37 protein-coding genes and 1 pseudogene are annotated in these 45,145 nt (G+C 53.1%); 15 read left to right on the forward strand and 23 right to left on the reverse strand.

The genetic code is table 11. From position 1 onward, the window contains the following. Positions 1–46: 46 nt before the first annotated feature. The 7 genes from A8O25_RS14045 (at position 47) to A8O25_RS14075 (ending at position 10,502) form a co-directional block, all read left to right on the forward strand. A complete protein-coding gene (locus tag A8O25_RS14045; protein ID WP_066836016.1) occupies positions 47–2,083 on the forward strand; it encodes a thioredoxin domain-containing protein in 2,037 nt (678 codons plus the stop codon). A gap of 197 nt (positions 2,084–2,280) precedes the next feature. Then, on the forward strand, positions 2,281–2,760 hold the full coding sequence (locus A8O25_RS14050) for a hypothetical protein (RefSeq protein ID WP_153042755.1): 480 nt from the start codon (positions 2,281–2,283) through the stop codon (positions 2,758–2,760). A gap of 152 nt (positions 2,761–2,912) precedes the next feature. Further along, the gene (priA, locus tag A8O25_RS14055) at positions 2,913–5,447 is read left to right on the forward strand and encodes a replication restart helicase PriA (RefSeq protein ID WP_066835954.1); all 2,535 of its coding nucleotides are present in this window, start codon (positions 2,913–2,915) and stop codon (positions 5,445–5,447) included. A gap of 970 nt (positions 5,448–6,417) precedes the next feature. Continuing rightward, positions 6,418–6,801 carry a VOC family protein gene (locus A8O25_RS14060; protein ID WP_066836018.1) on the forward strand — a complete coding sequence of 128 codons (384 nt, stop codon included), beginning with the start codon at positions 6,418–6,420 and terminating at the stop codon, positions 6,799–6,801. A 75-nt stretch (positions 6,802–6,876) separates the two neighbouring features. Further along, on the forward strand, positions 6,877–7,980 hold the full coding sequence (gene lepB / locus A8O25_RS14065; protein WP_066835956.1) for a signal peptidase I: 1,104 nt from the start codon (positions 6,877–6,879) through the stop codon (positions 7,978–7,980). 787 nt (positions 7,981–8,767) lie between these two features. Beyond that, a complete protein-coding gene (locus A8O25_RS14070) occupies positions 8,768–9,148 on the forward strand; it encodes a BlaI/MecI/CopY family transcriptional regulator (protein WP_066835958.1) in 381 nt (126 codons plus the stop codon). Further along, positions 9,138–10,502, forward strand: a complete 1,365-nt coding sequence (locus A8O25_RS14075) for a M56 family metallopeptidase (protein ID WP_066835961.1) — start codon at positions 9,138–9,140, stop codon at positions 10,500–10,502. Before A8O25_RS14070 ends, A8O25_RS14075 begins: the two co-directional genes overlap by 11 nt. Before the next feature lie 160 nt (positions 10,503–10,662). Here the strand turns inward: A8O25_RS14075 and A8O25_RS14080 are convergent, their stop codons facing one another. From A8O25_RS14080 to ccoS, 9 genes and pseudogenes are all read right to left on the reverse strand, one after another. Continuing rightward, positions 10,663–11,559: a universal stress protein gene (locus A8O25_RS14080; protein ID WP_066835962.1), complete on the reverse strand. Its 897-nt coding sequence runs from the start codon at positions 11,557–11,559 to the stop codon at positions 10,663–10,665. A gap of 27 nt (positions 11,560–11,586) precedes the next feature. Further along, positions 11,587–12,294, reverse strand: coding sequence for a sulfite exporter TauE/SafE family protein (locus tag A8O25_RS14085; protein ID WP_066835964.1), 708 nt, complete (start codon positions 12,292–12,294; stop codon positions 11,587–11,589). Between the two features lie 4 nt (positions 12,295–12,298). Continuing rightward, positions 12,299–12,772 (reverse strand): FixH family protein, encoded by a 474-nt coding sequence (locus A8O25_RS14090; RefSeq protein WP_066835966.1) that lies wholly within the window; start codon positions 12,770–12,772, stop codon positions 12,299–12,301. 94 nt (positions 12,773–12,866) lie between these two features. Next, positions 12,867–14,267: a cytochrome c oxidase accessory protein CcoG gene (gene ccoG / locus A8O25_RS14095; RefSeq protein WP_066835968.1), complete on the reverse strand. Its 1,401-nt coding sequence runs from the start codon at positions 14,265–14,267 to the stop codon at positions 12,867–12,869. A 1,380-nt stretch (positions 14,268–15,647) separates the two neighbouring features. Beyond that, complete coding sequence (locus A8O25_RS14100; RefSeq protein WP_066835970.1) at positions 15,648–16,856, reverse strand: c-type cytochrome; 1,209 nt, start codon at positions 16,854–16,856, stop codon at positions 15,648–15,650. Then, entirely contained in the window at positions 16,853–17,047 is a 195-nt protein-coding gene (locus A8O25_RS14105; protein WP_066835972.1) for a hypothetical protein, read from the reverse strand. The genes A8O25_RS14100 and A8O25_RS14105 overlap by 4 nt, the downstream gene beginning before the upstream one ends. A gap of 133 nt (positions 17,048–17,180) precedes the next feature. After that, positions 17,181–18,023, reverse strand: a complete 843-nt coding sequence (ccoO, locus tag A8O25_RS24370; RefSeq protein WP_420911791.1) for a cytochrome-c oxidase, cbb3-type subunit II — start codon at positions 18,021–18,023, stop codon at positions 17,181–17,183. A 27-nt stretch (positions 18,024–18,050) separates the two neighbouring features. Further along, positions 18,051–19,366, reverse strand: a pseudogene (ccoN, locus tag A8O25_RS24375) (cytochrome-c oxidase, cbb3-type subunit I); the annotation flags it as partial. Next, entirely contained in the window at positions 19,356–19,562 is a 207-nt protein-coding gene (ccoS, locus tag A8O25_RS14115) for a cbb3-type cytochrome oxidase assembly protein CcoS (protein WP_066835974.1), read from the reverse strand. The gene ccoS and the pseudogene ccoN, both read right to left, overlap by 11 nt. 952 nt (positions 19,563–20,514) lie before the next feature. On the opposite strand from ccoS, the gene A8O25_RS14125 reads away from it, so the two are divergent. Together A8O25_RS14125 and A8O25_RS14130 are read left to right on the forward strand one after the other, a co-directional pair. Beyond that, positions 20,515–20,940 carry a DUF5655 domain-containing protein gene (locus A8O25_RS14125; RefSeq protein WP_082893649.1) on the forward strand — a complete coding sequence of 142 codons (426 nt, stop codon included), beginning with the start codon at positions 20,515–20,517 and terminating at the stop codon, positions 20,938–20,940. Between the two features lie 92 nt (positions 20,941–21,032). After that, entirely contained in the window at positions 21,033–21,584 is a 552-nt protein-coding gene (locus A8O25_RS14130; protein ID WP_066835977.1) for an REP-associated tyrosine transposase, read from the forward strand. A gap of 125 nt (positions 21,585–21,709) precedes the next feature. Here A8O25_RS14130 and A8O25_RS14135 read toward each other — a convergent pair whose 3' ends face one another. Then, positions 21,710–22,807, reverse strand: a complete 1,098-nt coding sequence (locus tag A8O25_RS14135) for a type I restriction endonuclease (RefSeq protein WP_066835979.1) — start codon at positions 22,805–22,807, stop codon at positions 21,710–21,712. Between the two features lie 137 nt (positions 22,808–22,944). Between A8O25_RS14135 and A8O25_RS14140 the strand changes: the two genes are divergently transcribed. Continuing rightward, positions 22,945–23,610 (forward strand): hypothetical protein, encoded by a 666-nt coding sequence (locus A8O25_RS14140; protein WP_066835981.1) that lies wholly within the window; start codon positions 22,945–22,947, stop codon positions 23,608–23,610. A gap of 98 nt (positions 23,611–23,708) precedes the next feature. On the opposite strand, the gene A8O25_RS14145 is transcribed toward A8O25_RS14140, so the two are convergent. Both A8O25_RS14145 and A8O25_RS14150 read right to left on the reverse strand, forming a co-directional pair. Next, positions 23,709–25,217 (reverse strand): T9SS type A sorting domain-containing protein, encoded by a 1,509-nt coding sequence (locus A8O25_RS14145; RefSeq protein WP_066835984.1) that lies wholly within the window; start codon positions 25,215–25,217, stop codon positions 23,709–23,711. A gap of 915 nt (positions 25,218–26,132) precedes the next feature. Beyond that, the gene (locus A8O25_RS14150; protein ID WP_066835986.1) at positions 26,133–26,381 is read right to left on the reverse strand and encodes a hypothetical protein; all 249 of its coding nucleotides are present in this window, start codon (positions 26,379–26,381) and stop codon (positions 26,133–26,135) included. 220 nt (positions 26,382–26,601) lie between these two features. Here A8O25_RS14150 and A8O25_RS14155 point away from each other — a divergent pair, with 220 nt between their 5' ends. Together A8O25_RS14155 and A8O25_RS14160 are read left to right on the forward strand one after the other, a co-directional pair. Continuing rightward, a complete protein-coding gene (locus tag A8O25_RS14155) occupies positions 26,602–27,327 on the forward strand; it encodes a hypothetical protein (protein ID WP_066835988.1) in 726 nt (241 codons plus the stop codon). A 288-nt stretch (positions 27,328–27,615) separates the two neighbouring features. Beyond that, positions 27,616–29,835 (forward strand): PAS domain S-box protein, encoded by a 2,220-nt coding sequence (locus A8O25_RS14160; RefSeq protein WP_066835990.1) that lies wholly within the window; start codon positions 27,616–27,618, stop codon positions 29,833–29,835. Positions 29,836–30,229: 394 nt separating this feature from the next. On the opposite strand, the gene A8O25_RS14165 is transcribed toward A8O25_RS14160, so the two are convergent. Both A8O25_RS14165 and A8O25_RS14170 read right to left on the reverse strand, forming a co-directional pair. Then, complete coding sequence (locus A8O25_RS14165) at positions 30,230–31,204, reverse strand: cation diffusion facilitator family transporter (protein ID WP_066835992.1); 975 nt, start codon at positions 31,202–31,204, stop codon at positions 30,230–30,232. Further along, positions 31,188–31,673, reverse strand: coding sequence for a transporter substrate-binding domain-containing protein (locus tag A8O25_RS14170; protein WP_066835994.1), 486 nt, complete (start codon positions 31,671–31,673; stop codon positions 31,188–31,190). The genes A8O25_RS14165 and A8O25_RS14170 overlap by 17 nt, the downstream gene beginning before the upstream one ends. A 222-nt stretch (positions 31,674–31,895) precedes the next feature. Here A8O25_RS14170 and A8O25_RS14175 point away from each other — a divergent pair, with 222 nt between their 5' ends. Further along, the gene (locus tag A8O25_RS14175; RefSeq protein ID WP_066835996.1) at positions 31,896–32,186 is read left to right on the forward strand and encodes a hypothetical protein; all 291 of its coding nucleotides are present in this window, start codon (positions 31,896–31,898) and stop codon (positions 32,184–32,186) included. Between the two features lie 134 nt (positions 32,187–32,320). On the opposite strand, the gene A8O25_RS14180 is transcribed toward A8O25_RS14175, so the two are convergent. Both A8O25_RS14180 and corA read right to left on the reverse strand, forming a co-directional pair. Further along, on the reverse strand, positions 32,321–33,121 hold the full coding sequence (locus A8O25_RS14180) for an HAD family hydrolase (RefSeq protein WP_066835997.1): 801 nt from the start codon (positions 33,119–33,121) through the stop codon (positions 32,321–32,323). A 52-nt stretch (positions 33,122–33,173) separates the two neighbouring features. Further along, on the reverse strand, positions 33,174–34,124 hold the full coding sequence (corA, locus tag A8O25_RS14185; RefSeq protein WP_066835998.1) for a magnesium/cobalt transporter CorA: 951 nt from the start codon (positions 34,122–34,124) through the stop codon (positions 33,174–33,176). Between the two features lie 417 nt (positions 34,125–34,541). On the opposite strand from corA, the gene A8O25_RS14190 reads away from it, so the two are divergent. Further along, the gene (locus A8O25_RS14190) at positions 34,542–35,144 is read left to right on the forward strand and encodes a hypothetical protein (protein WP_066835999.1); all 603 of its coding nucleotides are present in this window, start codon (positions 34,542–34,544) and stop codon (positions 35,142–35,144) included. 72 nt (positions 35,145–35,216) lie between these two features. Here A8O25_RS14190 and A8O25_RS14195 read toward each other — a convergent pair whose 3' ends face one another. From A8O25_RS14195 to A8O25_RS14205, 3 genes are all read right to left on the reverse strand, one after another. Beyond that, positions 35,217–36,134 (reverse strand): M48 family metalloprotease, encoded by a 918-nt coding sequence (locus tag A8O25_RS14195; protein WP_066836001.1) that lies wholly within the window; start codon positions 36,132–36,134, stop codon positions 35,217–35,219. 378 nt (positions 36,135–36,512) lie between these two features. Next, the gene (locus A8O25_RS14200) at positions 36,513–36,794 is read right to left on the reverse strand and encodes a hypothetical protein (protein WP_066836003.1); all 282 of its coding nucleotides are present in this window, start codon (positions 36,792–36,794) and stop codon (positions 36,513–36,515) included. Positions 36,795–36,906: 112 nt separating this feature from the next. After that, positions 36,907–37,266 carry a CZB domain-containing protein gene (locus A8O25_RS14205; RefSeq protein ID WP_066836005.1) on the reverse strand — a complete coding sequence of 120 codons (360 nt, stop codon included), beginning with the start codon at positions 37,264–37,266 and terminating at the stop codon, positions 36,907–36,909. 334 nt (positions 37,267–37,600) lie between these two features. Here A8O25_RS14205 and A8O25_RS14210 point away from each other — a divergent pair, with 334 nt between their 5' ends. Next, positions 37,601–37,780 (forward strand): hypothetical protein, encoded by a 180-nt coding sequence (locus tag A8O25_RS14210; protein WP_066836006.1) that lies wholly within the window; start codon positions 37,601–37,603, stop codon positions 37,778–37,780. A 7-nt stretch (positions 37,781–37,787) separates the two neighbouring features. Here the strand turns inward: A8O25_RS14210 and A8O25_RS14215 are convergent, their stop codons facing one another. From A8O25_RS14215 to A8O25_RS14235, 4 genes are all read right to left on the reverse strand, one after another. Further along, positions 37,788–38,810 (reverse strand): SDR family NAD(P)-dependent oxidoreductase, encoded by a 1,023-nt coding sequence (locus A8O25_RS14215; RefSeq protein ID WP_066836008.1) that lies wholly within the window; start codon positions 38,808–38,810, stop codon positions 37,788–37,790. A 4-nt stretch (positions 38,811–38,814) separates the two neighbouring features. Next, on the reverse strand, positions 38,815–41,364 hold the full coding sequence (gene ligD, locus A8O25_RS14220) for a DNA ligase D (RefSeq protein ID WP_066836027.1): 2,550 nt from the start codon (positions 41,362–41,364) through the stop codon (positions 38,815–38,817). A gap of 803 nt (positions 41,365–42,167) precedes the next feature. Further along, positions 42,168–42,725: a hypothetical protein gene (locus A8O25_RS14230; RefSeq protein WP_066836012.1), complete on the reverse strand. Its 558-nt coding sequence runs from the start codon at positions 42,723–42,725 to the stop codon at positions 42,168–42,170. Positions 42,726–42,804: 79 nt separating this feature from the next. Further along, on the reverse strand, positions 42,805–45,057 hold the full coding sequence (locus A8O25_RS14235) for a GH92 family glycosyl hydrolase (protein ID WP_066836014.1): 2,253 nt from the start codon (positions 45,055–45,057) through the stop codon (positions 42,805–42,807). Positions 45,058–45,145: the final 88 nt, after the last annotated feature.

Raw genomic sequence — 45,145 nt, forward strand, 5'->3', positions numbered from 1 at the left:
GGCCAACTTGCAACAGCAAAAACAGAAAACCCCACCACCCACCACTATGGAAAAAAAGCCCAACCGCCTCGCCCGTGAATCCAGCCCTTACCTGCTGCAGCACGCCTACAATCCTGTAGATTGGTACCCCTGGGGCCCAGAGGCGCTGCAGAAAGCCCAGGAAGAGCAGAAACCTATCCTGGTGAGCATTGGCTATGCCGCCTGCCACTGGTGCCATGTGATGGAGCACCAGAGCTTTGAGAACGAACAGATTGCCCAGGTCATGAACCAGCACTTTGTCTGCATCAAAGTAGACCGCGAAGAACGCCCAGACGTGGACCAGGTGTACATGGACGCCCTGCACGCCATGGGCCTGCAGGGGGGGTGGCCCCTCAACGTATTCCTGAACCCAGAGGCCAAGCCTTTTTACGGCGGCACGTATTTCCCGCCCCAGAACTGGGTACAGCTGCTCCAGAACATTGCAGAGGCCTACCGCCAGAACCGTACAGAGCTGGACCAGTCGGCTGATCAGTTTGCCCAGCACCTGAACCGCAGTACACTCTCCCAATTTGGGCTGCAGCAAAGCAACCCAGACTTCAACCCAGATGACTTTGGGCAGCTGTACCAGCGCCTGAAAGCCAGGTTTGACATTAAACGGGGCGGTACCATGCAGGCGCCCAAGTTTCCCATGCCCAGCATCTGGATGTTCCTGCTGCGCTACTACTACCACACCCAAGACACCGCCGCCCTGGAACAGTTGAACCTCACGCTGGAAGAAATGGCCTTCGGCGGAATATATGACCAGATTGGCGGCGGCTTCGCCCGGTATTCAACTGATGAGGAGTGGCTGGTGCCGCATTTTGAGAAAATGCTGTATGACAACGGCCAGCTCATCAGTCTCTATGCAGAGGCGTATCAGGCAACGCGCAATGACCTGTACAAAGAGGTGGTGCTGGAAACCATTGCCTTTGTTGAACGTGACCTCACCCGCCCAGACGGTGGCTTTTATTCGTCTTTAGACGCTGACAGTGAAGGCGAGGAAGGGAAATTCTATGTCTTCACCCAAACCGAGCTGGAGGAGGTTCTGGGCGAAGAGGCCGCCTTGGCCAGCAGGTACTACAATGCCACCGCCCAGGGCAACTGGGAGCACGGCGTCAATATCCTGCACCGCAGACAAACAGATGACGCCTTTGCCGCAGATCAGGGGTTAACACCCCAGGAGCTGAAGGAACATGTGCAGAACTGGAAAGACCGGCTCCTGCAGGCCCGCAGCCAACGCGTGCACCCGGGCCTGGATGATAAAATTCTCACGTCCTGGAACGCGCTTCTCTTAAAGGGGCTTACAGATGCCTACAAGGCATTGAATGAGCCTACCATACTCGAACTGGCCTGTACCAACGCCCGTTTCCTGCTCCAGAACCTCAAAACCGGGAACAAGCTGTACCACACCTACAAAGAAGGGAAAGCCACTGTTGACGGGTTCCTGGAAGACTACGCCCTGCTCATTCAGGCGCTGATTGGCCTCTACCAGTGCACCTTTGATGAAAACTGGCTCAGGGAGGCCAAAAAGCTCACCCAGCACACACTGCAAAACTTTTATGGCCCGGCAGAAGATCTTTTCTTCTTCACCAGCGCTGAGAGCGAAGCCCTCATTGCCCGCAAGAAAGAAATCATGGACAATGTCATACCGGCCTCTAACTCTGTGATGGCGACCAATCTGCACTGGCTGGGGCTGTATTTTGGCAATGACCAATACACCTCGCTCTCAGAGAAGATGCTGGCAAAGGTGCGGGATCTGGTGGTGCAGGAGCCTGCCCATTTGGCCAATTGGGCTTCACTTTACTTCCTCAAGCTTAAACCAAGTGCAGAGGTTGCTGTCATAGGGCCAGACGCCCACCAGGAACGGCGCCTTCTCCAGCAACACTTTCTGCCCAACGCCCTGCTGGCAGGGACAGCAGAACCGCAGGACTCTGTGCTTCCCCTGCTAGAAGGCAGAACCGCGCTCAACGGCCAAACCACCTTCTATGTCTGCTACAACCACGCCTGCCAGCTGCCGGTGCACTCAGTGGCTGAAGCGCTGGACCAACTCAAATCGCAAAAATAAGTTTAGAACTTTAAAAAGAACTTAGTATAAAGATAATAACAAAATAAGCCAAAACAGGCAAAAAACCAGCTTTTACCACCATCGCCACTTGCCCTGCACTTGCACTTTTAAAATAAACTCCCGAACTTCGATAAACAATAGGAATGACACGTTGAATTTCCTGTTGAAGAGTTCAACATCTATTAAACCCTTTAGAAGTGAAGAAGTTATTATTAGTTGGTGGGTTTTGGTTGGCTTGCGCCGCAACCACCTTTGCGCAAGATGGAAGTAACTACTGGGCCCGTTTGAACAAGAACCACCCAGAGGCTACCATTGAGACAATTTTGAACTCCAAGCCGGCTACTGCCGCCGTGGGAGCCGAGGTGGAAGCTACCGCTGGCTATCGCCTGAACATGATCTATGACGGTCAGTTTAGAGCAGTGTCTGCCCCTAACGTGAAGCTCATGGAGGCGCTGGGCATGAAGCACCGCGAGATCAAAGGTTACCGGTATGAGCTGCTGTTTAAATACAACGGGCAGGAGTTCTGGTTGCCCGTGCAAACTGACCTGGTGGAGCAACTTCAGCTTGAACTGAGAAAAGATGAGCCTGTTCTGCTGTATACCACCGTGTTACAGGCCCAAAACGCTGGAGCTGCCCACAAAGCGCTGCTGGTGGAAGACTTTAGAGTGAACAACTAAGACAGGCTAAGCGCTGGGTTTTATGGCCTACCCCTACCCAAGCAGATTCTGACGGTACCTGCCACCAGCCCGAAAGACTATTTTTAAACCTGCGCAAGTCAAAGTTTCCGTTTCCGGCCTGTTTTTCCGAAATTTGGCCTAAACTGCCCGCTTTGACTCCTGAACTAGAATTCAATATACCTGCTGATGACGTCCCTGAACGGGTTACTCTGTTCGCGGACGTCATTTTGCCGTTACCCCTGCCCAAACTCTTCACTTACCGCATTCCGCATGAAATGGGCGATGAGGTGCTGGTGGGCGCGCGGGTACTGGTGCAGTTCGGGGCCAAGAAGGTGCTGAGTTGTGTGGTGGCGCGGGTGCATGAGAACCCGCCTAAAGAATACCAGGCCAAATACCTGCTGGAGGTCATTGACGAAAAACCGGTGGTGACCGCCCCGCAGCTGCGTCTCTTCAACTGGATGGCTGAGTACTACCTCTGCACCCTGGGTGAAGTCATCAACGCCGCCCTCCCCTCGGCCTTAAAGCTCAGCAGCGAATCTAAAATTCAGCTGCACCCGCAGTTTCATCAGGAAACCAATGAGTGGCCGTTAACCGCCCACGAGGAGAAAATCATTTTCGCCCTCCGGCAGAAACCGCACCTCACCTTTACTGAGGTGGGCCAGCTGCTGCAACTCACCAGTTTCCATAAAATCATCAAGTCGCTGCTTCTCAAAGACATCATCATTATCTATGAGGAGATTGCGGAGAAGTACGCGCCCAAAGTAGTGAAGAAAGTCCGGCTGGCGCCCATGTTCACCACAGATGAAGCCACCCTGGAAGAACTCTTTAACCAACTGGCGGCCAAACCCAAGCAGCTGGATGTGCTGCTCAAGTACGTACAGCTCGTTCCGCTTCTGCAAGAACTGGCCGCCAATGAAGAAGGGATAGAGAAAAACCTGCTCACCTCCAACCCGCACCTCTCGCTTTCTGCAATCAACACGCTGCTGAAGAACGGCGTGCTGGAGCAGTTTGACCGGGTGGTAAGCCGTTTCCCCCTCGCAGAAGGCCGGGGCCCTTATCTGGCCACTGAACTCTCTGCAGACCAGGCGGCGGCCCGGGACCAGGTGCTGGATTTCTTTGGGGAGAAAGACACCGTACTGCTGCACGGCATTACGGGGAGCGGCAAAACCGAAGTCTACATTGACCTCATTCAAAAAGCGGTAGACGCCGGGGGCCAGGTGCTGTACCTGCTCCCGGAGATTGCCCTCACCGCCCAGATTGTGACCCGCCTCAAACGCGTGTTTGGTGACAGGTTGGGCGTGTACCACTCCAAGTTTTCAGACAATGAGCGGGTAGAAGTCTGGAACGGCATCTTGTCAGGCCGGTTTCAGGTGGTGGTGGGCGTGCGCTCCAGTGTATTCCTGCCGTTCCATTCACTCTCCCTCCTGATAGTGGACGAGGAGCATGAGCCCTCTTACAAGCAGCATGATCCCGCCCCCCGCTACAACGCCCGCGAGGTAGCCTTGATGATGGCGCAGTTCCACAGTGCCAAGGTGTTGCTGGGTTCGGCCACGCCGTCTATAGAAAGCTATTACCATTGCCTGAGCGGCCGCTGGGGTCTGGTGAACCTGCTGGTGCGGTATGGGGAAGCCACCTTGCCCACCGTAGAACTGGTAGACACCCGGCAGGAGAGCCTGCGCAAGAATATGCTCAGTCACTTTTCGCAGCGGCTGGTGCATGACATTGAAGACACGCTGCACCGCAAAGAGCAGGTCATTCTGTTTCAGAACCGCCGTGGCTACGCCCCGTTCATTGACTGCAATGACTGTGCCTGGATTCCCAAGTGCCGTAACTGCGCGGTGAGCCTCTCCTACCACAAGTTCTCCAATGAGCTGCGCTGCCATTACTGCGGCTATACTGAACGCAAACCCAATGACTGCCCCGCCTGCGGCTCTACCATGCTCAAAACGGTGGGCTTCGGGACTGAGAAGATTGAAGATGAGCTGAAGCTGCTGCTGCCTGAGGCAAGAATCCAGCGCATGGACCTGGACACCACCAAACGCAAGAACAGCCACCAGCAGATCATTGAAGACTTTGAGCTGCAGCGCACTGACATTCTGGTGGGCACCCAAATGGTGACCAAAGGCCTGGACTTTGAGCACGTGAGCCTGGTAGGCATCTTGAGCGCCGACAGCATCATTCACTACCCAGACTTTAGGGCGCATGAGCGGGCGTATCAGCTGTTTGTGCAGGTGAGCGGCCGCGCCGGCCGAAAGGGCAACAAAGGCAAAGTGCTTATTCAGACGGCCAACCCCAACCAGCCCATTTTCCAGCGGGTGATTGAGAATGACTATCAGGGGCTGTACGAGCAGGAGATTGCCGAGCGGCAAAAGTTCAGGTACCCGCCGTTTGTGCGCATGATTAGGCTTACCGTGAAACACCCTGAAGCCCGTCCCTGTGAAAACGCCGCCATTCTCCTGGCCAAGGACCTGGTAGACCGCTTAGGCAGAACCGGGGTTTTAGGCCCAGAGGCGCCGCATATCTTCAAGATCAGGAACCAGTTTCTGCAAGAAATCCATGTGAAACTGGACCGCGAGAGCGGTAATCTCAAGTACTCTAAATCGCAGATTCAGGAAGCGGTGTTTCACCTGCTGCAGAACAAAGATTTTAAGCAGTTGCGGGTTGTGGTAGATGTGGATCCCAATTAAAGTCTTTCTTTTTTCTTTGAGCAGAACGCTTTGTGCCTACAGGAATGGGTACCGCTTGTGGCGGTGTGGTTCTGTTTACCGTTAAAAATATATGGAAGTGGCTGCCGTTTCTGTTGAAATGCCTGGTTTGCTGTTCCCTTGGCTTTGCCGTTTGCCCCAGTGCGAAATCACTTTACTGTTTCATCTTTTGGAATGTGTGGTTTGCTGTTCCCCTGGCTTTGGCGCTTGCTCCGGTGCCTCACCCACTGCGTTGTTTCATCTTTTCCGGTAAGCGCTCACGGCCGCGGGGCCCCGTCCTGGCGGTGAGCACTGCTGTTAAAACTACGCCTTTGGCGTTGCCGCTGAAGCGGCACCGTATTAACAGAGGCGCTCACCCCCAGGACTGGTTTCGGTTCCTTCACTGATCAGCTTGTCTGGTTATGTCTGCCTCTGCAGGTAACCGTTGCTGATCCGCTAGCCTGTGGCGAGCCCGTGCTGCGCACATCAGCCAGGGGCATGGGTGGTGGAATGTCTGTGGCAGACTGTTAGTGGCAAATTGATAGGGGCTGCTGTAGCTGCTGGCGCGAGTCTCCAGACTCGTGCCTGGTGATGATGGGTAGTCTCTGACTGCCCTCGCTGCCGGGCAGCGACAATGCGCAGTGTTGGTTTACCCGTGCTGAAATTCTTGAACTCCCGCTGGCGCAGGCTTGCAGCTCTTATTTTCTTTTGCTGGTCTTATATTAGTAGATAACTGTTTGGGAGTTGCTGGTGACCTGGTTCAGGTCTGCGATCTGGGCCTGCCTCACACTTCTTCGCCCCCTATGGCGCGGAAGTTACTTCCGTGGCTTTTGAATAATGCCCCTGAAGAAGCGACGGGGTGATATCTTTAAAAACAGACCAGAAGGCGGCAAATCAAGACACCAGATCTATTAATTTTTCGCATTTTTATACCACTTTACTTCCTGCCTTTGAAAACCTAAAAGAGAAAGCTATGCCTCATGTACCCGTTCCAGAAGGCTATCAAACGGTAATGCCTTATTTAATTGTTCCCAACGCCGCCCAATTCTTGGAATTCCTGAAGAATGTCTTTCAGGCCGAAGAAAAGTTGAAGCATCTGCGGGAAGACGGCCAGATCATGCATGCCGAAGTGACCCTAGGCGGCAGTACCCTCATGTTAGCAGAAGCCTCTGACCAATGGTCTGCCCAACCCGCCGGGCTTTACCTTCACGTGGCAAACGCAGATGAATCATATCAGAAAGCCTTGGCTGCAGGAGCCACGTCAGTTATGGAAGTGAGTGACCAGAGCTACGGCCGGAGCGGCGGAGTAAAAGACCCGCACGGCAACACGTGGTGGGTGGTTTCTCCGCTGGCATAGGCACGGGCAATAAAGCAGCAGAAATATAGTTTTATTCTATATTTCTGCTGCTTTACAACCTGTTCGCCACCAACTATGAAACTCAGATTCTGGAAAGGCAAAAAGCCATCGGCCGGCCCGGCCACAAAGAAAAGCGCGGCCCGTGAATGGGCAGATGCCGTGATGTTTGCCGTGGTATGCGCCACGCTCATCAGGTGGCTCACGTTTGAGGCTTTTGCCATTCCCAGTTCTTCTATGGAGAAGTCACTGCTCACCGGCGACTATCTCTTTGTAAGCAAATTGCACTACGGTCCCCGCACGCCCATTACCCCGCTGCAGGTACCGCTCACGCACCAAACCCTTTGGGGAACCAACCTGGCGTCGTTCTCAGACCTGGTGCAACTTCCGGCTTACCGCTTTCCCGGGTTTTCTGAGGTGCAGCACCATGACCCGGTGGTGTTCAACCACCCAGAGGAAGTGGAGCGGCCCGTTGACCTGAAAACCTACCTGATCAAGCGTTGCATTGCCGTAGCCGGTGACACCCTGGAAATCAAACACGGACAGGTGTACCTCAACGGAAAACTGTCTCCGGCTCCGGAAAAGCTCCAGTTCAGCTATTTTGTACAAACAAAGGAATACGTGCAGGAGGCGTTCTTCCGGAAGCACAACATTACCGATGTGGTACCGGTGCAGGGCGGTTATATCCTGCACACCCTCCCAAAGACGGCTGCCCTGCTCAAAACGTTTGATTTCATTCAGGCAGTTACCCCGCTCACAGCCGCCGCCGGTGAGGCTGACCCGCGCGTGTTTCCGCAGGCGCCAGAACATTACGCCTGGAACCAGGACAATTTTGGGCCACTGTACATCCCTAAGGCAGGCGCAACGGTGGCCCTTACCCCAGAGACACTGCCGCTTTATGAGAAGATCATTCGCAGGTACGAGCACAATGAGCATCTGGAGGTCAAAAATGGCCGACTGTTTCAGAAGGGCAAAGCCCTTACCCACTACACCTTCAAGCAGAACTACTATTTCATGATGGGAGACAACCGCCACAATTCCAATGACTCGCGTTTCTGGGGCTATGTGCCCGAAGAATACGTGGTAGGCAAAGCGGTCATGGTGTGGCTGTCTACAGACTCCCTGGCCTCCTCCTTCACAGACAAAGTCAGGTGGAGCCGGTTGTTCTCTGCCATCAAATAGCTTCTCTGCTGCTACAGCCCGCGGCAGCCAAATGCGTTGGGTGCCGCGGGCTGATTCGCTGTTTTTGGCCTACTTTTCTAAAAACAAGCCAAAAACGCACATGTAGACCTTCCCTGCCTGCCCACAGCAATGCTTGCGCACCATCCCACTCCAGCCTGGACAAAACGGTAGAAGAATTTCTGCGGGCCAAGTCTGCGCATACGGTAGGGTTGTTCCAGCTTTTTCTGGGGTAGTACCGCACCATTGGCGATTTTACGCTGCACCCCACCAAGTCTATGATTTCCCTGGCCGGGAACACAGGTTCTGCTCCCTCATCAGGTCAGGGAAAAACTTTGTTGACGTGGTGCTGCCGTTTGACCGCCTGCTCCCTCAGGATAACCTCTGCTTCCATAAGATGGGCCCCTTTCTGGAGCGCGCACCTTCCACCACCACTGCCGCCTCTACCAAAAAGAAGACATCTCTAAAGAGTTGCCAAGGTACATGCGGCTGGTAGATGAACGGGACGCCAGCCAAGCCCCCAACGCGATGCCAGGGCAGAATACCTGACCTATCGCTTAGCTCATCCTGACAGATTATAGAAATCCCGCACCTACATTAGCTGCGGGATTTCTGTTTTCGGCCTGTTTTTCATAAAACAGCCCAAAAACAGAAAGTTAGCCCTTAACATCCCCGTCCTTCTAAAACGCTCCCCACCTGAGGAATTTCTTTCACACTGAAAATAACTTAAAAATAAGTTGCATAACTTAAAATTAAGTTATACGTTTATACAACCACCAGCCATTTAGAAATGAAAGAGTTAACCAAAGCAGAGGAACAGGTCATGCACATCTTCTGGAAGATTGGAAAAGGCTTTGTGAAAGATGTGATAGAGCAGTTCCCAGAGCCAAAGCCTATATATAATTCGGTCTCCACTATTGTGCGAATTCTGGAGAAGAAGGGGTTTGTAGGCTACACCGCTTACGGAAAAACCCATGAGTACTACCCCCTCATCAAGAAAAGCGACTACCAGAAGTTCTTTCTCAAAAACTTTGTAAGCGGCTACTTTGGCGGGTCCTTTAAACGCATGGTCTCTTTTTTCGCTCAGGAAGAGGAGTTAGATGTAAAGGAACTGGAGGAACTGGTGAACTATGTAAAAAAGAATTCTACCCCAGAAGATCATGACCAATAGCCTGCTTGCCTATTCTCTGGAATCTGGCGCCTGCCTACTCGCCTTCTTTCTCTTCTTTCACCTGGTTCTGAGGCAGGAGACGTGTTTTGGGTTTAATCGTGCGTATTTATTAGCCGCCACGGTCCTCTCCCTGTTCCTGCCCCTTTTACAGATTCCGGTACAAGTAGCTGCCATAGCCCCATTATCAGCACTGGTGGCGGCACCTACGGCCGTTCTCATCAAGGTACCTGTTGCAGATGCCGCGGCCTCTCAACATGAGTGGTTCCACTGGTCCGGTCTACTAGGGCTTTTGTATGTTGGCGGCTTCAGCTATACAGCCTATAGGTTTCTACGTCAGTTACTGCTCTTCAGGGCCCTCAAGGTGCAACACCAGGCTACTGCCGAAACCCGTGATGGCATCACCTATATTCCCACGCAGGGGGCTTGGCCTACGTTCTCTTTCTTCCGCTGCATTTTCTGGGACAACACCCTCTCCCTGAGTGCAGCAGACCAGGAGCGCATTTTGCAGCATGAGCGGGTTCACGTGAGGCAGGGGCACAGCTATGATCTGCTTTTTATGGAGGTCCTGTGCATTTTATTCTGGTTCAACCCCCTTCTCCCGGTATACAGAAAAGCCCTGGTTGCCGTGCATGAATTTATGGCAGATGCCCAGGTAGTTACCACCGGTGACCGGAAAACCTATGGGCTCCTGCTCGCCAATCAAGTCTTGCAAGCCTCTTCTATCACCATAGGTCATTTCTTTAATAAATCACTCACTCTAAAACGTATTCACATGATTCACCAAACCAACCGCCGCACCCCCAAAATGAAACAGCTTCTGGCCCTTCCGCTGGTGGCCCTGCTGGTGCTCTCGCTCTCGTCCTACCAATTGCATCTGCAAGCCTCTGCTGAACCACAAGCCGCCACCAGGGAGCACACTCCCAAAGACCAGAACTCCAGGGAGCCCCAGTTCCCGGGTGGAAAGAACGAGCTGTACAAGTTTTTAGCCAATAACATCAGAATTCCTTCGGTTGCACAGAAGAACAATGAGTATGGCAGCGTGTTCATTCAGTTAACCATTGACAAGAATGGCAACCCCGGCAACATGAAGGTATTGCAGGCCAGCCACCCTTCCTTAGAAAAAGAGATTGTAAGGGTAGTCAATAAAATGCCCGCGTGGGAAACCAATGGCACCACCTCCCCCACTACCTTTGTATTCCCCTTCTCTATCCTGATTGACGGGTTCAAGAATGACAAGACCAAAATGACGCAGGATCATCAGCAATCTCTTGCCAAGGTCTCATCTCAACTAAAAGGGAAACCAGTGCATCTGATGGAGTCTGTGGTAGTGGTGGGTTACGGCCCTATGCATTAACTGCTTTCAGAAGGTCCTATACAGGAACAGCCCTGCTTTATCTCTAAAGCAGCTGTCTGTATAGGACTTCTGAAGCACAAAAGCTGTGTCAACTAGTGGTGCGCACAAATCCTGTTTTCGGCCTGTTTTTCATAAAACAGCCCAAAAGCAGGATTACGCCTTACCCCACGGTTGCTTCAGCTGCCTCAGAGGCATGGGAATGGCTGGAGGTGTTGCAGTGGGTACAGCCTCCTGAACAGGCGGTTCTGCGGGCCTGGTACAGGTTTAGCAGCGGCGTGTGCAAATGGTAGGCGCTGGTTTTGCGGTAGCGGCCGGAGAAATACTGGTGCAGCAGGTGCGTGTCACGGGTGGCCATTACAAACAGGTCCGGGATACGCGGGGCCGCAAAGTCGTTCAGGCCTTCCAGCAGGTCCTCTTCTTCCAGACAGGTGATAGAGCAGTGGGCGTACTCCAGCTCCTGCTTCACTTTTTCGCTGGCTTTCTGCACCTGGCAGAAACTCACACCGTCTAATTTGCTGTGCAGGTGCAGCAATGACAGGTGCGCCTGAAAGCGCTGGGCCAACCGCTGCACCGTTTGCATCACGCTGGCGTCTGTGTCAGTGACATCCAGGGTGAAGACAATTTCTTTGAGGGGGGTAAATGTTGCTTTCTCTGGCACCAGCAGCACAGGGCAGGCAACCAGTTCCGGCAGGGCCACCACCTCCCCTTCGGTCAGGGTCTGCAATAAATAATCGGCGGGAGACAGGACTAAGCTGGTCCCTACTTCTTCTGCGGCTGAACGCAGGTTTTCCCTAAGGTTGCCTTCCTTCAGCACACATTCAATAACAGGGTCTACGCCGGTACCGGTAACATAACTAGAGGCGTAGCGTTCAGCAAACGACCTTAGCCTCAGAAGCAGGTGGCTTTTAAAGGTTGGGGTAAGCTTGAGGGAGCCGCTGCAGTGCAACAAGGTGATATCAGCACCTACCTTGCCGGCAAACTGATAGGCATACCGTAGAGCGGTCACGCAGCCGTCTGTAAAATTAAACGGAAGCAGGATTCTTGGTGAGGTTTTCATGTGCTTGTTGGTTAACGTTTGGGTATCTTATGAAGGAACATGGCACACAGGCGCCTCTTGCTCCGTAGTTACTAGCTTAGGACTCAGATACGGCACCCCTAAATTGAGGCCTCTCAAAATGAACAGCACGGCCAGGCACCCCGCCACGTAGGGCACGGCATTGCGCATGAGCGCCCGCCACCTGGGCTGAATAATTTTACCGGAAAGGGACACCAGCCACATTAGCGGCAGCGTTCCCAGCCCAAACATGGCCATGTACAGCACAGCCCCGCCTACGTTTTGCGCACTTACCGCCCCCGCCAACGCAAAATACACCATGCCGCAGGGCAGCAGACCGTTGAGCAAGCCCACCGTGAACAGCGCCTTTGGCGAAGGGTTTTGAAACTGTTTGCCAATGGCTTTCCGGAGGGCGTTCCACCAGCGGTCAGTACCCAGTTTCTGGCCCAGGGTACCGGTATTCAATCTTGGTAACAGCACCAGGGCCAACATCAGGACCCCAGACACAATAGAGATGGTTTGTTGCCAGCCCGCCAGCTGCAGCGTGCGGCCCAGCAGCCCCGCTACCAGGCCCAGGCTGGTGTAAGTAGTTACACGGCCCAGGTTGTACAGGAGCCGGCCTCCCACAAAAGAAGCGCCGGTACCCCTGCCAACAGGCAGCGCCATGGCTATGGGGCCGCACATCCCCACGCAATGGAAACTACTGATAAAACCTATGATTGCACCCGCCCACCACATGGTATTAGAGTGTTACGTCCTGTGCCTGGTAATATTCCTTCCCGTTCAGCTTGCCGGTCACCTGCACCCGCCAATGGCCTTTGGCCAGGCTGGCGGTATTGATGTTCTGCAGGCCTTCTGGCGTCAACTCCAGTTTCAGGACCACATCCAGTTTCTCATCAGAGGGTCTGAAGAGGTGCACTATGCCTTCGGCTTTAGCCAACTCTTTGGGGAACTGGATTACCAGTTGTTCTGCCATTTCGGCAGACACTATATGGATGGGCTGCTCCAGTTGCTGGGTTTCCTGCAGCTGCTTCATGCGTTGGCTATAGGCCAGCTCTTCTGCATAGTAGTCTTTGCTCACCAGGTTCACCTCACTCTGCATGGCCCCGTAGACCATAAAGCCAATGTAAGAGCCAAACAGTATGAAGGCGGTGATGATGATGTAGGGCAGCAGGGAGAATTGCTTAACAGGGGTGGTGGTAGTATGGATAGACATGGTAGTTTCTTATTTTGGGTTGATGGTTTTTGGTGAGTGAGGGTGAGACGCCGGTTGCCAGTCATTCTCCCCGTCACTCTTTCTCAAAATATATTTAGTGGCCGGGCCCCAGGAACTTGGTTTTCTCAGTGGCAATGAGTTTGTCACCGCTGTAGACACCAATTTCTACTTTAGAGGAGGCTGAGGCTAGTTCTTTCTTAGGAATTTCTACAAAGAAGACACCTTCTGTCAAGCCTTGCTTAGGAAGCACCAGCTCATTGCGCACCACTTTGATAGAACCTTCAGAAGAAAGGAGTTTGAGGCTTACCGGCAGCTCTTCATCGGTTTTGTTGATGAGCGTAATGTGGTAGAGGTTGGTCACGGTGCCTTTGTCCGTCTCCTGGTAGAGCATGCCCGGCGTGCGCAGAATGGTGGCGTCAATGTTGCTGCGGGTAATCAGCAACGTGGTGAACGCGCCCACCAGCACCACCAGCACGGCTGTGTAAGACTTCATACGGGTAGTGAATTTCCAGGCTTTCTTCTCCGCTATACTTTCCTCTGTAGCCACTTTGATAAGGCCGTGCGGCTTGTTCACCAGGTCCATGATGGAGTTACAGATGTCTATACAGGCGGTGCAGTTAATACACTCCATCTGCTGGGCACCGTTTCTGATATCAATGCCGGTGGGGCATACCTGCACGCACTGATGGCAGTCAATACAGTCACCCTCAGTCCGGACCTGGTTCTTGCGGAGCTTGCCTCTGGGTTCACCGCGCTCGTAGTCATAGGCTACGGTTAAACTCTGCTTGTCCAGCATGACGCCTTGCAGCCTTCCGTAGGGGCAGACAATGGTACACACCTGCTCTCTAAAGCGGGCAAATACCCCGTAGAACACGCCGGTGAACAGAATCAAAGAGAAAAGTCCGCCTAAATGGTTGGCCGGGGAATCTGTGACTATTTTCCAGAGTTCCTCTACCCCAATGATGTAGGCCAGAAAGGTATGGGCAATCACAAAAGATACCAGCACGAACAGGGTGTGTTTGGCGGTCTTTTTCCAGAGTTTGTTCCAGTTCAGGGGCGATTTGTCTAAGGCTTTCTGCTGGGGGGCATCTCCTTCAATCCAGTATTCTATGCGCCGGAACACCATTTCCATGAAAATGGTCTGGGGGCACACCCAACCGCAGAACACCCGCCCGTACACCACGGTGAACAGGATGATGAACATGATAAAGGCCATGAACCCGATGAGCAGGATAAAGAAATCCTGCGGCCAGAAGATCATGCCGAACAGGACAAACTTACGGGCCGGAATATTGAAGAGCAACAACGGCAGCCCGTTCACTTTCATGAAAGGTCCCGTGAAGAGCAGGGTCAGGAGCGCGTAGCTCACATACTTGCGGTACTGGTACAATTTCCCGCTGGGCTTCTTAGGGTAAAGCCAAACCCGTTTTCCGTCTTTGTCAACGGTAGAGAGCGTGTCTCTAAAGGTTTCTGGATCTGTTAATAATGTACTCATGGTCTCATACCGGTTGTGCGCCCGGCAGCGAGAGGGGGTTCTCGTAATTTGGCGGAAGGTGTCTCCTTTGCTCCGAATTACGATGTAAAATTACCGGTCTCCTCTGCGGTTCACGAGTTCATGGGTCATTGGCGAAAATGATCTTCGTCAGTTTTTCCTTCTCATATCTATTTGCCCAGCCCAACAGGGGGAGTCTGGCTTTGAGGTCTTCTGATTTGGAACAGCAAGCAGTTAGCTGTTCTTTTTGACTTCCTGCTGATTAGAAAGTGGGCTGTTGTTCGCTTGCTTGTTTCTACTGCAGTGACAGTGCGTAGTCCGCTGCTCCCTTGGGTCTCCCGTTTGCTGCGGTGCCTCACTCACTGTACTGTTTCATCTTTTCCGGTAAGCGCTCACGGCCGCGGGGCCCCGTCCTGGCGGTGAGCACTGCTGTTAAAACTAGGCCCTCCGGCCTTGCCGCCGGAGCGGCACCGTATTAACAGAGGCGCTCACCGCCACAACTGGTTTCGGTTCCTTTGCTATTACTGCCTTACTTACTCTGTCTGCCTCTGCAGGTAACCGTTGCTGTTCCGCTAGCCTATGGCGAGCCCGTGCTGCGCACATCAGCCAGGGGCAGAAGTGCTAATTAACAGAGGTGGCACCAGCAGAAGTGTTGATTGTTCATTGTTGTTTGTTTACTTTTTGCTGCTTATTTGCCGCTTTCTCTGGTTCAGGTTTCCAACTTGGACCTATAATGGCGGAAGCTTTCAGCTTCCATGAGGCGGCAGCCTCACATTACCTCTGCCCTCTATGGCGCGGAAGTTACTTCCGTGCCTTCTAACGCTACCTGATACTCCCGCGCTGGCGTGAGTATCCAGACTCGTGCCTACAGCTGACGGGCGTCTCTGGCTGCCCTCGCGGCGCGGCAGCGAGACCAGGCATAGCTTTTTCATTAGTACTAAAGTGCCTAGGGCGAAAAGAAAGGACTCAAGACTCAAGACTCAGGACTCACTTCAATACTCCCCCTTTGAAGGGGGTGAAGGGGGATGTTTACACAAGCAGATCCACGCTTACCCCCCCCAACCTCCTCGGAGGGGTTGGGGGGGTAGTACTTTTGCCACCACTTTACCGTCTACTCATATGACCTCACCCTGTCTTCCAGACCTGCGGGTGTCAGCGCCAATTACCTTTACTATTAGAACCGCAGCCCCTCTTCCTACCCTTCTCCCTGGGGGATCAGGAACACCGCTTTTGCGTTTTGGAGCTGTTTTCCCTAAAACAGGCCAGAAACAGAAATACCCTCCCACCATTCTCCCAGACAAACAACTAAAAGCCCCTGCCTTACAGACAGGGGCTTCTATAAAAGAGACGTAATAAAGGGTTGTAATGTACTTTAGAGGTTCTCTATTTCTTAGGCACGTATTTCTCGCCTTGCGGGGCTTTTGCGTTGGCCGGGTTGCTGCCTTTCAAACTCAGAATGTAGCTGGAAACTTCCAGGATCTGGTCATCGCTCAGCTTTTTCTGCCAGGCTACCATGCCTTTGCTGGTCACGCCGTACTTCACTACCTTGAAGACATCGTTCACATCGCCGCCGTGCAGCCAGAATTCGTCTGTCAGGTTAGGACCAACTACCCCTTGGCCCTCCTGACCGTGGCAGGCGGCGCAGTTCTGGATGAAGGCGGCTTTTCCGGCTTCCAGTTTCGCAGACTCTGTGAGAGCGGTGAAGTTGGTTACCTCGTTCACGTTCCCCTCTTCGCCACCAGATGGGTTCAACAGGGCGGCTTGCTGTACCTCGGCCTCGTACTCGGCGAGCTGCAGGTTACCGCTGCTAAACACGTGGTAATGCAGCAAGTACGCTACCCCAAACACAATGGTCACATAGAAGGTGTATTTCCACCAAGGTGGCAGGTCGTTGTCAAACTCATGTATACCGTCATAGCTGTGGTCTTCCATGAGGATGTCTTTGTGCTTGCCGGTAATGGTAGACGTGTCACCGCGCAGCAAGGCAATGAAACGGGCCATGGCGGTATTGCGCAGGGCGGGCTTGTCATACATGTGAGACAGCAACGGAAGCGCCTGCACAAAGGTCATTACCAGGAACACCAGCACCATCACCAACAGGAACCCGATCAGCACCACCAGCAGCTGGGTAGCGGGCGGAATGGCTTTCCAGTTAAAACTGGCCGCGGCCGGAGTTGCCCCGTCTGTCTTAGTAGGGTCAGTAGGTGCAACCTCTACCTTGGCTTCTGCGGGCTTGTCGCTTTCTTCTTTGACATAGGCGATCACGTCTTTGATGTCACCGTCTGAGAGCGCACCTTCAAAGCTAGTCATCTGGGTTTTCCCAAATTTCTCAAAGATCTCTACCGCCTGTTTGTCACCAGAGGCAATCATTTTGGTGGAGTTCTTCACAAAGCTGGTGATCCATTTCTCATCGCGGCGTTTGTGCACGTCTTTGAGGGCAGGGCCCACCACCTGCTCCTGCACACTGTGGCAGGCGGCGCAGTTGGCGTCAAAGATAGACTTGCCTTTTACGGCATCCTGGGCGGCGGCGGGTTGTAGCCCTGTTCCCGCTACCAATGCCGCGGCGGCCAGGGAAAGTATCAATCGTTTCATGACCGTGGGTTTAAAGGGTGGTCAAATCCATTATCATTCTGCAGGGGCATGGCTTTCATGCTCTGGATATGCTCTTTCTTTTCTACCACCACGTAGGCAATCAACCCAAGGAAGAAGAAGAAGAAGATAAGGAACGAGATGATTGGGTAAATCTCAATTCCGTCTATGGACTGTAATATTTCTTTATACATGGCTCTTATTAGTTGTCAGTTATTGGTTGTTGGTTGTTAGATTTTCAGACTACTCCTCTCCTGCTTTATTGCTTGTAAGGAGCACCTTCCTGTAAACTATGTTGTCCAAAAACTAACAACCAACAACTATTAACTACTTTTCTTCTTTCACTTTAATGTCTGTACCCAGGCGTTGCAGATAGGCAATGAGGGCCACAATCTCTTTCTCAGGCTTCACCTCAATGTTCTCCTTTTTAAGCTCAGCGGCGATTTCTTTGGCCTGACGGGCTAAGTCTTCGTTCGCTTTTTGGGCGTAGCCGGGAGCGTATGGAGTACCTAAGCTGGTCAGGGTTTCAATCTTGGCCTGGGTGTCGCTCACGTCCAGGTCTTTCTCCAGCAACCATGGGTAGGCGGGCATGATAGAACCCGGAGACATAGAGGTTGGGTCCAACATGTGGTGGTAGTGCCAGCTGTGCGGGTACTTCCCTCCTACCCGGTGCAAGTCTGGCCCGGTACGCTTAGAGCCCCACAGGAACGGACGGTCATACACAAACTCGCCGGCTTTAGAGTACTCACCGTAGCGCTCAGTTTCAGAGCGGAACGGCCGCACCATCTGAGAGTGACAGTTCACGCAGCCTTCTTTGATGTAGACATCGCGGCCCTGCAGCTCAAGGGCGGTGTAAGGTTTCACGCTGGCAATAGTAGGCACGTTAGACTCTACCAGGAACGTTGGGATCATCTCTACCAGACCACCAATCAAGATGGCAACCGTGGCGAATACGGCCATTTGTACCGGTCTGCGCTCAATCATGCGGTGCCAGTGGCCTCCGGTGTGCTCACCCGTGTTTTTGATCACGGCGGCTGGCATTAACGGGGCAGCCTGGGCTTCTTCATTGGCTAAGAGAGAACCGCTTTTCACGGTTTTCACAATGTTGTAGATCATCAGGAACACGCCACCTAAGTAGAGTACCCCGCCAATACCGCGCAGGTAGTACATAGGCACAATCTGCAGCACGGTCTCCAGGAAGTTAGAATACTGGAGCAGACCTTCATTGTTGAACTGTTTCCACATCAAACCTTGGGTGAAACCCGCCCAGTACATAGGCACGGCGTAGAACAGGATACCCAGCGTGCCTAACCAGAAGTGCCAGTTGGCCAGTTTTTTAGAGTACAGCTCGGTTCTGAAGATGCGGGGCAACAGCCAGTACAGGATACCAAAGGTCAGGAAGCCGTTCCAGCCCAGGGCGCCTACGTGTACGTGGGCTACTATCCAGTCAGTGTAGTGGGCAATGGCGTTTACGTTCTTCAAAGAAAGCATAGGGCCTTCAAACGTTGCCATACCGTAGGCGGTGATGGCTACCACCATAAACTTCAACACTGGCTCAGTGCGTACTTTGTCCCAGGCACCGCGCAGGGTCAACAGACCGTTGATCATACCACCCCAGCTAGGGGCAATCAGCATCACAGAGAATACTACCCCCAGTGACTGCGCCCAGTCTGGCAGGGCGGTGTACAGCAAGTGGTGCGGACCGGCCCAGATGTAGATGAAGATCAAAGACCAGAAGTGGATAATTGACAGACGGTACGAGTATACCGGACGGCCAGCCGCTTTAGGCAGGAAGTAGTACATCATACCCAGGTACGGCGTGGTCAGGAAGAACGCAACCGCGTTGTGGCCATACCACCACTGCACCAGCGCATCCTGCACCCCGGCGTAGCCAGAGTAGCTTTTCATGAACGTTACCGGAATCTCGTATGAGTTTACAATGTGCAGTACCGCAACGGTCAGGAACGTGGCAATGTAGAACCAGATCCCCACGTACATGTGCGCTCGCGGCGTTTGATAATGGTCCCGAACATGTTCCAGCCAAACACCACCCATACCAGCGTAATGGCAATGTCAATGGGCCATTCCAGCTCAGCGTACTCTTTTGAGGTAGTAATCCCCAACGGAAGGGTAATCACCGCAGAGACAATAATCAGCTGCCAGGCCCAGAAGTGAATCTTACTCAGTGTGTCTGAGTACATTCTGGTCTTGCAGAGGCGCTGCAGTGAGTAGTACACGCCCATGAAGATACCGTTGCCCACAAACGCGAAGATCACGGCATTGGTGTGCAGCGGACGGACCCGCCCGAAGGTGGTGTACTCAGTGCCCATGTTAAGCTCAGGGCGTGCCAGCTGGAACGCAATGATCACTCCTATGAGCATGCCCGCCACGCCCCAGAACAGGGTGGCATAGGCGAAATCCCTGACAATCTTGTTGTCATAGTAGAATGTTTCTACGGTGCGGACGCTGGATTTTAGCGCTTCGCCCGGAGCTTTTAGAACCTCAGCTAGCATGTGCGGTGTCCTCCATTGGTTTAGTAGATATTGAAGTAATGGGTTGTTTTTTGGTTAATTCGTTGTCAAAGAGAATGCGCACCGAGGGGGTGTAATCGTCCTCGTACTGGCCGGAGCGCACCGCCCACAGGAATGCCCCCAGAAACAGGATGGCCACCAGCAGACTGATGCAGATGAGTAAAAAGATAATGTTCATGGCTGCGCCGATTTTTTCTCTCCTGAAACAGGCGGCGGCGGAAAAAGAAGTGAACTCAACCCCTTACGCGCTTACCTTGCCCTTTCAGTTGATACAAAGGTCAGGAGATACGGGAGGGAAAAAGATGACGTGCGTCAGTTTAGCCAGTGATTGATGTCAGAGAAGGCGGTTTAAAGGCTGTATAACACGTTTTTATGTACTCTAAGCGTTGATTCCTTCTCCCTTCACATTGAAAGCATGCTTACTTTAGTTGATCCCCCCTTTGAAGGGGGCGAAGGGGATGTTTACTCAGGAGGGCACGCATTGCTGAGATTCTGTTTGCTGAACATTCCTATATCTGTAGAGACCAGGCACCGCCTTGTCTCTTACGCATTGCTGAACGTTTCCCGACCATCAGCGAATTGCTTTTGCACCCACCGCTGTTCTTGCCCAACCTCCATCTGAACTGCTTTCTGCCCCTGTTTGTCACGTTGATCCTTGATGCTCAACCTAACCAAAAGAATCAAGAAGCCTCAAACTCGCTGCCGCTCAAACAGGCTTCCCTTCATTAATTTCGTACCTGGCAACCGCTATCTGTTTCGTCGCCAACGCGGCCATTGCTGATTTGCACCGCCTGTCTGTGCTCCCGCTAAGCACCTCGGCGCCTACGGCTTCTGCGTTGCCCGCTCCCGCAGGAAATGAAAAGGAGGTGTGCGTTTTTGGCTTGTTTTCAGGAAAATAGCCCGGAAACGCTGTAGCCATTGCTAACTCTTCCTACTCGTGCAGATACTCCCCTCCCTCTGAGGGGTTGGGGTGGGTTCTACACATAGCTGATATTTTGCTTCCGCTTACGCGTAGACTGCCCCAAAGAGACGAGGCGGTGCCTGGTCTCTACAAAAACCAACCGCCGCATTTGTGCATTTTCTGTTTTTCGCCTATTTTCCTGAAAACAAGCCGAAAACGCCCGCCGCCCATGTGGACCTGCCCCACCTGCACCCAATCTTTCCTGCGTACGCACCAGTCCCACTCTTGCCTGGACAAAACCGAGGCCGATTTCCTGCGCGGCAAATCTGACGTAACCGTGGGGCTGTACCACCATTTCCTGGCGCAGTACCGCACCATAGGCGATTTCAAGATTCACCCGGCCAAAACCATGATCTCCCTGGCCAAGAACACGCGCTTCTGCTCAGTGCACCAGTTCGGGCGAAACTTTCTGGACGTGTGCCTCCCGCTGGACCGGGTGTATGACCAAACGCTCTGCTTCCACAAAATTGGCCACCTGGGTGACCGGCTCATCAACCACTTCGTGCGCTTCTATGACAAAGAAGATTTGAATGAGGAAGTGCTGCATTATATGCGGCTGGCGTATGCCTTGGATGCGGTGAAGGGAAGGAAGTAGGTTAAAAAAGTTAGAGAATAAAAAAAGTAATTAATTCTATGGCGCGGAAGTTACTTCCGTGCCTTTCTCCCCGTAGCAGGTAGTTCTAGAGTATGAGTGAGAAGTACAAAGCCAACAATCCAGACAAGATATATTTTGTCACCTTCGCGGTGGTTCAATGGGTGGATGCTTTTACGCGGCGGGAGTACAAAGATATACTTGTAGACAGCCTGCAGTACTGCCAAAAAGAAAAAGGATTAATCATTTATGCGTGGTGTATCATGACTAATCACCTGCACCTTGCTCTAGGCACAGATGGTAAGTTGCCACTGGCAGACATCATGCGCGATTTCAAAAAATTCACCTCCGTGTCTCTGGTGCGGGCTATTCAAGAAAATAGTCAGGAGAGTAGAAAAGAATGGCTATTGTCGCTCTTTCAAACTGCCGCAGCAGGAAGCACCAAGCATCAAAAGTACCAATTCTGGCAGAGTCAATACCACCCGGTAGAGTTAACCAGCAATGGCCAGCAGCAACGGTGCCTTGAGTATATACATCAGAATCCCGTAGTGGCAGGTATTGTAAACACGGCCGAAGCTTTTCTATACAGTAGTGCCACTGACTACGCAGGCGGGAAAGGGTTAATAGAAATAACCTTTATGGAATAAAAGAAGGCACGGAAGTAACTTCCGCGCCATAGAAAAGAAGTGTTAGTAAGGGGAAAAGGTCAGACTAGAAGAAAACCATCCTTAGCCTGACCTTTTCTAAATTCTGCTGTTATGCTTTATAAAACTCAATTCAAGGAAACAGTTTTCAAGTCATAACTCAAAGCGGTATTTAAAAGCTGCTCTGCGTGAGTAAAAATATCATCTAGACTCTGCAACTCATGTTTAGACTCCTTCTTGGCTTCATCAAACAAGGTAATGGTTTTCTTTGCGCCTTCCAGGTTCAAACGGCAAATGGGTTTCCGGTTATTATCGTCCAGTAGAATACCGAAATAACTCTGCGTATCACGGTGGTGTATCCTATTCGCATCAACCTTACCTCTGAGAATAGAACGGATTATATAAAAGGCCTCTTTCTCCATCTCAGTGGTGGTTACTTTACTGGCTGCTTCTGCATTCACCGGCTGCACAGTGGTCTCTTCTTCAACCCGCGACTGAACAAAGTTTCTATCTTCCTCTGAGGCAAGGGCAGATTTCAACCGGTCGCTTATCATCTCGCTTATAAGGCCGTGGATAGACTTTTTCACCAGTCCCGTAAACTGTTCCAGCACTATAGCGGTCATGGCACCAGAGACAATCTGCCGGGCGAAATGCTTTACAAAAACATCAGTGGGATTAGCCATTTCCTCCAGCATGATGCGCTTGATTTCTTTAGCGTATTTCAATTCTGTGGCTGAACTTAAAATGTTCTCCACGCTGAATTGAGATTTGTGGTATTTCTTTAATTCAAAGATGGCCTGTTCACTTACCTCTGTGATGTTGAATTCCCAGAAAGGTTTATCGTCCATCTTGTTGGGCTCTACCAAATCTGTGTAAAACCGATAGACAATCCCGTTGGTGAGTATGCCAAAGCGGGCCGAAGTCACATGGAAATAGCGGTGCAACTGGGAGTTGTGGACATCAAGTTTCTCCTTCCAGTGCTTACACTCCATAATAATGGTTGGAGCACCGTCTTTGAAAATACAGTAATCAACCTTTTCGCCTTTCTTGATTCCAATGTCAGCAATATATTCAGGCACCACTTCCATGGGATTGAACACATCATAGCCTAATGCTGAGATAAACGGCATCACAAAGGCCATTTTGGTAGCTTCTTCTGTTTGAATTGATTCCTGCAGGCGGGACACCTTCTCCCCCAGCGCTTTGATTACATCTTGAAAATCCATGATTGTATTGTTAAGATTAGTGTATATTATGTATATTAGAAAAGGTAAATATTTTTATTTAAATATCAACTACTTGATTATCAATATTTAGACCTTAACTCATAAATCAGTATAAATGCTGAATCTTAACAGTAGGAATGTTAGATAGAAACCCCTCTCGCCCCCTCCTCAACTCCTCCACCGTCTTCTCCCTCACCCTGCTGGTGCTGGGGCTCACGGTGCTGGGCGTGTACCTTTTCGGGCTTGGGCGCCACCACACGTTTTTCCAGAACTCGCTGCTCTCTACTACCCTGCTGAGTGTGGTGTTCTTCGGGTTTGTGAGCGTGGGGCTGTACCGCGGCATCAAGCTCAGAGACACCTTGGGCAAGGTCACCGACAGAATCCCGTTCAGGCGCAAGAAACAGAACGGTGACCGAAGCAGCCTGCTTAACCTGGGCGATTTCTTCTCCGGTTTTTCAAACAAAAGTTCTTCGGGCTCTACTGACAGCAGCTTTGACGTGGGCGACTTGGGCGGGGATGAAGGCTGCCTGGCCGGAATTCTGGCGGTCTTGGCCTGGGTGGCGGCTGCCGTTGTACTAAGCGTAGTGCTGTGGCTCTTCGGCGAAGTGTTGCTGGTGGCGCTGTTCGCGTTTATGGCTATGCTGTACTGGATTTTCTACCGGGCGCTGCGGCTGGTGTTTCGGCACAGCCACCAGACCAGGGGCCGCGGGTGGGCCAGCTTGGGCTACGGGCTGGTGTACACCCTGCTCTACAACAGCTGGATCTACGGCATTTACCTGCTCCTGGCGTACTGGCGGAAATAAATGCGTTTTCGGCCTGTTTTTCTGAAAACAGCCCGAAAACGCATCTCCCTCTAATTTATTTTACCACATCAACCTGTTTGCTTGGGGCCCTGCTCCCCTTACTGCTTCACCAACCGGGTTACCTTACGGGTGTTCTCACTGATCCAGAGCACATGGTACAGCCCCGGAGCCAGCGTTTTGGCAGGTACCAGGGTGGCGGTGGTGCCTGCCACCACGTTTTGCTGCCGCACCAGCCTGCCGTGTGCATCTAAAACCTGTAACTGCTCCTGCCCGGTGGCCAGGCCGTGGGTGAAGGTAAAGTCTTTGGTAACGGGGTTGGGAGACGCGGTACCGCCCGCCGTAGCCTTGGCCTCTACACTGATCACGCGGCTGTACTCAAATTTGCCGTCTACATCTACCTGTTTGAGGCGGTAATAGGTAATTCCTGTTCTGGGGGTAGGGTCAGTGAAACGGTACCTGGCCAGTGTAGTGGAGTTTCCGGCGCCTTTTACCTCGCCTATATACTGAAAGCTTTTCCCGTCAGTGCCCGCCTCAACCTCAAAATGGTCATTCATGGTTTCTGAGGCGGTTTGCCAATACAACTGCGACAGGCCTTTCTCCTGCCGCCCGCTGAACCCGGAAAAAGTCACCGGCAGCGGCCCCACCACAGAGGGGTCAACGGCGGTGTTATACGCTACAAAGGCCAGGTCACTGTTCCCGCTCAGGGTGATCTCAAAACGGCTGATCTGGGTGTAATTGGCCTGCGTTATACCAAACACACTAAAGTCTGCCGCCCAAAGCCTGACGCTCCGCTGCCCGTTGGTAAAGGAGGTCTGCAGCGTCATGGGGTTTTGGCTGGCCTCGTAGAAATCTGCCTGCCAGTTGCCCACCGCCGGTATGTTGGTGGCATCAAACACAATACTGACAGAGGTTCCCACCTGGTTGTTGTTGGCGTCAAAGAACTTGTACACATCTGATCTGGTAGGGTCTGGGTCAGCAATCTGGGTCACCAGAACATCTGGCATGCCGTCTCCAATGGTCTCCTTCACAATCTGCGTAAACGGAAAGGTAAGCCTGCCGGCGGGGAGGTTGGCCACCCCGGTGCCAATGTCTAACCCTGAGAGCCCGTCTGTGAGGTAGCGGGCCATGTCTCTGGCTGGCGCCGGATTACTGGCCCCCGCATGAACGCCATCATACAGCTGCCCCAGCGCCACCTTGGTATTTGAAACGGGCGCAGGCAAGGTACTTACAGGAATAGCCTGGTACTGCCCCGGGATAAACACCACGCCGTTAGCGGTGAGTTTGGCATCATTGGCCCCCGTTGAATAGGTGACTCCGTTGTAGGTGTACGCGAGCAGGTTGTGGCTGTTATCAGGTTTTACCGGGTTAATACTCCCTACCCCAGACCGCCAAAAGCCGTTGTAGTCAGTGATGATGGCGTTCACGGCATAGGGTGACTGGGCGCTCACCACTGAAGTAGTCAGGCAGGCCGTGCCCAAGGCAAGGGCAGACAGAAATGGTTTCACCGGTTTAAGACGGGAGACGAAGGAGGCTCTGGCAGTTTCCAGCCGGGACCCAGGTGACAGCACCTGAATAAAAGACAAGAATACGGGGGACAAGGGTTTCATTTTTTTGGAATAGGTGTATTATTATAAGACAATTTCAGCTGATATAAACACTAATAAATTTTTTATCGAAATTATGAATACTACAGCACCTATCTCCCCGTTATCTTTTATTATCTCTCCTCTGGCACTGCCTCTTATCAAATATAGAAACATTAAAATAGCCAAATCACCAAAGGTTACTTAAATTCTATCTTTATTAGAAAATTTAAATTTTTTCAAACATTAACACCAAGGTCTATAGAATGATTCTAACCAGTATATCCCCCTAAAAAGAAATAGACGCTTGCGGCTGCCCCAACCCTAGATTCCTAAGGCGTGAGCGTCTGCCTTAGCCCCCCGTTTATGCCGCACCCAGGCTTTACTTTTCACCTATACGCCCCTGCTTTCAGCAGCTAGGCAGGCTTGGTTACTTCAGTAACGGGAAACGTCTCAGCAGCCAGGTGCAGCTTTTTCTGTTTTCGCTGTTTTTCAGAAAACAGGCCGAAAACGGAAACACCGCCCCCCGCAGAAGTTGGCTTCTGCCCGGGCAATTCATCAGGCAGCAGGTTTCACTTAGCCGTGTGTCCAGATCAGAGCATTAAGTAAGAAGAGAGGGGGAAACCTTGCCGGGGCAATGGCTAAGCGAATAGCCCCAGGAACCAGCCACGGGAGAGCGAGCCGCCTGCCTCTGCGGCACAGGGCAGTTAGACAATGAATTGAAAACGCAGCCTAGCTCCTGAACACTTTCCTGCCCGCTGGGTAACCCACCGGTGGGGCTGCTGCCTTTTTTGGCGAGGGCAGCTGTGGTCCATTGAACCAGGTTTACAGTTTATAAGCTACTTTTGCTATTTCAGCCCCAAAACAGAAGGCTGGCCGTGATGTGGCTGGCAAATGCCGGCGCCAGTGGTGCAAGAAAAACGGCACGCAACCTCTTGCTTAGCAGTCACAGGTAAAGTCGCGGCTGTTGAATTTGTCTGAGGCCACATCGCCCACTTTTACGAGCTGGGCAAAGGGAATTTCCTGGCCGGTTACCAGCTCCAGGTGCAGTTGCCCCTCCTTCTCCCCCACTTTTTTGATCATAGTGGTCACGGTCAGAAACTCATGCAGCTCGGTCTGGTACTGTATCTTCAGGAATTTCTTTTTCTGCACAGCCTCGTTTACAGCCGTCAATAAATGCTCGTCCATGGCGTTTGGGTTAGACTAAAGGTATACGAACTGCCCATAATTGGTTTCCCTCCTGCGCCTGTTTACGTTCTTGTTCCGTACGTAAACCAAGAAACGCGGGACGTTCTGCCGCAACGGGCAGCGCAGCAGGTAAATGTAGACTCGTTTTCAAAGACTTCATGACGCTACCTCAAAAACATTTTCTTTATTTCGCGGGGCCGCAGGGGCCCGTACCACACTTATGAACCGTTTCCTTCCCAGACATGCCGCCCAGGATCTGCTCCAGCACCTGTCCACCGCTGCCCACCAGCAGACGTATGACTTTGAAAAACACAGAGTCACGCTGCTAGACCAGGCCGGGAATGAGCTGGTGCATTTCAGGCTCCCCCTGGTGGTGCCACCGCCCGTCTCCTCCCCGGCGGGCCTTTCGCCTGAAAAAATAAACTACGTGGTGCTGCTGATTCAGGCAGGAAACTGTGCCATGGGTTACTTTGAAGACGGCGTTAACCTCCACCACAAGGTGTTCCGGTCTTACATGGTGCGCAAGAAGCAGGGCAAGAGCCAGATCAAGTACCTCAAGACCAAAGGCAAGTCCCGGGCCGGGTCCCGGGTACGGCTGGGGGAGACCGAGGAATTCTTCGCCAATATCAACGGCCGGTTACAGGAGTACTTTCAGGAGCACACGGTACACCGCATTGCCCTTAGCTGTTCAAAGACGCTGTGGCCTTACCTGTTTGAGGCAGAGGTTTCCACGCCGTTTGACAAGCGGGATGAACGCCTTTTCAAAATCCCGAAGCACGTGCACACGCCCATCTTTGAGGTGCTGCAAGACGTGAACCGCTTCCTGCTACGGGGCGAACTGATCTATGAGCCGCCCCAACAGCCCCTGGTAGAGGAACTGCTTGCCACCCTTCCCCACTGGAAAGACTACAACTCCGTAGCCGAGGAGGATCACAGCACGCCCTAGCGTTTTCCAGAGAGTTCTCCTATTTGGGAAAGTAGGTCCTACCCCAGAAGGCTACGCGCTGGGCTTTTGCCTAAAGGGTTATCTAAATTCACCTTTTACCTTCTTTAAGTCCTAAAAAACCCCAACTACAACCTGTCATTTCACAGATCTGCCTTAAAAAATAGTAATTTTAGCTAAAAGACTGTATTTTAGCGCTTCCCCTACTATTTTCTGACAGGTACCTGCTTTTCTGACCGGCTTGCTTTTTACAGCCTATGTGTCTGAGCGGCAGGCTATAGAAACGAAACCATGGATGATTTAACTGGTCAGGTACCAGCGGGGCGAAGAATACCAATTTCTTACCAGAATTTTCTGGCACTTACTTCTCATTTTCACTGCGTTTTTGATAATCAGGGCAGGTTTGTTTTTGCCAGCGCCGCCAGTTTTGGGCTGCTGGGCTACCAGCCGGAGGAGCTTACGGGTAAACCCCTTTCTGATTTTCTACACGCCAGAAACCAGGCAGACCAACAGCAGGAGACGCCCACTTTCTCCCGGTTGGGAGAGCCGGTAGAAACCCAGAACCACTACCTCAGAAAAGACGGCCACCTGGTGCAGCTGCACTGGAGCTCCCGGTATGTAGAGCAAGAGCAACGCACGTACGCCGTGGCCCGGCCATGCTCCCCACCAGACACGGCCGTCCTCTCCTTTCAGACAACTGAAGCCAGATACCGCGCGCTGCTAGACAATGGCTATGACATGGTGAACATTGTCACAGCCGAAGGGGAATATACTTTTGTCAGTGAATCTGTCACCAGAATCCTGGGCCACCGCCAGGAAGACCTGCTTGGCAAGAATGGGTTTGCGTACATTCACCCAGATGACCTGCCCCGGGTACTAGCCTTCTTCCAGAGCCAGCTCCACGGCGACCAGACCCCCTCAGCCCCTTTCCGGTTCAGGGCCGCAGACGGCTCCTGGCGCTGGCTGGAGACCACCGTGACCAACCAGCTGCAGAACCCGGCCATACAGGGCGTGGTGCTCAAGTCACGGGACATGACAGACCAGATCTTGGCTGAACAGTGCCGGCATGCGGAGAAACAGCGGTATGAGTCTCTGTTCAAATACCACCCAGATGCTGTTTTCTCCCTCAACCGCGAAGGCTATATACAGGAAGTGAACCACATGGGGTGCCAGTTGCTTCGGCAGCCAGAAGAAAAGATCCTGCAGAAGCATTTCACCAGGTTTCTGCACGCCCGGCAGCTGGAGCATTGCCTGAACCTCTTTAAGATAAGCATCACGGGCACCGCCCAATACCTAGACACCGTTTACCTGACCAAATCTGAAGTCCGGGTAGATGTGAGCCTTACCCTTATCCCCATTCACGTAGACGGGCAAATAGAAGGGGTCTACACCATTGTGCGGGATGTGTCTGAGATCAAAAAGAATGAACGTGAACTCCAGAAGCTCTCACAGGTAGCCAGCAAGGTGAAAAACGTCATTCTGGTCACAGACAAGCACGGCAAAATTGAATGGGCCAATGAAGCCTTCACCCATGAGTCTGGGTACACCCTGGAAGAAGTGCAGGGCAAATGGCCCGCAGAGGTTCTGAGCGGCCCAGAAACGGAGATGCAAGCCCACCGCCGCATAGCCGAAAAGGTGAATATCAAAAAAGAGATGGCCCGTGAGGAGCTGCTCCGCTACAACAAAGACGGCAGCCTCACCTGGATTCACCTGGAGCTGACGCCCATCTTAGACGAGCAAGGTGACCTGCAGCGGGTAGTCTCGGTCACCACTGACATCACTGAAATCAAAACGGCCCAACAGGAAAACCTGAGACTCACAGAAGACCTTTTGCGCCAGAACCGGGACCTGCACCAGTTTGGGTATATTGTGTCCCATAACCTACGCTCCCCGGTAGCCAACATTCTGGGGCTGGTTTACCTGCTGTCCCAAAGTGCGGCCAACCCCACCGCCTCAGAAAAGGTCATCAAGAACCTGCAGGGGGCCGCACAGCACCTAGACACCGTGATCAGAGACCTTAACCAGATTCTGACCGTACGCCAGGAGATTGTAGAACTGAAAGAGGAAATCAACCTTGCCACCGAGGTGGAGAATATCCTCAACAGCATTCACCAGCAGCTGGAGGCCTGCGGGGCAACAGCTACGGTAAACCTCACCGGCGGACAACATATCTTTGCCGTGCGCAGCTATGTTACCAGCATTCTGCAGAACCTGCTCACCAACGCCATCAGGTACCGCTCCCCAGACAGAAAACCTGAGATCCAGATTTATACTGAAACCGAAGGTGAATTCCTCTGCCTGTCTGTCAAAGACAACGGGCTGGGCATAGACCTGCCCAAAGAGAAAGACAATATTTTCAAGCTCTACAAACGGTTCCACTTCCATATTCAAGGCAAAGGCCTGGGGCTGCATCTGGTAAAAACGCAGGTAGAGGCCATGGGCGGAAAGATCACCGTAGAAAGTGTTTTGCGGGAAGGCACCACGTTCAAGGTCTGGTTCAAGCAGGCGTAAGACCATTCTTGTTTGCGGGTCTGATTTTTCTGAAAACAGCGAAAAACAGAATCTTTTGCCGGCGCCAGCGGAGCATCACTACCACCTTTGCTTACCAGAAAGTGCAGGCGGGAGGGCTATTGGTGCAAGAGAGACAGCAGAGCAGCAATACCCGGCAACGCAGGAGTGTGACCAGGTAAGCGGCTCAAAATTTGATTGAAAGCAGGCTTTTGGCGCAATTGGGTGCAAGGGTCTCCGTTTTTAGGCTGTTTTCAGAAAATCAGCCCGAAAACAGACCCTGATCTCCCCATAACAGCACAACCGGCCACGCATGCGCCAGATGGGAAAAACCTGAACAGCTTGCCGGTGAGGAGTGCTTGTAACGCCAGTTCTTTTGGCAACACCAAAGACCCTCTTACACAAGGTCTCCCCCGGCCCCCGGCTCATCTGGCAAGTCACGCACAGGCATGATCACGATCTCCTGAATGCGCCAGTGCAAGTTTTCCAGCTCTTCAGAGAGCTGCTCCAGGCGCGCCACCAGCCCTGTTTCTTCTGAGGGGACCACATAGGCTTCACCCAGGTAAATATGGCCTTCCTCCCGCATTCTAAAGCTGAACTTCTGTATCCAGGGCTGGTGCTTCAGGATTGCCTGCACCTGGTGCAGTAAAGGGTCTGTCTTTTGGTCATCTACGGTTTTGGGCTGTTCATCCATCAGGTCAAAAACCGCCTGTTTCAGGTTGGAGTAGCCGTCTTTCAGAATGTCAAAGGCAATCACCAGTGCTGCTACCGCGTCTGCCCACCACCAGCCCAGGCCAATTCCCAGAACACCCAGAATGGCCGCCGAAGCAGTCATCCAATCAGCTTTGTTCATCTCGGCGTCTGTGTAGAGGTTCTTCTCGTGCAGTTTTTTCGCCAGAGGCAGTTTCATGCGCCCCAGGATCATGGCCGGAAACGTACCGTACAGCATAGCCGCAATCATTAGATAACCCAACCAGACCTCCTGCCCAAAAATCACTTTAATGCCAATGGTGGGGTGTTCCTGCTTAATGAGTGTGGCCGTAGAATCAAAAATCAGAAAAGCCCCCACCGCAAACAGAGCCACCGCGCTGCACAGGTAGGCAATGCTCACCACCCGGTGATAACCGTAGGGGAAGTCTTTGTTAGGCTTTTTGTGAAACACCCGCGAGGCTATGAGAAAAGACAGGGAAGGCGTTAAACTCAGCATATCTTCAAACCAGGCGGTTTTCATGGCCTGCGAGTTGCCCATGGTAAGGTACACCACCGCGGCCGTTGACAGCAGGTAGGCCACCGTGATCCACTCCAGCTTTTTGGCTTTTTCAAAAACCGGCTTCAGTTCTGCGGGGTATTCAAAGTTATCTATGGGTCTCATGGCGCCACTGTGCTTCTATGGATTGTTTCTGCCCGTGCAGGAAAGACTCTAATGCCACTACAAACGCATTTTCACCTTTTATCACCCCCATGACATGCTTCTTCTGGCCTACTTCTGCGTAAGGGCGGGTAAAGGCTATTTTCTTCTTCCAGGGGGTGTCATCTGTGGTGCCGGCAATGACCAGGTGCAACTGCTGCTGCTCCAGTTTCTCAAACAGGTTCTGCTCTGTGTCGTTCACCCACTGCACCCGGGCATTTACAGACCGCGCAAAGCCCTGGACCAGCGCCGCCTCCACCCCGGTTGGCACTCCCATCTGGCCCATGACCCAGGGCTTGTTTTGTGAGTACCCTACTTTCAACGTGCCATTTGTCACCTGCCGGAGCGTCTTCTCCGGATCTTTGGGGAACTGCCCGCAGCTACTCAGATTAACCAGGCAGCAAAAGAGACCTACTAACTTCAATTGTTTCATGGGCAGAGAGAACAGGTTCTAGTGGGGGGGCGTTGCACAGCATCGCTCCGTTCAAAATACCCCTAGTACGCAGACCATTTATGCTGAGTTAATACAAATGGGAACGCAGCTATTGCTTGGCCATGCTCCCCGTCTTACCACCTCAGCAAAATGCAACTCTAAGCCCCTAATCCCGTTTGATCCTTCTATAGAAGTTTTACAGAAGTAATATTCTACCTACAAATGAAAAAACTGAAATTAGTAGCAGCGTTGGCGGTAGCCGCCATGTTGCAGATACCTACGGTTCACGCCTACAACGGTGTGGGACAAGACACTACCCGTACCACCAACAAAGCCCGGGCAAAGCAAGGGGTGAACGAAGTGGGGCACGGCACCAAAGAAGTGGGAAAAGGCACGAAGAACCTGGCCGTGAGTGGAGCCAAAGCCACTGCCAAAGGGGCCAAGAAAGCAGGTAAAGCTGTGAAAAAAACCACCAAAAAGGGAGTGGAGAAAGTAAAAGGCACAGATGAATAAGCCTTTCCTATACTGTCATAAAAAAAGCGCTACCCACATAGTAGCGCTTTTTTTATGACAGTATAGGAGACCAGGTTTCTGTTTTTGGGCTGTTTTTCAGAAAACAGCCCAAAAACAGGATTGCTGGGCGTATGTCAGGCGGTTACCACCTGCTGCAAAATAGCAAGCACGCCGTTCTCATCATTGCTTTGGGTCTGGAAACGGGCCACCTCTTTGATCTCTGGGTGGGCATTGGCCATGGCGAAGCTGTAGTGCACTTTTTGCAGTAGTTGGCGGTCATTCAGGAAATCGCCAAAGGCCATGGACTCTTTGCCGGTCACCCCAAACTGCTTCTGTATTATTTCCATGGCGTGGCCCTTGTTGGCCAGCCGGTGGCAGAGGTCCAGCCAGATTTTGCCGGAAACCGTGACTTGCAGGTACTCCCGCTCCTCCTGGAAATAGGTGTTGCTGTTTTCTTCAGCACCCGCCAGGTCACAGATGGCTATTTTCAGAAACTGGTCATCTGTGACCTGAAGCAGGTCTTCTACCACCTGCACCTCATCATAATACAACTCCACCTGTTCCAGAAAGGCCGGATGGCTGCTGTCTACGTACGCCGTTTTCTTGCCGCAGAGTACAATATGGGTGTCTGGTACAGATTTAGCCTTCTGCAGCAGAGCGGGCACTTGCTCCGGCTCCAGGGCCTGCACGAGAATCTCCTGGCCCTGGTACATCACATAACTTCCGTTTTCGGCCATGAAGATGATTTCATCTTTGATAGGCTGGAAAAGGTTTAGCAGGTTATGGTATTGCCTTCCGCTGGCGGCGGCAAACAGAATGCCTTTCTCTTTCAACGCACGGTAGACCGGGTAAAAAGTATCACTCAACTGGTGCTGAGAATTCAGCAGGGTGCCGTCCATGTCAGAGGCTATGAGTTTGATGTTGGAGAAATCCATGCAAGGTGGTTTTGGGAAAAAAGTGTGGAGGGCAGCACTGCGCGTTTTACGGCTACAGCCATTTCTTGCGCTTGAAATACCATAGAAAGCCCATGCTGGACAGCAACATGACCACTAGCGCAAACGGGTAACCAAACAGCCACTCCAGTTCAGGCATGAATTTGAAGTTCATGCCGTAGATGCTGGCAATGAGGGTGGGCGGCATGAACACCACCGTCACCACGGTAAAGATCTTGATGACCTGGTTCTGCTCAATGTTCACTAACCCCAGGAACGTATTCTGCAGGTATTCCAGCCGCTCAAAACTGAACTGCGTGTGCTGCAGCAGAGAGTTAATGTCTTTGATCACAATGCGCAGGCGCTCCTTCTCAGGCTCCTCTACACTGAACGACCGCAGCAGGGAAGACACCAGGCGCTGCTTGTCAACAATACTCTCCCTTATCTGGATGGTGTTTTCCTGCAGCTCTGTAATCCTGATCAGCACCTCTTCTTCAATTGACTTCTGCTTCACCAGCCGCTTACTGATCACGTTGGTATTGCGGGTGAGGAGCTCAATAAAGTCTGCGTCATTGTCAATCTGGGTTTCCAGGAGCAGCAGCCAGATCTGGATGGCTTTGATGGTAGTGCCCTTGAAGGTTTTCATCTTGCGCACCGTCTCACCAAAAGATTTCATCTCCGTACGGCGCAGGGTGAACAGGATCTCGTCTTTGAGAATGAATGAAACCTGCCGGGTCATGTACCCGCCGTCCTGGTGCATGACAAAGGCTGCGTTGGCCTCAAACACGCTGTCGTCTTCAAAGTAACGGGAGCTGCTCTCAATCTCGGCGGCCTCCTGCTGGGTGAAGAACTCTATCCCGAACTCCTCCTCTACCCGCCGCTGCTCATGGTCTGAGGGTGATTGCAGGTCTATCCAGATAATGCGGCCGTTCCCTTCTGCCTGAAAATTCTCAGGGTTCTTCTCCCAATGCAGTTCACCTTTCTCTAAATAGAAACTTCTGATCATGTGCCGTTGCGTTTGCCTGCTCTTCTCAGAGCGTGTTTAAAATTCTGCTTACGTGCTGCAAAAAGCTATTCGCCCTTTATCACCTGTGTAGCACCGCTACACACCACTATTACCACTCTGGCAGAACCCCACTCTTGCCGTTATAGCTTTTGAACCCCAAAATTAAACATGCCCTAACCCATTTTTAAGCTTTGTCAGCGTTTTAACGCCCTTCAGACAAAACTAAAACCTGCTACTACTTCTACTGCCGCCTGAACTGCAAACCTAGTGAATTTATTTTGTTAGCACCCTCTGCAGGGGCAATTCAGGAAATTGGACCCCGGCGGCGCCCTGGCTTTCAAACATACCAAATGCGCAGAATTTTTATACTAAATTCACGGCTCAGGCAGTTACACTACGAACCACCATTCGCACTACATGTTACGCATCATTTTAAGTTTATTTTTACTAGCCGCGGGGCTTTCCGGCTTTGCCCAGACAGCCATACCGGTTAAAGGCACTTACCTGGCGGGGCATTATTATGACAGAAGCGGCCAGCGGGTAGACGGGCTCTTAAGCCATGCCTTTACCCAACCGGTAAAGGGAGCCCCCGCCAACTATCTTTACTTTAAACCCACGCCAGAGGCGAAAGAGCAAAAACTGACCGTACAAGAGGTGCAGGCCTTTGTAATAGGCCAGGACAGCTTTACCGTGAAGAGGGATTTCAGCATAAACAACCATGACCAGCTCCCAGAAGACTTTATGCGGGTGGTAAAATCTGGCCCCTTAAGTTACTATCTGCACTACGCTACCGCAAACACGCCCAGAAGGCGAAACGTACTGACGCATTTTGTAGAAAAAGAGGGAGAGCTTTACAGAATGGCCATTCCCAAGAATTTCAATGAGCAGATAATGGCCTTGGTCTCTGACAACAAAGTAATTCTCAAGAAGGTAAAGTCAAAGGAGTACCAGTTTAAAGACCTGCAACTACTCATTGACGAGTACAACCTGAGCAAATCCCCCTCACCTGCCAAACTTTAACATGACGCTTGGCTACAAAGCAGAACGCCAGCCCTCCGGGGCTGCGTTCTGCTTTCATATGATGGCAAAAGGCTAGGTGGTGGTTAACACGCCTACCCGCTCCCCGTCCTCATTCAGGAGAAGGCCGTTGGTGTTCACAAACAAGTCTGAGAAGTAGCGGCTTTCCAGCACATAAGGATAGTTGCGGTTATTGGTTTTCTGCAGCTTGCCAATCACCTCAATGCCGTCTTCGGTCTCCCGCACCAGGTTGAATTGCGTGGTTACGTAAATACGCTCCTGCGGCGCACTGACCAATTTCACCTGACGCAAAATGTACTGCGCCGGCATTCTGGAAACAGAGCGTCTGGCCGTGGTGGTCACCGGTGTCTCCCGCATGGCTGAGGTAGATGCCGCCGCTACGGTTCGGCTTGGTGTTCCGGCTTTGGCGCTGGCTACTATTTGGTCCTGGGCATTGCCCCAACCCTTGCTGATAGCGGCTAATCTATTCTTTTTGCCTGGGTGGGTGTAGGAGTCACGCTCCTCTGCCAACAGTCTGATGGCGGCCTGGGCCTCGCTGAGGCTGGCCCCCATCTTGCGCAACACAAACCCCGAGAACTCGTCTGCCTCCAGTTCATCTTGCAGGTTGCTGCCGCCTTTAGAAAGGGTGTGGCCGTTGAGGTGGTGGCCAATTTCGTGGGCCAGAATGCTAATGCCTGCCCAGTCTGTGCGCAGTGCGTTGTTCACCTGGCTCAGGAACTGCTCATTGTATAAGATATAGCGCTTGCCGTTCAGAATAACCGCGGCGGCGTTGGGCACGTTGGCCGCCCGTACCTCAAAGCGGGCTTTTAGCCCCACCACGTCAATGATCTCTGAGATCACGTCTCGGCCAGAGGCCGCTGGGGCAACGTACGCTCTTTCTGCCACAGTGCCGGCGGCAGCCTGCCCCGGCAGCACCACCGAAGAACCGACCATCACAAAACCAGTGAGGATTGATAAAAGAACTTTTTTCATATGCTTTCCCATGTATATAGTAAAAACAGAAGATACCGCCAATTGATTCAACGTGTCAACTGCTCTTTCATTGCTTTCTATTCTATAGCAAGTTCTCTGCCAGTTTTTTATAACCGTACCGGCAACCTGCCCGGCCGAAGGAATGAGTGAAACTATTTTTTTAGTTCCCCTCTGCTACCAAAAAAACCCTGTGGCTGATTACCACAGGGCCTTCTGGATGGGCAGGTTTGAAATAGATTCTTTGTGCTGCCAATGTTCTTGCAAGGTACCTGATGCTATGCCTTTATAGCCTTTGGGGCGCTACTGCCAGGCTCAAAAAATGCTTCATGGGAATACCTCAGCCTGCTAAGCTAACACATCTAACCTTGAGCCATGCTCTTAGTAGTTGTTCTCCTGGTTGGCGTCACCGTCATTGAGGTCGCGCTCATCTATGCTGTTCTGCGAGGCGGTTTTCTCTGTGCCGGTAAAATTCACGTCCTGTTTGGTGGAATCATAGCCGGTCATGGATTTTTTGTACGAGTCATTGTCACTCATACTGTCTTTATCCTGCTCAGACTGCATGCCCTGGTTGGTGTTGTTCACTGAGAAGTTTCCCCCATTGGCGTTTGGGGTCTGGTTTTCGTCTTCAGAATGGCTGGTGTTGTTTATTTTGTCTGGCATAACCTTCGTTGCTTTAAGTACTACATCTGCCCTCACTGGCGGGGGCTACTTCTTGTACTGCTCCCAAAGCAAAAAGTTATTCCATCTGTTGGCTCACCCCGCTGAGAAATGCCTATGAGGTCACCTTCCGTTCAATGTCACTCAACAGCTGCAGGAGTTTCTGCGCCGTGTCATCAATAAGGTCCAGACCACCCAGCGCCTGCTCCTGCTCACCGGCCTGGTACTGCTGCCACAGCCGGCGGGCAATGGTGTGCATGTCCTGGTGTACTTTTTCCAGCTCTTTCACTTCGGGCAGGTGCCCTAACCGCGGCAGGGCAACCGTATAGATCCATTGCCCCAGGGAGCACTTGGTGGTGGAGATAACCGGCTCAATGTCAATGTTGGCCCCATACAGCATGGCTCTGATTTTTGATTTAAAGAGCACATGTTTGATGCGCGCCTGCTCAAAGTCAAATTTACCTATGCTTTCCAAAATATGGTTCTTTTCTAATGGTCTGATGGGGGCACAAAGTTAACAGGTTCCCATACATCTAACTCATAAAGCCATAAATAGAAACAAAAGTTTAACAAGAAGGAATTTAATTTTGACAAGGAACTGAGAACCACCCCATATTGAAAACCGCCTCTGGCTATTCCCTGGCGGGCATGATCTTGTTTTGGAGCTGTTTTTGAGAAAACAGCCTGAAAACGCAACGTCAGCAGGTAGTCTGGCAGCGCCAGGTGACCGGTAGCCGCAGTGCCCCCAACCACCCCGGCCTAGTTGCCATCTTCCAGCTGTTACGGCTGCCCCTTGTTCTATACCTTCTTTGGCAAAACTGGGCACCCTCTGTTTTTACGCGCATGAAAACCCGCACATAGACTACAACCTGATGCTGCCCCACCCAACTAAAATTCCTGTTTCCGGGCTTGATTTTTGGGAAAACAGCCCGGAAAAGGAATTACTGCAAATGCCTTTCGGCCTGAATGGAGAGCGCGCTGAACGGTAAAGTACGGTTACAGCTCATTGTTCTCCCTAGCCGCCTTCTGGTTTGGCGCGTTCAAGGGTGACTGGGTGAGTTTGGTTTCGCTTTCATAGCCGCGCACGGTTTCTTTGCCCACCCCGCCCGGACCGGGGAGAAAGGCGTTTACAAACCCCATCAAGTCAGTTACCACCCCCGGGAAAAGCCCGTGTACCAGGCTGGCCAGCTTGGCGTTCAACCCCAGGGTGACCTCTGCTTTGCCGTAGCGGCAGGCATCCATGATCTGGCGGGCGGCGTTGTCTGCGGCCAGGGAAATCATAGGGTTGGCGTCTAGCAGCGCAAAAGCGGTGTACTCCTTTTCGTTCTGCCCTTTCAGAAAGGCGTTGCGGGCGCTGCCCGTGCGCATGAGCCCGGGGTTTACCGTGGTTACGTAGATGCCGTCTTTCAGCAACTCAGACCGGAATCCCTCAGACATGCCCACCAGCGCAAACTTGCTGCCGCTGTAGGGCACCAGGTGGGGCACGCTGATCTTTCCGCCAATAGAGGCGATGTTCACAATACGGCCTTCCCCGCGGGCTTTCATTTCTGGGATCACCTCCAGCATGGTGTAGAGCGAGGCCCAGTAGTGTACCTTCATGGCCTGCTCAAAATCCTCTACCGTCATCTCCTCCAGCGGACCGGCGGCAATAATGCCGGCATTGTTGACCAGCACCTCCACGGGCCCCAGCCGGTCTTTGATCTCAGCAATCATGCGCTTCACCTGCGCCTGGTCACTCACATCACAGTTGAAAGACAAGACCGTGGCCCCGCCGTTTCTCAGCTCCTCACAGGCTGCCTCCAGCTGGTGCTCTGTGCGGGAGCAGATGGCAATATTGGCACCCTGTTCGGCAAACATTCTGGCCAGCACCAGCCCTAACCCGCGGCTGCCCCCGGTGATGAGCACCGTGCGGTCTTTAAACGCGAATTCCCTTTTTTTGCGGGAGAAGGAGCGCAGGGCTAACACGGCCCCCAGGCCAGCGCCGGCCAAAAGCAGGTTTTTCTTGGTTCTATTTTCCATGGTTCTATTTTTTCAGTTTCTTCAGGTATGCCGCCACGTCAATTCCTTTGCCCAGCACGGGTTTGAAAAGATCGCCCAGCTGTTGCACGCGCTGCGGCACGTTCTTTATAGTAAACTGTGATGGGTGCAATCCAGTTGTCACTTCCTCCCACTTTAATGGGGTGGAGACGGTGGCCCCTGGCCTTGGCCGAACGCAATACGGTGCGGCAATGGTCTGGGCAATGGCGTTCTGCAGGTAGTCCAGGTACACCTGGTTTCTTCTTTCCTTGGGGCTGCGCTCCAGACTGGTGAGGGTGGGGAGCTTTGCCTGCACCTGCTGCGCCAGCAACAGGGCCAGTTCTTTTACCTGCTCAAACGGCCACTTCGCCCCCAGCGGCACGTACAGGTGCATGCCTGTGGCACCAGAGGTTTTGGCATATACCGGCATCTCCAGCGCATCCAGCACCTGCTTGGCCGCCAACGCAACCTCTACCACCTGGTCATAAGTGTTCTCACCGGGGTCCAGGTCCAGCACCAGGTAGTCTGGCTTGTCTAAGTGCGGCAGGCGGGAGTTCCAGGGGTTGAGCTGAATGCAGCCCAGGTTGTTGAGGTAGGCCAGCGTTGCCTGATCCTGGCAGACCAGGTAGTCTACGTCTTTGCCCGTAGACTCGGCTTTGATAGAAGCCACCTGCACCCACGCTGGTGCATGGTCTCCCGCGTCTTTCTGGAAGAAGCCGGGTCTGGTAATACCGTTGGGGAAGCGCAGCAGCGACTCAGGCCGGTCTTTCAGATATGGCAGAATTACCTCAGCCATGGTCTGGTAGTACTGCACCAGCTCCAGCTTGGTGATGCCTTCCTCTGGCCAATAGAGCTTGTCTGGGTGTGTAACCGGTACCTGCTGCCCGTTTAGCTCCAGCACCGTGGTGTCTTTTTCCTTCTTCTGCTTTGGGGCTGTTTTGGCTTTTCCAGCCCCTGAACGGGAAGGCGCCTCCCGCTGCTGATCCTCTTGCGGAGGGACCGCCTGTTCATGCACCACCTCTTGGGCCTTTTTGTCAACCCGCAGCCCTTTGAAGATGGCCTGGCGCATCTGCCCGTCAGTGGTCCACTCTGCAAATGACAGTTCACAGACCAGTTCTGGTTTTACCCACGTCACGTTCCGGTTCAGCGCCACCTTCTGGTTGAACGGAGATTTTTCCTGTACCAGCGGCTCCAGCTTCTCTATCAGTTCCTGCAGGCTTTTCTTGTTGAAACCGCTTCCGGCCTGGCCCACGTACTTGAGTTCTTTGCCCTCATACACGCCCAGCACCAGCGCCCCCAGGTGCTGGCGGCTGCCCTGCGGCTCTGTGAACCCGGCAATCACGGCCTCCTGCCGCAGGTGCGTCTTGATCTTAAGCCACTCCTGCGACCGCTTGCCGTCATAGTATCTGCTCTGGGCGGCTTTGGCCATAATGCCTTCCCACTGGTTTTTCTGCGCCTCTTTGAAGAATTTGGTGCCATTGCCTACGCGGTGGTCACTGTAGCGCAGCGGGTCTTTGGCTTTGGAGAGCACCTGGGCCAGCTTTTCCTTCCGCTCCAGCAGGGGCAGCGCCCGCAGGTCTTCGCCGTTGAGGTACAGCAGGTCAAAGATGTAGTAGTACAGATGTTCTGAGGGTGTGTTCTGGTAATTCTGCAGCGCCTGGAAATCAGCCCTGTTTTTCTTGTCCAGCACCACCAGCTCGCCGTCAAACACGGCCTGGTGCGGCAGCTGCGCCAGCGCCTCTGCCACCGGTCTGTATTTCGCATTGAACGACTTGCCGTTGCGGGAGTAAAGCTGCACCTGTCCGTTTTCTACTTCGGCCACGGCGCGGTAACCGTCCCACTTCACCTCAAAGAGCCAGTCTGGGTCATCAAAGGGGCCGTTGGTGAGTTTGGCGGTCATGGGGGAAATGTGCTTCGGCAGGGCTGCTGGCTTTCCTTTTACTCCTTTTTTTTCGGCGGCCGCCGAAGCGCTTTTTTTGGCAGTGGGTTGGGCGGGGGCTTTCTGTGGGGCGGCGGTGTCTGTGAAGTCTTCCGCGTCATACGGCTCATGCACGGCGTGGGCATCGTCTTTCTTGAGCAGGAGCCACGCGTCTTTCTGGCGGCCTTTCATTTTCACCAGCGTAAACTCGCCCTGCAGCTTTTTGCCTTCCAGCACAAAGTGCAGGCCCCCGGCCTTGAGCTCTTGCAGCATCTGCTGCTCGCCCTTGGCGCGGTTGGCGGTGCCCACGGCGTGGAACGTGCCCTGGTCCCAGATCTCTACGTGCCCGGCCCCATAGTTTCCCTCAGGAATGTCACCCTCAAAGGTGCGGTAGCTGTAGGGGTGGTCTTCTACCTCAACCGCCAGCCGTTTGTCTGCCGGGTTCAATGACGGCCCTTTGGGTACCGCCCAGCTTTTAAGCACGCCCTCCAGTTCCAGCCTGAAATCATAGTGCAGCCGGGAGGCCTGGTGCCGGTGCACCACAAAACGCAATGCGCCCTTTCGCCTGGCTTCTTTGCCCTCAGGCTCCGGGGTCTGGTCAAAGTGGCGTTTCTGGTTATATTCTTCTAATGGATTCATAGCAGTGTTTGTTAGCAGAGGTAGGGGGCAGGCATGCCCGGCCTCTCCCTCACCATTTTTCAGCCTTTTACGGAAGAACGGGCCCAGATGCTGTACGCTGTTTTTGGCGTGTTTTGAGAAAAACGGCTCCAAAACAGGAATGATCACCCGTACAGGCGGCACAGCAGAGGCGGCAGGCATAGGAAACAGGCATTTGAAAAGGAGGACTTGCTGTCAGCATAGCGCACAGGTACCTGCCTTGAAGGCACAGACGTACCTCCCGCGCCATAGAGAACATTTTATACCACAGCCATATAGCAGAGGCTACTCTTTGCGTTTTGGGGCTGTTTCCAGGAAAACAGCCCACGCAACCCACCTCACCTGCGGGAGCGGGCGAAGGGAAAGCCGAAGGCGCCTGGGAGCTTAGCGGGGGCCCGGGCAGACGGAGGAAGTCAGCAATGGCCGCCGCAGCGATGGAACCGCGGGGGCAGCGAGTCAGGGGCGGCTTGATTCTTTTAGTTACGTTGAGCAGCAAAGATCAACCTGACAAACGTGGGCAGAAGGAAAGTGCAGCTTGTGGTTTGGCAGGAACGGGAGGGGGAGCATCTGCTCTTCGTAATCTGGGGCGATGGAAATTCCCACCATCTGCAGGAGAGAAATGACCAAAGCGTAGCCCCTCCCCAGAGCCTCTCCCAAGAGGGGGGGGTGATCAGAAAATCTAACAACTGCAGTTTCTGTTTTCGGGCTGTTTTTAAGAAAACAGCCCGAAAACAGAAGCGCCTGACTCCAGGTGAGTCAGGCGCTTCTTTTACTTGCAAGTTACTTTATTGGCTGTTTCTGGAACCTCGGCCTGCCACATTGGGGTCACCGTTGTCATCACGGCCGCCTTTGGCGCCGGGGGAGTAGTTCTGATCATCAGGGTCACCGCCGTGGCCGGCATGCCCGCTGCTTCTGCCGCCGCCGGTGCCGTCATTGCCGTTGTGGTTGCCTTTGAAACCGCTGTGGCTGTCTCCCAGGCCGCCGGCGTGGGTGCCATACCCGGTGTCTTTGTCACTTTCTGCGTCATGCTTTGACTGGCCCTGGTGCTCATTGGGGGTCTTGCCCAGCATCTGGGTGCGTTCCCCGTAGCCTCCGCCCTGGCGGCCTAAGATGTCACCGCCCCCGTTCCTGTCATCATGCGCCTGGCCATCATCCAGACGGCCGCCGGCATCATTGACGTCACGGTTGCCGTCTTTGTCATAGTTGGCGGTGTTGCCGCCGTCTGCCTTGGTGCCGTAGTTATGTTCTGCGAAGGTGCCGTCTCCACGGTTTCCGTCCTGGCTATTGTTGCTGCCACTGCCGCTCATCTGCGGCGTGTCTTGGTTTTTATTTTCCTCTGCCATGGTATCTCAGGTTATAGAATGAAACATCAATTCTTGTGTTACCTGTTTACGGGAGAGAGACGGCAGAGTTAATAGCCTTCTACTTCTTAGGTGACATAGACGGCGGATAGGCTGCCGGCGAGGCTCCCCAGGTTTTATTGGGCGAAGGCCCCATGACAAATTTCAGCTGCCCGCCCTGCATCACTTCCTGGTGGGTGATGTACGTGCGCCGGAGCGGCTGCCGGTTCAGAAAAACCTGCTGCACATACTTATGCTCAAGGCTGTTGTTTTCAGTGGTGATCTGGAAGGTTTTGCCCTGGCCCACCTGAATGCGCGCCTCTTTCACCAGCGGGCTCCCCAGCACGTACTTCCCGTCGGCTGGGTTCACGGGATAAAAGCCCAAGGCGCTGAACACGTACCACGCACTCATCTGACCGCAGTCTTCATTGCCAGACAGGCCGTCTGGGTGGTTGAAGTACATTTTCTGCAGGATCTCCCGCACCTTTTCCTGTGTTTTCCAGGGTTTACCGGCGTAGTTGTACAGGTAAGCAATGTGGTGGCTGGGCTCGTTGCCGTGGGCGTATTGGCCTATCAACCCCGAGATGTCTGGTGACACGTTTGCACCGGTCATTTTAGAGGAAACCTTGAAGGTGGAATCCAGGTGCTGCACAAACCTGGCCTCAGACCCAAACAAGTTAACCAGCCCCTGCACATCATGCGGTACAAACCAGCTGTGTTGCCACGCGGTGCCCTCAATGTACATGCCCTCCTCGCCGTGTTCAGAATAGAAGGGGTCAAACGGCGTTTTCCAGGAGCCGTCTGCGTTTTTGCCGCGCATAAACAGGGTCTGGGGGTCAAACAAGTTCTGGTAGGCGGCTGCGCGTTGGGAGAAGGCCTGGTAATCTTTTGCCTTTCCCAGCTTTTGGGCCACCTGCGCAATGCACCAGTCATCATAGGCGTACTCCAGCGTCTTGGTCACAGACTGGCCTCCTTTGTCAGCGGGGATAAAGCCGTAGGTGCGGTAGACATCTGTGCTTCTGATGTTCTGGGCAGCGCTGGCCAGCATGGCCTGGTAGAGGGTTTCCTGGTTTTCCTGGGGTACATGGCCTTTGAGCAGGGCATCTGCCAGAACGGGTACGGCGTGGTAGCCGGTCATGGTGTTGGTTTCATTGGCAGCCAGCTCCCAGACCGGCAACAGCCCCATTTCCTGAAAGCCCGCCAGCAGTGAACGCACCATGTCTGGCACCCGCTGGGGCTGGGTGATGGTGTACAGCGGGTGCGCCGCCCTGAACGTGTCCCAGAGGGAGAAGACGGTGTAGCGGTTAAAGTTGGCGGTTCTAACCTGGTCTTTCCCGCCTTTGTACTGCCCCTTCAGGTCTGAGAACAGAGTAGGTGCCAGGTTGGTGTGGTAGAGCGCCGAATAAAAGATAGTGTCCTGCCCCGGCTGCAGAAACGTGGCGGTGATTTTCTGCAGTTCCCGCTCCCATTTTGTGTTGGCGGCCTGCGCCACAGCATTGAAATCCCAGGAAGGCAGCTCCTGCTGCAGGTTCTGTAAGGCCCCGGCTTCACTGGCGCTGGAGAGGGCCACCTTGAGCAGCAACGGTTTTTCGCCCGGGGCGAACCAGAAGGCCGCCCGCGTTCTGGTGCCACTCACCTCTTTCCCGGCAACGGCCGAGCCCTCCTGGTACAGCACTGCTTTCTGGACAGGCTGGGAGAAGGCGGCCGCAAAGTACACCCACTGCTGGTTGGCCCACCCTGTAGACTTGCGCAGGCCGGTGATCAGGGTGTCATTGACCTGGGTGATGCGGGTCTGGCTGGGGCGGTCCCAGTTGATACTGAAACCCAGATCCAGTGAGACCGCTTTGACAGAGTCTCTGGGAAAGGTGTACTGGTGCAACCCGGCCCGTTCTGTGGCGGTCAGGGCTACTTCTATCTGGTTGTCCAGCTTGACCCGGTACAGTCCTGCGGTGGCTGTCTCCTGCTGGTGGCTGAACTTCTGGCGCTCCTTTCGGCCCACGGCCGAGGCATAATACGGCATCACTGAGATATCACAGTAGTCGCCAATGCCCGTCCCGCTCAGGTGCGTGTGGCTGAAGCCTGCAATGAGGCTGTCTGAGTAATGGTAGCCGGAGCACCAGTCCCAGCCCTGGGTGCCGTTGTCTGGGCTCAACTGCACCATGCCAAACGGCACGGTTGCCCCCGGATACGTATGGCCGTGCCCGCCGGTGCCAATGAACGGGTTCACCAAAGCGGTTACCCCGCCCTTGCCCGCAGTGGCGCCTGGTTGTTTCACGGCGCAGCCGGCCAGGTAAATCAGGAGCAGAAGAATGGGGAGGGCGTATAATCTCTTCATAGGTGGAGCAGAATGCGTGGCAACAAGATAGTAAAAATCAGGAGCCGTTTGCGCTGTCGTGTCGCTAGTTTTGGCCCAAAAAACCAGG

This window comes from Rufibacter ruber, from assembly GCF_001647275.1.
Taxonomy (GTDB): domain Bacteria; phylum Bacteroidota; class Bacteroidia; order Cytophagales; family Hymenobacteraceae; genus Nibribacter; species Nibribacter ruber_C.

Coding starts and splice junctions, on each gene's coding strand:
- A8O25_RS14045 (WP_066836016.1), top strand. CDS start 47: ATGGAAAAAAAGCCCAACCGCCTCGCCCGTGAATCCAGCCCTTACCTG.
- A8O25_RS14060 (WP_066836018.1), top strand. CDS start 6,418: ATGCCTCATGTACCCGTTCCAGAAGGCTATCAAACGGTAATGCCTTAT.
- lepB (WP_066835956.1), top strand. CDS start 6,877: ATGAAACTCAGATTCTGGAAAGGCAAAAAGCCATCGGCCGGCCCGGCC.
- A8O25_RS14070 (WP_066835958.1), top strand. CDS start 8,768: ATGAAAGAGTTAACCAAAGCAGAGGAACAGGTCATGCACATCTTCTGG.
- A8O25_RS14075 (WP_066835961.1), top strand. CDS start 9,138: ATGACCAATAGCCTGCTTGCCTATTCTCTGGAATCTGGCGCCTGCCTA.
- A8O25_RS14080 (WP_066835962.1), bottom strand. CDS start 11,559: ATGAAAACCTCACCAAGAATCCTGCTTCCGTTTAATTTTACAGACGGC.
- A8O25_RS14085 (WP_066835964.1), bottom strand. CDS start 12,294: ATGTGGTGGGCGGGTGCAATCATAGGTTTTATCAGTAGTTTCCATTGC.
- A8O25_RS14090 (WP_066835966.1), bottom strand. CDS start 12,772: ATGTCTATCCATACTACCACCACCCCTGTTAAGCAATTCTCCCTGCTG.
- ccoG (WP_066835968.1), bottom strand. CDS start 14,267: ATGAGTACATTATTAACAGATCCAGAAACCTTTAGAGACACGCTCTCT.
- A8O25_RS14100 (WP_066835970.1), bottom strand. CDS start 16,856: ATGAAACGATTGATACTTTCCCTGGCCGCCGCGGCATTGGTAGCGGGA.
- A8O25_RS14105 (WP_066835972.1), bottom strand. CDS start 17,047: ATGTATAAAGAAATATTACAGTCCATAGACGGAATTGAGATTTACCCA.
- ccoO (WP_420911791.1), bottom strand. CDS start 18,023: ATGTACTACCTGCGCGGTATTGGCGGGGTACTCTACTTAGGTGGCGTG.
- ccoS (WP_066835974.1), bottom strand. CDS start 19,562: ATGAACATTATCTTTTTACTCATCTGCATCAGTCTGCTGGTGGCCATC.
- A8O25_RS14125 (WP_082893649.1), top strand. CDS start 20,515: ATGTGGACCTGCCCCACCTGCACCCAATCTTTCCTGCGTACGCACCAG.
- A8O25_RS14130 (WP_066835977.1), top strand. CDS start 21,033: ATGAGTGAGAAGTACAAAGCCAACAATCCAGACAAGATATATTTTGTC.
- A8O25_RS14135 (WP_066835979.1), bottom strand. CDS start 22,807: ATGGATTTTCAAGATGTAATCAAAGCGCTGGGGGAGAAGGTGTCCCGC.
- A8O25_RS14140 (WP_066835981.1), top strand. CDS start 22,945: ATGTTAGATAGAAACCCCTCTCGCCCCCTCCTCAACTCCTCCACCGTC.
- A8O25_RS14145 (WP_066835984.1), bottom strand. CDS start 25,217: ATGAAACCCTTGTCCCCCGTATTCTTGTCTTTTATTCAGGTGCTGTCA.
- A8O25_RS14150 (WP_066835986.1), bottom strand. CDS start 26,381: ATGGACGAGCATTTATTGACGGCTGTAAACGAGGCTGTGCAGAAAAAG.
- A8O25_RS14155 (WP_066835988.1), top strand. CDS start 26,602: ATGAACCGTTTCCTTCCCAGACATGCCGCCCAGGATCTGCTCCAGCAC.
- A8O25_RS14160 (WP_066835990.1), top strand. CDS start 27,616: ATGGATGATTTAACTGGTCAGGTACCAGCGGGGCGAAGAATACCAATT.
- A8O25_RS14165 (WP_066835992.1), bottom strand. CDS start 31,204: ATGAGACCCATAGATAACTTTGAATACCCCGCAGAACTGAAGCCGGTT.
- A8O25_RS14170 (WP_066835994.1), bottom strand. CDS start 31,673: ATGAAACAATTGAAGTTAGTAGGTCTCTTTTGCTGCCTGGTTAATCTG.
- A8O25_RS14175 (WP_066835996.1), top strand. CDS start 31,896: ATGAAAAAACTGAAATTAGTAGCAGCGTTGGCGGTAGCCGCCATGTTG.
- A8O25_RS14180 (WP_066835997.1), bottom strand. CDS start 33,121: ATGGATTTCTCCAACATCAAACTCATAGCCTCTGACATGGACGGCACC.
- corA (WP_066835998.1), bottom strand. CDS start 34,124: ATGATCAGAAGTTTCTATTTAGAGAAAGGTGAACTGCATTGGGAGAAG.
- A8O25_RS14190 (WP_066835999.1), top strand. CDS start 34,542: ATGTTACGCATCATTTTAAGTTTATTTTTACTAGCCGCGGGGCTTTCC.
- A8O25_RS14195 (WP_066836001.1), bottom strand. CDS start 36,134: ATGAAAAAAGTTCTTTTATCAATCCTCACTGGTTTTGTGATGGTCGGT.
- A8O25_RS14200 (WP_066836003.1), bottom strand. CDS start 36,794: ATGCCAGACAAAATAAACAACACCAGCCATTCTGAAGACGAAAACCAG.
- A8O25_RS14215 (WP_066836008.1), bottom strand. CDS start 38,810: ATGGAAAATAGAACCAAGAAAAACCTGCTTTTGGCCGGCGCTGGCCTG.
- ligD (WP_066836027.1), bottom strand. CDS start 41,364: ATGAATCCATTAGAAGAATATAACCAGAAACGCCACTTTGACCAGACC.
- A8O25_RS14230 (WP_066836012.1), bottom strand. CDS start 42,725: ATGGCAGAGGAAAATAAAAACCAAGACACGCCGCAGATGAGCGGCAGT.
- A8O25_RS14235 (WP_066836014.1), bottom strand. CDS start 45,057: ATGAAGAGATTATACGCCCTCCCCATTCTTCTGCTCCTGATTTACCTG.